The 57,671-nt window shown below is 41.5% G+C and carries 57 protein-coding genes and 1 tRNA gene (2 of these 58 cut by a window edge); 13 read left to right on the plus strand and 45 right to left on the minus strand.

The window, feature by feature from the left end; all coding sequences use genetic code 11:
* From rlmH to PV403_RS10785, 3 genes are all read right to left on the minus strand, one after another.
* Window positions 1-164 carry the beginning of a 23S rRNA (pseudouridine(1915)-N(3))-methyltransferase RlmH gene (rlmH, locus tag PV403_RS10775; protein ID WP_332084576.1) on the minus strand. The gene continues 316 nt to the left of window position 1, outside the view, so 164 of the gene's 480 nt are visible here — the first part of the coding sequence; the start codon lies at window positions 162-164; its stop codon lies beyond the left edge, outside the window.
* 187 nt (window positions 165-351) lie between these two features.
* Entirely contained in the window at window positions 352-519 is a 168-nt protein-coding gene (locus tag PV403_RS10780) for a CxxH/CxxC protein (RefSeq protein WP_160035581.1), read from the minus strand.
* Between the two features lie 290 nt (window positions 520-809).
* Window positions 810-2,057: a S1C family serine protease gene (locus PV403_RS10785; protein WP_332084577.1), complete on the minus strand. Its 1,248-nt coding sequence runs from the start codon at window positions 2,055-2,057 to the stop codon at window positions 810-812.
* 469 nt (window positions 2,058-2,526) lie between these two features.
* On the opposite strand from PV403_RS10785, the gene PV403_RS10790 reads away from it, so the two are divergent.
* Window positions 2,527-2,733 carry a hypothetical protein gene (locus PV403_RS10790; protein ID WP_332084578.1) on the plus strand — a complete coding sequence of 69 codons (207 nt, stop codon included), beginning with the start codon at window positions 2,527-2,529 and terminating at the stop codon, window positions 2,731-2,733.
* Here PV403_RS10790 and PV403_RS10795 read toward each other — a convergent pair.
* The 25 genes from PV403_RS10795 to rpsF all read right to left on the minus strand — a co-directional run bounded on the left by PV403_RS10795 (window position 2,702) and on the right by rpsF (window position 29,448).
* Window positions 2,702-3,508, minus strand: a complete 807-nt coding sequence (locus PV403_RS10795) for an MBL fold metallo-hydrolase (protein WP_213530932.1) — start codon at window positions 3,506-3,508, stop codon at window positions 2,702-2,704. The two genes, PV403_RS10790 and PV403_RS10795, sit on opposite strands and share 32 nt — an antisense overlap.
* 6 nt (window positions 3,509-3,514) lie before the next feature.
* Window positions 3,515-4,261, minus strand: coding sequence for a two-component system regulatory protein YycI (yycI, locus tag PV403_RS10800; RefSeq protein ID WP_213530934.1), 747 nt, complete (start codon window positions 4,259-4,261; stop codon window positions 3,515-3,517).
* Between the two features lie 60 nt (window positions 4,262-4,321).
* A complete protein-coding gene (locus PV403_RS10805; RefSeq protein WP_332084579.1) occupies window positions 4,322-5,605 on the minus strand; it encodes a YycH family regulatory protein in 1,284 nt (427 codons plus the stop codon).
* Window positions 5,602-7,428, minus strand: a complete 1,827-nt coding sequence (gene walK, locus PV403_RS10810; RefSeq protein ID WP_332084580.1) for a cell wall metabolism sensor histidine kinase WalK — start codon at window positions 7,426-7,428, stop codon at window positions 5,602-5,604. Before walK ends, PV403_RS10805 begins: the two co-directional genes overlap by 4 nt.
* Window positions 7,429-8,154, minus strand: a complete 726-nt coding sequence (gene yycF / locus PV403_RS10815; RefSeq protein WP_213530939.1) for a response regulator YycF — start codon at window positions 8,152-8,154, stop codon at window positions 7,429-7,431.
* Between the two features lie 170 nt (window positions 8,155-8,324).
* Complete coding sequence (locus PV403_RS10820) at window positions 8,325-9,806, minus strand: peptidoglycan DD-metalloendopeptidase family protein (RefSeq protein ID WP_332084581.1); 1,482 nt, start codon at window positions 9,804-9,806, stop codon at window positions 8,325-8,327.
* Window positions 9,807-10,052: 246 nt separating this feature from the next.
* A complete protein-coding gene (locus PV403_RS10825; RefSeq protein ID WP_213530941.1) occupies window positions 10,053-10,649 on the minus strand; it encodes a hypothetical protein in 597 nt (198 codons plus the stop codon).
* A 274-nt stretch (window positions 10,650-10,923) separates the two neighbouring features.
* A complete protein-coding gene (locus PV403_RS10830; protein WP_213530942.1) occupies window positions 10,924-12,210 on the minus strand; it encodes an adenylosuccinate synthase in 1,287 nt (428 codons plus the stop codon).
* A gap of 363 nt (window positions 12,211-12,573) precedes the next feature.
* Window positions 12,574-13,935, minus strand: a complete 1,362-nt coding sequence (gene dnaB / locus PV403_RS10835) for a replicative DNA helicase (RefSeq protein WP_160035559.1) — start codon at window positions 13,933-13,935, stop codon at window positions 12,574-12,576.
* A 1-nt stretch (window position 13,936) separates the two neighbouring features.
* Window positions 13,937-14,380 (minus strand): 50S ribosomal protein L9, encoded by a 444-nt coding sequence (rplI, locus tag PV403_RS10840; protein WP_213530943.1) that lies wholly within the window; start codon window positions 14,378-14,380, stop codon window positions 13,937-13,939.
* Window positions 14,377-16,368 carry a DHH family phosphoesterase gene (locus PV403_RS10845; RefSeq protein WP_213530944.1) on the minus strand — a complete coding sequence of 664 codons (1,992 nt, stop codon included), beginning with the start codon at window positions 16,366-16,368 and terminating at the stop codon, window positions 14,377-14,379. The genes rplI and PV403_RS10845 overlap by 4 nt, the downstream gene beginning before the upstream one ends.
* Window positions 16,369-16,379: 11 nt before the next feature.
* On the minus strand, window positions 16,380-17,300 hold the full coding sequence (locus PV403_RS10850) for a DUF2232 domain-containing protein (RefSeq protein WP_213530945.1): 921 nt from the start codon (window positions 17,298-17,300) through the stop codon (window positions 16,380-16,382).
* A gap of 6 nt (window positions 17,301-17,306) precedes the next feature.
* Window positions 17,307-17,609 carry a MazG-like family protein gene (locus tag PV403_RS10855; protein WP_213531077.1) on the minus strand — a complete coding sequence of 101 codons (303 nt, stop codon included), beginning with the start codon at window positions 17,607-17,609 and terminating at the stop codon, window positions 17,307-17,309.
* Between the two features lie 119 nt (window positions 17,610-17,728).
* Window positions 17,729-18,160: a CBS domain-containing protein gene (locus tag PV403_RS10860; protein ID WP_160035551.1), complete on the minus strand. Its 432-nt coding sequence runs from the start codon at window positions 18,158-18,160 to the stop codon at window positions 17,729-17,731.
* A 160-nt stretch (window positions 18,161-18,320) separates the two neighbouring features.
* Window positions 18,321-19,361: an LCP family protein gene (locus PV403_RS10865; protein WP_213530947.1), complete on the minus strand. Its 1,041-nt coding sequence runs from the start codon at window positions 19,359-19,361 to the stop codon at window positions 18,321-18,323.
* A 281-nt stretch (window positions 19,362-19,642) separates the two neighbouring features.
* Window positions 19,643-20,578: a D-alanyl-D-alanine carboxypeptidase family protein gene (locus PV403_RS10870; RefSeq protein ID WP_213530949.1), complete on the minus strand. Its 936-nt coding sequence runs from the start codon at window positions 20,576-20,578 to the stop codon at window positions 19,643-19,645.
* 350 nt (window positions 20,579-20,928) lie between these two features.
* Window positions 20,929-21,894 (minus strand): ABC transporter ATP-binding protein, encoded by a 966-nt coding sequence (locus tag PV403_RS10875; RefSeq protein ID WP_213530951.1) that lies wholly within the window; start codon window positions 21,892-21,894, stop codon window positions 20,929-20,931.
* Complete coding sequence (locus PV403_RS10880; RefSeq protein ID WP_191802398.1) at window positions 21,891-22,868, minus strand: ABC transporter ATP-binding protein; 978 nt, start codon at window positions 22,866-22,868, stop codon at window positions 21,891-21,893. Before PV403_RS10880 ends, PV403_RS10875 begins: the two co-directional genes overlap by 4 nt.
* Before the next feature lie 11 nt (window positions 22,869-22,879).
* Window positions 22,880-23,803, minus strand: a complete 924-nt coding sequence (opp4C, locus tag PV403_RS10885; protein WP_332084582.1) for an oligopeptide ABC transporter permease — start codon at window positions 23,801-23,803, stop codon at window positions 22,880-22,882.
* 11 nt (window positions 23,804-23,814) lie between these two features.
* A complete protein-coding gene (locus PV403_RS10890; RefSeq protein WP_332084583.1) occupies window positions 23,815-24,777 on the minus strand; it encodes an ABC transporter permease in 963 nt (320 codons plus the stop codon).
* An 81-nt stretch (window positions 24,778-24,858) separates the two neighbouring features.
* On the minus strand, window positions 24,859-26,607 hold the full coding sequence (locus PV403_RS10895; RefSeq protein ID WP_332084584.1) for an ABC transporter substrate-binding protein: 1,749 nt from the start codon (window positions 26,605-26,607) through the stop codon (window positions 24,859-24,861).
* Window positions 26,608-27,527: 920 nt separating this feature from the next.
* Window positions 27,528-28,151: a M15 family metallopeptidase gene (locus PV403_RS10900; RefSeq protein WP_332084585.1), complete on the minus strand. Its 624-nt coding sequence runs from the start codon at window positions 28,149-28,151 to the stop codon at window positions 27,528-27,530.
* A gap of 186 nt (window positions 28,152-28,337) precedes the next feature.
* The gene (gene rpsR / locus PV403_RS10905) at window positions 28,338-28,607 is read right to left on the minus strand and encodes a 30S ribosomal protein S18 (RefSeq protein WP_160035535.1); all 270 of its coding nucleotides are present in this window, start codon (window positions 28,605-28,607) and stop codon (window positions 28,338-28,340) included.
* 19 nt (window positions 28,608-28,626) lie between these two features.
* Window positions 28,627-29,112: a single-stranded DNA-binding protein gene (gene ssb / locus PV403_RS10910; RefSeq protein WP_213530957.1), complete on the minus strand. Its 486-nt coding sequence runs from the start codon at window positions 29,110-29,112 to the stop codon at window positions 28,627-28,629.
* A gap of 51 nt (window positions 29,113-29,163) precedes the next feature.
* Window positions 29,164-29,448: a 30S ribosomal protein S6 gene (gene rpsF, locus PV403_RS10915; protein WP_160035531.1), complete on the minus strand. Its 285-nt coding sequence runs from the start codon at window positions 29,446-29,448 to the stop codon at window positions 29,164-29,166.
* A gap of 200 nt (window positions 29,449-29,648) precedes the next feature.
* On the opposite strand from rpsF, the gene PV403_RS10920 reads away from it, so the two are divergent.
* Window positions 29,649-29,843 carry a YjzC family protein gene (locus PV403_RS10920; protein WP_213530959.1) on the plus strand — a complete coding sequence of 65 codons (195 nt, stop codon included), beginning with the start codon at window positions 29,649-29,651 and terminating at the stop codon, window positions 29,841-29,843.
* Window positions 29,844-30,306: 463 nt separating this feature from the next.
* On the opposite strand, the gene PV403_RS10925 is transcribed toward PV403_RS10920, so the two are convergent.
* The 4 genes from PV403_RS10925 to PV403_RS10940 all read right to left on the minus strand — a co-directional run bounded on the left by PV403_RS10925 (window position 30,307) and on the right by PV403_RS10940 (window position 31,924).
* A tRNA-Ser gene (locus PV403_RS10925) sits at window positions 30,307-30,398 on the minus strand.
* A gap of 65 nt (window positions 30,399-30,463) precedes the next feature.
* Window positions 30,464-30,673, minus strand: coding sequence for a DUF951 domain-containing protein (locus tag PV403_RS10930; protein WP_191802385.1), 210 nt, complete (start codon window positions 30,671-30,673; stop codon window positions 30,464-30,466).
* Window positions 30,663-31,631, minus strand: coding sequence for a mechanosensitive ion channel family protein (locus PV403_RS10935; RefSeq protein ID WP_213531081.1), 969 nt, complete (start codon window positions 31,629-31,631; stop codon window positions 30,663-30,665). The genes PV403_RS10930 and PV403_RS10935 overlap by 11 nt, the downstream gene beginning before the upstream one ends.
* A gap of 44 nt (window positions 31,632-31,675) precedes the next feature.
* Window positions 31,676-31,924, minus strand: coding sequence for a DUF3343 domain-containing protein (locus PV403_RS10940; protein ID WP_213530961.1), 249 nt, complete (start codon window positions 31,922-31,924; stop codon window positions 31,676-31,678).
* Between the two features lie 107 nt (window positions 31,925-32,031).
* Here PV403_RS10940 and yyaC point away from each other — a divergent pair, with 107 nt between their 5' ends.
* Window positions 32,032-32,640 (plus strand): spore protease YyaC, encoded by a 609-nt coding sequence (yyaC, locus tag PV403_RS10945; protein WP_213530963.1) that lies wholly within the window; start codon window positions 32,032-32,034, stop codon window positions 32,638-32,640.
* Here the strand turns inward: yyaC and PV403_RS10950 are convergent.
* The 12 genes from PV403_RS10950 to rpmH form a co-directional block, all read right to left on the minus strand.
* Window positions 32,612-33,112 (minus strand): DUF4446 family protein, encoded by a 501-nt coding sequence (locus PV403_RS10950; protein ID WP_213530965.1) that lies wholly within the window; start codon window positions 33,110-33,112, stop codon window positions 32,612-32,614. The two genes, yyaC and PV403_RS10950, sit on opposite strands and share 29 nt — an antisense overlap.
* A 24-nt stretch (window positions 33,113-33,136) precedes the next feature.
* The gene (locus PV403_RS10955) at window positions 33,137-34,291 is read right to left on the minus strand and encodes an aminotransferase class V-fold PLP-dependent enzyme (RefSeq protein ID WP_213530967.1); all 1,155 of its coding nucleotides are present in this window, start codon (window positions 34,289-34,291) and stop codon (window positions 33,137-33,139) included.
* A gap of 156 nt (window positions 34,292-34,447) precedes the next feature.
* On the minus strand, window positions 34,448-35,290 hold the full coding sequence (locus PV403_RS10960) for a ParB/RepB/Spo0J family partition protein (RefSeq protein WP_213530969.1): 843 nt from the start codon (window positions 35,288-35,290) through the stop codon (window positions 34,448-34,450).
* Window positions 35,283-36,044, minus strand: a complete 762-nt coding sequence (locus PV403_RS10965; RefSeq protein WP_213530971.1) for a ParA family protein — start codon at window positions 36,042-36,044, stop codon at window positions 35,283-35,285. The genes PV403_RS10960 and PV403_RS10965 overlap by 8 nt, the downstream gene beginning before the upstream one ends.
* A 113-nt stretch (window positions 36,045-36,157) precedes the next feature.
* Window positions 36,158-36,976: a nucleoid occlusion protein gene (gene noc, locus PV403_RS10970; RefSeq protein WP_213530973.1), complete on the minus strand. Its 819-nt coding sequence runs from the start codon at window positions 36,974-36,976 to the stop codon at window positions 36,158-36,160.
* Window positions 36,977-37,352: 376 nt separating this feature from the next.
* Window positions 37,353-38,078 carry a 16S rRNA (guanine(527)-N(7))-methyltransferase RsmG gene (gene rsmG / locus PV403_RS10975; protein ID WP_332084586.1) on the minus strand — a complete coding sequence of 242 codons (726 nt, stop codon included), beginning with the start codon at window positions 38,076-38,078 and terminating at the stop codon, window positions 37,353-37,355.
* A gap of 2 nt (window positions 38,079-38,080) precedes the next feature.
* Window positions 38,081-39,967, minus strand: a complete 1,887-nt coding sequence (mnmG, locus tag PV403_RS10980; protein ID WP_213530977.1) for a tRNA uridine-5-carboxymethylaminomethyl(34) synthesis enzyme MnmG — start codon at window positions 39,965-39,967, stop codon at window positions 38,081-38,083.
* 229 nt (window positions 39,968-40,196) lie between these two features.
* On the minus strand, window positions 40,197-41,573 hold the full coding sequence (gene mnmE / locus PV403_RS10985; protein ID WP_213530979.1) for a tRNA uridine-5-carboxymethylaminomethyl(34) synthesis GTPase MnmE: 1,377 nt from the start codon (window positions 41,571-41,573) through the stop codon (window positions 40,197-40,199).
* 150 nt (window positions 41,574-41,723) lie between these two features.
* Window positions 41,724-42,452 (minus strand): RNA-binding cell elongation regulator Jag/EloR, encoded by a 729-nt coding sequence (gene jag, locus PV403_RS10990; protein WP_332084587.1) that lies wholly within the window; start codon window positions 42,450-42,452, stop codon window positions 41,724-41,726.
* Between the two features lie 63 nt (window positions 42,453-42,515).
* Entirely contained in the window at window positions 42,516-43,403 is an 888-nt protein-coding gene (locus PV403_RS10995; RefSeq protein WP_213530983.1) for a YidC/Oxa1 family membrane protein insertase, read from the minus strand.
* 69 nt (window positions 43,404-43,472) lie between these two features.
* On the minus strand, window positions 43,473-43,829 hold the full coding sequence (gene rnpA, locus PV403_RS11000) for a ribonuclease P protein component (protein WP_213530985.1): 357 nt from the start codon (window positions 43,827-43,829) through the stop codon (window positions 43,473-43,475).
* A gap of 163 nt (window positions 43,830-43,992) precedes the next feature.
* The gene (gene rpmH, locus PV403_RS11005; protein WP_091159838.1) at window positions 43,993-44,127 is read right to left on the minus strand and encodes a 50S ribosomal protein L34; all 135 of its coding nucleotides are present in this window, start codon (window positions 44,125-44,127) and stop codon (window positions 43,993-43,995) included.
* Between the two features lie 595 nt (window positions 44,128-44,722).
* Between rpmH and PV403_RS11010 the strand changes: the two genes are divergently transcribed.
* The 9 genes from PV403_RS11010 to gyrB all read left to right on the plus strand — a co-directional run bounded on the left by PV403_RS11010 (window position 44,723) and on the right by gyrB (window position 55,836).
* Window positions 44,723-45,391, plus strand: coding sequence for a GntR family transcriptional regulator (locus PV403_RS11010; RefSeq protein WP_332084615.1), 669 nt, complete (start codon window positions 44,723-44,725; stop codon window positions 45,389-45,391).
* A gap of 312 nt (window positions 45,392-45,703) precedes the next feature.
* A complete protein-coding gene (locus tag PV403_RS11015) occupies window positions 45,704-47,065 on the plus strand; it encodes a GntP family permease (RefSeq protein WP_332084589.1) in 1,362 nt (453 codons plus the stop codon).
* Window positions 47,066-47,120: 55 nt separating this feature from the next.
* Entirely contained in the window at window positions 47,121-48,668 is a 1,548-nt protein-coding gene (gene gntK / locus PV403_RS11020; RefSeq protein WP_332084590.1) for a gluconokinase, read from the plus strand.
* Window positions 48,669-49,263: 595 nt separating this feature from the next.
* Window positions 49,264-50,610: a chromosomal replication initiator protein DnaA gene (dnaA, locus tag PV403_RS11025; protein ID WP_160035495.1), complete on the plus strand. Its 1,347-nt coding sequence runs from the start codon at window positions 49,264-49,266 to the stop codon at window positions 50,608-50,610.
* Window positions 50,611-50,944: 334 nt separating this feature from the next.
* Window positions 50,945-52,087, plus strand: a complete 1,143-nt coding sequence (dnaN, locus tag PV403_RS11030; RefSeq protein ID WP_213530993.1) for a DNA polymerase III subunit beta — start codon at window positions 50,945-50,947, stop codon at window positions 52,085-52,087.
* A 33-nt stretch (window positions 52,088-52,120) separates the two neighbouring features.
* Entirely contained in the window at window positions 52,121-52,339 is a 219-nt protein-coding gene (yaaA, locus tag PV403_RS11035; protein ID WP_283771240.1) for a S4 domain-containing protein YaaA, read from the plus strand.
* 66 nt (window positions 52,340-52,405) lie between these two features.
* Window positions 52,406-53,518, plus strand: coding sequence for a DNA replication/repair protein RecF (gene recF, locus PV403_RS11040; protein WP_332084591.1), 1,113 nt, complete (start codon window positions 52,406-52,408; stop codon window positions 53,516-53,518).
* A 15-nt stretch (window positions 53,519-53,533) separates the two neighbouring features.
* On the plus strand, window positions 53,534-53,782 hold the full coding sequence (gene remB / locus PV403_RS11045) for an extracellular matrix regulator RemB (protein ID WP_191802346.1): 249 nt from the start codon (window positions 53,534-53,536) through the stop codon (window positions 53,780-53,782).
* A gap of 143 nt (window positions 53,783-53,925) precedes the next feature.
* Window positions 53,926-55,836, plus strand: coding sequence for a DNA topoisomerase (ATP-hydrolyzing) subunit B (gyrB, locus tag PV403_RS11050; RefSeq protein ID WP_213530997.1), 1,911 nt, complete (start codon window positions 53,926-53,928; stop codon window positions 55,834-55,836).
* A 45-nt stretch (window positions 55,837-55,881) separates the two neighbouring features.
* Here gyrB and PV403_RS11055 read toward each other — a convergent pair whose 3' ends face one another.
* The gene (locus PV403_RS11055) at window positions 55,882-56,703 is read right to left on the minus strand and encodes a YheC/YheD family protein (protein WP_332084592.1); all 822 of its coding nucleotides are present in this window, start codon (window positions 56,701-56,703) and stop codon (window positions 55,882-55,884) included.
* Between the two features lie 405 nt (window positions 56,704-57,108).
* Between PV403_RS11055 and gyrA the strand changes: the two genes are divergently transcribed.
* Window positions 57,109-57,671: the 5' end (the start) of a DNA gyrase subunit A gene (gene gyrA / locus PV403_RS11060; protein WP_332084593.1), read on the plus strand. It continues 2,020 nt past the right edge of the window; 563 of the gene's 2,583 nt are visible here — the first part of the coding sequence; its start codon is at window positions 57,109-57,111; its stop codon lies off the right edge, out of view.

Below are 57,671 nucleotides of genomic sequence, written 5' to 3' on the forward strand. Positions count from 1 at the left end.
ACATTCTGAATTTCAGCATCACTCATGTTTTCGGGTGCTTTTTCATCCGGAACTTCAATCACCTGGAACTTGATATAAGGAGCAAGACGTTTTGCATACTCCTGGATGCCCTGCACTAGATACTTTTCTTTTAATTTCCCTACACTAATAATTTGAATAAACATATTCTACATACCTCCTATATAACACGGCTATTCACCGTTATGTACTAACATCCACGCTTAATTTATACCTTTGCACATCTTCTTAATCCACTTACCATCTACGTTATATATACAAGCAAAAAGAGCGCAAACTTCACGCTCTCCCCATGTTTACTATTCGACTATATCCGTGCGAAGCATGAACCTCTTAGACCACTAGGAACTCCGCGTTGTTATCACATTCTGAGCACTTAACCGGCGGGTCCCAGTCGGAGAATTCGGTTTCTTTCAAATCTACAATATCGGGTGCATCCTCGAATTCATCAACAAACTGGTCAATGGCATGCTCCACATGATCTTTACATACGGTGTACATTCACTCAAGCATCCTTTCTGTCTTTACCCTTCTTACGGCTGTGTCCTTATGCTTCGAGGCAAACGCCCTCACATATGGACATGCTCCTTCTCTTGTTCTACCATACCTGCGCGTGAAAAGAAACCCTTTATCCTTTTTCTCCCCTAACAATTGGGTAGAATAGGACTTTTCATCGTGACCTTTGCTGCTGCCTGTGTTTAGGCTTCCCAGATCGAGTAACCCGCCATGCATGATGAGCAAATAAAAAACGGCTTCCACCTGCCTGGGGAAAACCGTTTTTCGCTTTGGTGCTATTCATTAGGTTTATCTGTAAGCTTAGTGGAAACTTCCGTCAGCTTCCCATCACGATAAAACTTTATTTTGAGTTCCTCGCCAATTTTCTTCTTCTCATACAGGTGTTTACGCAGATCGAGTGTTGATTTAATTTTCTTTCCATCGAACTCCACAATGACGTCATTCATCTTAAGTCCCGCTTCGTCCGCTGGACCGGATGATTCGAGCACGATCACGCCTTCCTCAACGGAATCAGGCAGCTTCATCTCTTCCCGCTGTTCTTTATCGAGCGGAGCGTAGGGGCTGGTTAAATCTACGGTGTAGACACCGAGATAAGGACGAGATACTTTTCCATCCACCATCAGATCATCGACAATCGTCATCACATCATGCGTTGGAATTGCAAATCCAAGCCCTTCTACACCAGTATCCGCAATCTTCATCGTATTAATACCAACCAAATTCCCCTCTAAATCAACCAGAGCACCACCGCTGTTCCCTTCATTAATGGCAGCATCCGTCTGAATGACCGACTGTTCCCAGTCATATACTCCATCCTGGTTAATAGAGACCGGAATCTGACGATCAATATAGCTTACAATCCCTCTTGTCATCGTGCCGCCAAGTCCTAATGGGTTTCCGATGGCAAGTACAGTCTGACCTCGGCGCAGTTTGGTAGAATCTCCGAGCTCCACTGCTGTATTAATTCCGCTGCTATCAATGGATAGCACAGCAATATCACTGATTCGGTCCTTACCGATCAGTTCTGCCTCTTTGGATACACCATCTACGGTTACAGCTTCTAGGTTCTCACCACGATCGACAACATGATGATTGGTCATGATAAATGCTTTTTTACCTTCAATTTTAAAAATAACGCCCGACCCTAAAGCCGAATCCGAAATTTTAGAACCTTCAACCTCTTTATGACTCACAATACTTACTACAGCTGGACGAACCTTATCTCCCGCTTGCATGATTTGTGTCTCGTAAGAGTCAGTCCCTCCGCTTGCATAAGAACTTTGTCCGGCAAAAGCCATTTGTGTATCTCCTGGATATACAATCCACGCAAATAAAGTCACAGATACAATGGCGCTAATCACCGAGCTGATTACAGCAACCTGAATCGTTGAAAAAGTGGAAGATTCCGTATTCTTTACTGTTTTCGGCCACCATCTTTTGCGGCTGACTCTAATTCGGTTTGGAAGATTTCCGGTCCGTTTTGATACTTTGGTGGAATAAAACTCATCGTCAAACAATCCCATTGGATTCTCTCCCCTCGTATCACTTGCATCAAGACCGTTTACTGCCTTAATACGTGCTTATTTCTCTGTTCACATGAATTATTATCTATAAAAATTGCTACAGGTCTCATATCTTCTCTACTATAGTTAACACATATGAAACGAAAAAGTTTCGAAAAAAGGGTAAGAAATCAGTCTCTATTACATATATCACCATCATTTTACCGCTTTAAGCGCGGCAACGTAAATGGATTATAAACCTCATTTTTTGTCCACACAAAGCGAAAAAACAAGGTCTTTATTCCCATTTTTATACCAAAATGAAACTCCATAAAAAAGCTTTTCTAGCATAGCATGACCCTTACTTCTCAAGAAACAGGAAAAAACAGGAATGTTTTTGCCCCTGTCTGACTACAATACAATTAAGAGCTTACTAGACTCGCTGAAAGTTTGATATAATTCGCTGCCCAAATCAGAAGGAGGTTTCATGATGAATCGTATATACACAGCTATGGAAGAGGTCGGTCTTGCCGCCAAATTAGCGGATCTCAAAGAAGAGCATTACCGCAACACGCTTGCGTTAAGTACCATCATTGAGCTGCTTATCGAAAAAAACATCCTTACCCGGGAAGAGGTAGAAAAAAAAGCTGCCGATCTCGACAGCTTTATGGAGAACTCACCTTATCCCACGGTGTAGGCCGGTCATAATACGTCTCACAAAGTTGGAATTCGCTATCCTTATAGAAACATCCTCGTTCTTCCATTGCATTTCGTACCGTAAGTTTGGCGAGTTCCATCATATTATGATCACGGCTCAAATGAGCCAAATATACACGTTTCGTAATTCCATTCATCAGTTCGCTAAGGGCAGCACCTGCTGCTTCATTAGACAGATGACCAAGGTCGCCCATAATTCGTCTTTTGGTGTTCCATGGGTATCGTCCCATTCGCAGCATATCAATATCATGATTGGCTTCTAGTACCATGACATCTGCATCTGAGATCGCATCGCGGACTTTATCACTCATATAGCCAAGATCCGTTGCCACACTAAGTTTCTCTTTACCATCATAGAAAGAATAGCCTACAGGCTCTGCTGCATCATGAGAAATCCCAAACGACTCCACGCGAAGTGATTTAAACTCTGTTACCTCTCCGCTCTCCAAAATTCGAATGTTCTCCTCAGCGATTTTACCAATCGATTTGTGCATTGCTTTCCATGTGTTCGTGTTCGCATAGATCGGTAAATTATATTTCCGTGCCACCGCACCAAGACCCCGAATATGGTCTGAATGTTCATGTGTAACTAAAATCCCGTCCAGTTGTGAACCCAGCATGTCCCGCTCTAGCATGAGTTCATCGATTCGCTTCGCACTGAGTCCTGCATCTATTAATAAAGCCGTATCATCATTACGAACGACTGTCGCATTCCCTGTCGAACCACTCGACAACACGGTAAAACGTATCCCCATAACTCATTACTCCTCCGGTTTTTCTGTCTTCGGACTAATCACCTCTCCGCTGATGCCCTGAACATAATAGGTCTGCCCGCCTTCGAGCACAAATCTCCACGCAGGGGCTGCCACTTGGCTGTCCGAGTTAAACTCCTCACCATAATATCCAAGCGTGATATCCTGTACGACCGCTTCATTCGGTAAAAAGAGCTCGACCAGCGTGCCAAGCGCCTTGGAAGCCGGAAGCACTTGTTGTTCCTCTTCGAATGTTGACATCTCAATCGGTGATTGCCGGTACGCTGTTATTTTCTGATTTGAATAATATAACTCTAAATTCACGTGAAAAAGAGGCCATTTTTGCTCCGCAAGCGGATGTAAAATAAATCGGTCTGAAGCATCCAGATTTGCAAGCGGGTCCAGTTTATACTGGTCAATATCTGGAATTGTCTTTTTCAGCGCAGCCGCCATCTCTTTTTCAGAAAACACTAGTTTACTATCAATAGGCTGATCAAGCTGCACGATTCCCGCTGCCTTGTCCCCATTTAGATATCGATAGGTCAGCTTTGGCATAACAGGTGTGTCGCTTGGAATGGGCGCAAGAATCTGAATTCCCTTCTCTTCCATCAGTCGCTGTGTACTGTCACCAAGAGAAGTATAGTCAAGACTTGAGCCGGCCGATTCCCGTGCATCCACCCACAACTGATAACCTAGAACCAGGTTCAGCAGCAGAAAAGCATATATTAATACATTCTTGGCACGGCCAAAGTCCATCTTTTCACCTCATTTCATTATAGACCACCTGTGCAGGCCAGTCCAAGGGTTAACCACTTTTTACTTTGTCTCCAGCATCCTTACTTCCCCTGTACTCAGTTTAACAGTCCACACAGGGACAAGTTTCATTCCTGCCTCCGTTGGCAGTGGATGATAAGCTGGGTATACACTGACCACATCCGTATCTCTAGCGGCTTCTTTAATCTGCTGTTCCAGTTCTTCCCCATAAGAAAGCTCTACCATCTGCTTATCGATCTCTTCTCCCTCTCTTAAATAGAGCAGGGAACGTTCGTAAGTAGCGACAGACTCTTTCTGCACATCAAGATATATATGCTCAAATCCATACTGCGGCAGATCCAGGATCTGGTAGCTGTCATAATAGGGAAGCAAATTGATCTCCGTACTTTGATTCTCCGTATCCATTGTAAGCCGGTAAGTCCCGTTAAAACCGCCATACTGATTCACAAAATCAACCGCTGCAAGCACGTCCTTCGTCCGGTCTACTTCACTCGTCAGCACAGCCGCAGGGTCATTATAACTGATCCAGCGCTGGTTATATTTCACCTGCAAACTTCGCTTGCTGTCTGTATAAATTTCCGATCCATCTTTCTCCTGAATATTTCGCGTCATACTTGGGTCAAAGAATAGACTGCGCTGCATTTGTTCTACCGTATACTGACCTGTTGGAATCTCTACTTGGAGTACTTCGAGCGGTTCTTCTGGAATATAGTATCCGGCCTCAGTTAGCTGATAAGGAGTCCAGCCCGTCCCAAAATCAACATGCTGCAATACATCCTGTACCGTTAAATCCACATCCGACGCCTCATAAACGACATCCCCCCGCGCGCTGAAGAACAGAGCGTGTACCTTCGGGTCCTTATCGGTAGTATAGATCCAAATCTTATGAATCGTTTCCGCCTGAAAAAGAGAATCCGGATCAAGCTGCATAACTCGCTGCAATAGGGATACAGGTATACCGCCATCAAATGACAGCTCAATGCCCGGATGCTTCTTCTTCAGTTCCTCCCAATCCGCAGAATCTACGCTCTGCCTTTCAAAATTTCCAAAATTACGGCCTTGGAGCCGTGAATAGATGAGCTGATAAAATGTGGATTCCGGATAAAAAATCGTATGCTTATCCTTTCCCATATGAATAATCATCTGATCAGGAAATAATAAATTCTCCACTCGCTTTTCCTGACCCATATTCTCGGTCTTGATGTAGTTAGATTCACTATTCACGATGGAGTAACTTCCGGGCAGACGGTAAATAAGAAAATAACTCTGAACAAGACTGGCTGTGATCAGCAGTACTAATACCGTGTTTTTCAGACCTTCCTTCATGAATAGCCCCTCTCTTCCTGTACAAGAGGCAGAATGAACGTAACTCTTGTTCCTTTTCCAAACTCAGACTCAAGTTCAATGTCGCCGCCATGTGCTTTGACGATTTCCCGGGCAATCGATAAACCGAGCCCCGTACCGCCCATACTGCGGGCTCTTCCTTTTTCCACACGATAGAATCTTTCGAAGATCCGTTCAATATCTTTTTTAGGAATGCCGATCCCGGTATCTTCAACCGATATGGCCACCCCTTTTTCGACAAGGGAAGCAGCCAAGGTGACACTTCCTCCCTCATTTGAGTATTTGAGAGCATTGGATACCAAATTATCAAGAAGCTGATCGATCTGATCCCGATCCATGGGTACTTCCGGAACTCCCCGCTCTACAATGACCGCAATACTCATCTGTTTCTGCTGCATCTGGAATGAGAAGCGATCCGCCACCTCTTCCAGTACATCAATGATTGGAGTTAACTGCTTACGCAGCGGCGCTTCATTAGAATCAAGTCGTGATAGATGAAGGAGATCGGTAACCAGTCTGATCATCCGCTCCGTTTCATTTTGGATTACCCCAACAAAACGTCCTCCTAGTTCAGGATCTTCAATCGCTCCATTATCGAGTGCTTCTGCATAGCTTTTAATCGTTGTCAGCGGAGTTCTCAGCTCATGGGACACATTGGCCACGAACTCACGCCGTGATGCTTCCAGCTCTTCCTGTTCCGTCACATCCTGAAGCACAATAATGGTGCCTGTTCCGCCATGCCCTCGCCGATGGACGGGAGTGAAAGTAACTCGAATCACGAGTGATCCATCCTGACCATGGGGGTGAATTTGCAAAAGTGTAGAAGCTGTAATACCGCTCAGCATCGTCTCCGCTTCCTCCACATCAAGTCCGAGCAGGACAGCAAAATGTCTTCCGGTCATTGCAGATTCTTCAACGCCCAGCATGAGACTGGCACGTTTATTCACGAGAATAATACGTCCAAGTTCGTCCGTAGCGACAACGCCATCACTCATATTAGCAAGGATCGAGGACAGCTTTTCTTTTTCCTCTTCGTTCTCAGATAGTGCTGTTCGTAAACGGCTTGTCATATAATTAAAAGCTTTACTGAGCTGCCCGATCTCATCGGTTCCATGCACCGGCATTTTAGTGCGAAAATCTCCTTCCGCCACAGCATTTGCCTTTCGTGTTAGTTCCTTGATCGGGGCCGTAATGGTATGTGATAGAATGACACCGAGCACAGCGGTCAGACCAAGCGCGATCATGACTCCGGATATAAAAATATTATTGATCCGCTCCATTGTTGTGTATAATTCGTTCATCGAAGCCGCAATATAGACAGCACCGACGATTTTCCCTCCGGAGGAGACAGGCTTGGCTACTACTTTTTTACGTACATTATCTTCATCAATCACATTTTCTTCATTATCCCGAATCCCTTGCAATGCACGGCTGACCACGGTTTGTGTATTTTTACGGCCTATGTAATTGTTGTGCGAGCTAAGGGTTGTCGTCAGTACACGACCACTTGCATCAAGTACTTGAATCTCTGCACCGCTAATATTAAAAAGATTATTAACCAGTGTCCCTAGACTTTCGGTTCGTTCTTCACCGGCATCACCGTCTCCGGTAACGAGTGTCTCCGCTACAAGTACAGACAGCATTTCTGCACGTGCGTGCAAATCTTCTGTAAAGTTGCTGGTCAGCGACGTTTTCATCGCACTAACAAAGTAGACACCAATCAGCTGCATTGCTACCAGAATGAGAAGTACATAAACAATAATCAGTTTGGCTTGAACAGTACGAAAAAAAGAAGTCCACTTCATCTACAAAACTCCGCTCTTTGAACCTCGAATCAAATAACCAAGTCCCCTGCGTGTCACAATCGTTTCCGGTTTGCTTGGATTTTCTTCAATCTTCTCTCTCAGACGCCGAATCGTCACATCCACCGTCCGCACATCACCAAAATATTCAAACCCCCATACCGCCTGCAGCAAATGTTCCCTCGTCATCACTTTGCCTGCATTTTTGGCCATATAATAGAGCAGTTCATATTCGCGGTGGGTCAGATCAAGCGCTGCTCCGCCTTTGTAAGCCGTATACATATCTGTATCAAAATAAAGGTCATGTAACTTCAGCCCCTGCGGTTCTTCTGCTGAAGATGAGGAATCCACTTGAATTTGTGGTTTTTGTTGTCTGCGCATCTGCGCTTTTACCCGGGCCAGCAGCTCTCTTGTGCTAAATGGTTTCGTGACATAATCGTCCGCTCCCAGTTCAAGTCCTAACACTTTATCAATCTCCGAATCTTTAGCCGTCAGCATAATAATGCGGGTTTCAAGCTGTGCTCTTACCTCCCGGCAGACATCCATTCCGTCCTTACCTGGGAGCATTAAATCCAGCAAAATTAAATCCGGTTGTTCAGACAATGCAAGTTCTACAGCCTGTATGCCGTCAAAGGCACATGTAACCTGATATCCCTCTTTCTCCAGGTTAAATTTAAGGATATCTGCGATTGGTTGTTCATCATCCACTACGAGAATCTTCCCTTGCATACAATCGCTCCGCTCCAACGTTTATTTTGTGAAAAAGACCTCGGTCTCGTTTATCTGCTTAATACGATCTATTTTAACACACCTAAACCGGCAGATTCACTAGGTGAAAAGGTCTCCTTTCTCACATAAAAAAGCATGATCTGTCTCTATACAGACCATGCTTTCCTATTTTACGGCAGATATTTCATTGGATTCTGTGCAACACTGTCTTTTTTAATCTCAAAATGAAGGTGTGTACCTGTCGAGCGACCGGTATTTCCCATCACACCGATGGCTTCACCTTTCTCAACAATCTGGCCTACCTTCACATCGATGCTGTTTAAGTGTCCATACACCGTTTCGTAGCCATTACGGTGATTAATAATAATGACGTTTCCATACCCGCTTTGCTGTCCGGCAAAAGTAACGACTCCCTCGTCTGATGCTTTAATCGAACGATCTCCGACAAGGTCAATTCCTTTATGCTGTCTTCCCCATCGTTGTCCAAAACTGCTGCTGATGACCGCATTCGATACGGGCCAGGTAAACACACCACTGCCTTCCCCGGTAACTTTCGTTCCCTGTATTACAATCTCAGTTACCGAAGCTTCCAATACTTCTTGTCCAAGCCATTCTTCTTTAACGACTTCGCCATTCTCTTTGGTAATCCGGTAGCTCATTTGTTTTCGTCCTGTTTTCCCTTCACGGACTACTTTGGTTACTCCTGATTTAAGCTCGTCGCTTTTGCGAACCTCTACCTGTGGTTCGGTAATCACTTCTTCAACCACATGTTCTACCGTTGTTACCGTAAGTGCTGGTCTCAGTGCAAGTAGATTGATCTGTTGTCCGACCTTAATGAAGTCATTTTTAATGTCTGGGTTAAGGGAACGAATCTCAGCTAGTGTCATTTGGTGAGTCTTAGCTATGGAGGATAAGGTGTCGCCTTCCTTAACCTGATAAGGAAACTCTTCTTCCACTCCTTCGGTAAGAAGCTTTATTGCTTCCTCTTCTGTTAACACTTTATTTGGGTCAGCTGTCACTTCTTCAACTGCTACTTCTTCCTTAAGCTGTATAGAAGCGAGTGTAACCTGCTCTTCTTTGGCCTTCGATGTCTCTTCTTCTGACGAAGTAAAAGCAGCGACCGATTTCACTTTTAACCCCGTATCTAAAGACTCAGCCTTTGCCTCGGCCGGAATATACATATCTTTTACGCGCTCCAGAATCTGATCTGCTGTTTCTTGATCTTTTACAATCGCGATCACTTTGTCTCCTATTTTAAGTTCAGCGCCTTCTGCATAAGCCGTAATCATTCCATCTAGCCTAGCTAGCGTTTCTTCTGTGGTGATGCTTGCCGGCTTACTCGTACGGATCTTCTCAAGCGAGATCGCCTCTGTATTCAGCTTCATAGTAACATCGGGATATTTCTTCTCATATTCCTGTTTCTTCTGATCGTATAGCGAGAGCAGCTCTTCTTCACTGGATAAGGTACCAATCAGCTCATCCTTCACATATACGTTGTAATACGGAGTCGTGAGTAACTGATGACCTGCAAATCCTACAGATATCAACATAAAAAAACCTGCTGCAGTAAGCAAAAACCATTTGCGCGGTTTCATAAAAATCTTTTTAGTTATGGAAACCGATGTATTCGTGTTGTCTTTCGAACTGCTCATGATTCTCTCCTTTATTCTTACACGCCTTAGGTATGATGGTTATTGTCACCGGTGTATTATTTGTTATTTATGACATACTTATGAGTCATTTCATTCAATTTCATAGCTGAACTTCATATTTGTGTAAAAGTGTCAAAATTTTAACCTTTTATACACTTGTATACTCTACCACAGGTTTTCCTCCTCTAGCAACACGGGAAAACATGCCAAAAACCCGCGACAATCGCGGGTTTCCTGAACTTTCCTCTATTGTTCTGGCGTCAATATGGCCATAAGCTGCTTATACTCATCTTCCGTAAGGTACTTCGCTATCACCTGTTCCATATCTTGCAGTTCTTGTTCTGTAATGCCGTTTTCCATATTACTCGCTATCAATTGCATCTCATCGGTTGGTATTTTGTTCATCAACAAATCAAAAACCTCTGTCTTTTCTTCATTCGGAATGGTGTCCTTATATTCAGCCATAGCATCTTGTGACATAACCACAGGGTCCTTTGTTTCTTCTGGATTTTCCGTACCTTCATCAGGACTTTCCGCTAAATCAGGGGCTGAATCCTTCCCACCACTCAAACTTTCAGGTGAGTTACTGCTCTGTTTTTTCGCTGTGTCATCAAGTGTTTTTTTCTGCTCCTCTGTACTTTCACTCGTATTGCTAGAGTTCATTCCTAAAGCACCTTGAAAAATAGAAGTTAGGCCTGTCGGTTGTCCCTCCCATGCGATATTAAAACTAGATAGCAGAGATTCTACATAAGATTGCACAATAAGTCCTGTTGTCAGCAATGTAAGTGTGCTTACCAGCATGACCGTTATTACTATTTTTCCGCACCATTTCAGCCATCTCATGATTAAAGGCCTCCTACTGATCAATTCACTTTCCTCCCTGCCCCTCTTTAGAGAAGTAGGAATCATAGAAGTGTATAAAATCAGTATTGACGCATGTGGCTCTATTCTATCCTTATTTTTTTATATTTTACTAGGGATAAGAATAAGTTTTACTTCGAGCACAAAAAAGCCCTCGACTTCACACCTACCTAATTAAAGGTAGATGGAAGACAAGGGCATCTATTTAGATTATCGACTCTCCCCAATTAGAGGCAAGTCCATGTTCTATTTTATATTATTCGTAAATTGGCAGAATCTGATTGGTTTGCTCACGGTTACGACCTACGGAAAAAATAGCAATTGGAATTCCTGTCAGTTCAGACACACGGGTTACATAATTGCGTGTATTTTCGGGAAGGTCTTCTAATTTCTTAGCTGATGTAATATCTTCGCTCCAGCCTGGCATCTCTTCATATACGGCTTCACATTCAGCCAACATTTTCAGGCTAGCCGGATAATGAGTAATGAATTCACCGCGATATTTGTATCCTACGCAGATTTTTACAGTATCAAGACCTGTAAGCACATCTAAAGAGTTCAAGGATAAGCCAGTGATTCCGCTGACACGGCGCGCATGACGTACAACAACACTATCGAACCAGCCCACACGGCGTGCACGACCTGTTACCGTACCATACTCATGACCTTTTTCACGAATATAGTCGCCGACTTCGTTATTAAGTTCGGTTGGGAAAGGTCCATCGCCAACACGAGTTGTATACGATTTAGCAACACCAATAACCTCTTTAATCTTAGATGGTCCAACGCCTGAACCAATACATACACCGCCTGCAGACGGGTTAGAAGAGGTTACGTATGGATAGGTACCTTGGTCGATATCGAGCATTACCCCTTGTGCACCTTCAAACAATACCCGTTTATTCTCATCAATAGCATTGTTAAGAACAACGGATGTATCGGTCACATAAGGACGAATAAATTCAGCATACTCGAGGTATTGCTTCAGAATTTCTTCTACATCAAGCGGCTCTGCACCGTACACTTGCTGAATTACTTGGTTTTTCTCTTTGACCATATGACGCAGTTTCAGTTCAAATTCCTCTGCATCCATGAGGTCCGCAATTCGGATCCCGTTACGAGCTGCTTTGTCCATGTAAGCCGGACCGATCCCTTTACGCGTCGTACCAATTTTATTTGGACCTTTACGCTCTTCCTCAAGTTCATCGAGAACCATATGATATGGCAAGATGACATGAGCACGATCACTAATAACTAAGTTCTTCGTAGAGAATCCATTATCATGTATATACGTAATTTCTTTAATTAGCGCCTCCGGGTTTACAACCATACCGTTCCCAATGACACATGTTTTATCTTCATAGAAAACACCGGATGGAATTAAGCTGAGCTTATATTTCTTATCGTCAATCAGGATTGTATGACCTGCATTATTACCTCCTTGGTAGCGAGCTACAACTTCCGCACTTTCCGCCAAATAATCGGTAATTTTGCCTTTGCCTTCGTCTCCCCATTGTGTCCCCACAACGACTACTGTTGACATATTCATTCCCCCGTAAATGTAAATTACAAACTTTGTTTATTATATTCACTTGGCATTGGTGTCTTCATTCATAGTATTCGTAGCTGTCCATGAACAATTCATAAAACGTCAGAGTAGTAAAAAACCTGCGTTACTTCATTCTTCACGTTACAGATCATTAAATCTGTACGCTTGCTGCTAAAAGCAGCAATTCAAGTTTACCAGTCGCCCAAAGCAAAGTCAAACATAAAAACGAACAATTATACATAACTTAAATATATTGTTCGGGAATAGGAGTGGTTGTCCAAAAAAAATCCACTGTCCAGTGCAAAATAACACTAGTCAGTGGATCTCTTATCCATCTATCTTACAAATCCAAATGGATTACCCAGCAAAGGCATCCGCATGAACTCGCTCATAGTTTACGAACTTATTAAAGTTTTTCAAGAATACGAGTTCAACGGTTCCCACCGGACCATTACGCTGTTTAGCAATAATGATCTCGATAATATTTTTCTTCTCAGTATCCTGATTATAGTAATCATCACGATACAAAAAGGCAACAATATCAGCATCTTGCTCGATGGAACCTGATTCACGAAGGTCACTCATCATCGGACGTTTATCCTGCCGCTGCTCTACACCACGGCTAAGCTGCGAGAGCGCAATAACAGGAACGTCTAGTTCACGAGCAATTTGCTTTAGTGTACGAGAGATTTCGGATACTTCCTGCTGACGGTTCTCGCCGCTCTTGCCGCGCCCCTGAATCAGCTGGAGGTAATCGATCACAATCATACCGAGGCCCTTTTCCTTTTTAAGACGGCGACATTTAGCCCGAATATCCGCAACGGTGATTCCTGGTGTATCATCAATGTAAATCTCTGCTTCTGATAAAGCAGCAATCCCCATTGTCAGCTTGGACCAATCGTCGTCACCTTTAAACTCCCCGTTACGCATGACATTCGCATCGAGGTTAGCTTCTGCACAGATCATCCGCTGTACCAGCTGAGCGGCTGACATCTCGAGACTAAAGATAGCTACCGTCTCATTTGCTCTTACCGCTACGTTCTGTGCGATGTTGAGGGCAAATGCCGTCTTCCCTACAGAAGGACGTGCCGCAACGATGATGAGGTCATTTCGCTGAAAACCACTCGTCATTTTGTCCAAATCCACAAAGCCGGAAGGAATCCCTGTTGTATTCCCCTTGTTCTGATAAAGGGTCTCTACTTTATCAAACACTTCCATGAGCACATCTCTAATGGCGATAAAGCCGCTGCTAGAACGGCGATTGGAAATCTCAAGGATTTTCCGTTCGGCATCACTAAGCATTCCTGACACATCTTCTCCGCCAGCATACCCTTCACTTACAATGGTAGTCGCTGTTCGAATCAGTCTGCGGAGCATCGATTTTTCTTCAATAATCTGCGCATAATAATCCACGTTAGCCGCTGTTGGAACAGCTTGAGCCAATTTTGCAAGGTAACTTACCCCGCCGATATCCTCAAGCTGCCCTTTATCCTGCATAAGCGAGGTGAGCGTAATAAGGTCAATTGGCTGGTTATCTTCACTAAGCTGAATCATGGATTCATAGATTAACTGATGAGACTTGTCGTAGAAATCTTCAGTCGATACCCGCTCCATAGCGGTAATCAAAGCCTCTGCTTGTAAAAGAATAGCACCTAGAACGGCCTGCTCTGCTTCAAGGTTTTGCGGTGGAACCCGGTCGAAATAAATCTCGCCGCCCATCTTATTCCTCCGTCACTTGGACCTTGAGCGTGGCTTTGACATCCGGATGGAGTTTGACACTCATCTTTGTAACCCCAAGGGTACGAATCGGTTCATCCAGCTCGATTTTCCGTTTATCAATCTTATAACCTTGCTTGCCCAGTGCTTCCGCGATCTGTTTGCTTGTAATGGCACCAAACAATTTACCGCCTTCACCCGCTTTTGCTTTCAGTTCCACCGTTAAAGTCTCCAGCTTTTTACCGAGTGCTACAGCTTCTTCTTTTTCTTGCTGTTTACGTTTCTCTTCCGCAGCATTTTGGTTTTCCAAAACTTTTACATTACCTTCTGTTGCCGGACGTGCAAGTCCTCTTGGCAGCAAGAAGTTTGATGCGTAACCTTCAGACACCTCTTTAACTTGACCTTTTTTCCCTTGACCTTTTACATCTTTTATAAAAATGACTTTCATTCGAACAACCCCTCTTCCTTCTCGATTTCAGAAAGTACATCTAACAAACGTGATTCTGCCTCTTTAATCGGCATGTCTAGCTGAACAGCTGCATTCGTTAAATGACCGCCGCCTCCAAGTCGTTCCATAACAACTTGAACATTCATTTTACCAAGAGAACGGGCACTGATGCCAATTAATCCATCCGGACGTTCACTAACAACGAAAGAAGCAACGACATCGGTCATATTAAGTAATGAGTCTGCCACCTGTGCAATGAGCAGCTGTGAAATAATCTGTCCTTCTTCCGTAACAGCTACTGCAATATGCCCATGAATCATTTTAGCATGTTTTATGATTTCTGCTTTCGCAATATATTCCTGGAGATCCTCTTTGAGCAAACGTTGCACTAGAATGGAATCCGCACCAGATCGTCTTAAGTAACCTGCGGCCTCAAACGTTCTTGAACCTGTATGCATTGCAAAATGTTTCGTATCCACCGTGATACCTGCCAGCAGTGCCGTGGCTTCAAGTGGTCTGAGCTGTAATTTATCATGAATATACTGTAATAGTTCTGTGACGAGTTCAGCGGCTGAGGAGGCATACGGCTCCAAATAGATCAACACTGCGTCATTAATAAATTCTTCTCCTCTGCGGTGATGGTCGACCACCACTACACGAGAAGCCTCTTGTACAAGTCTAGGTTCGATCGTCATGGATGCTTTGTGTGTATCGACGACGACAAGCAAACTGTGCTCTGTGATCATCTGCTGCGCTTCTTCCGATGTAATAAACGAAGCACCGATCTCCTCGTCCTTATACACCTGATCCATTAAGCGTTCAATCGAAGGATTGGATTCATCGAGCACAATGTATGCATCCACATGATATAGATTAGCAGCTTTCCATATCCCAATGGAAGCGCCGATCGCATCCATATCTGGGATTTTGTGCCCCATAATGAAGACCTGGTCACTTTCTTGCATGAGATCACGCAGCGCATGAGCAATAACCCTTGCTCTCACACGGGTTCTTTTTTCTACGGCATTCGTTTTTCCGCCATAAAAAGAAAGTCGCTGACCCGCTTTAACTGCTGCCTGATCCCCGCCCCGCCCAAGCGCCATATCCAGACTCGATTGAGCGAGTTCCCCAAGTTCACGTATACTGTCCGAACCGTAGGCAAGGCCAATACTGAGCGTCATCGGAACTTTTAAATCTGCTGTCATCTCCCGAATATCATCGAGAATAATAAAACGGCTCATCTCAAGATCCTGCAAGGAGTTATGGTTCAGGATCATTAAATAACGTTCTGATGATAACCGTCTCAGATAGATATTGAAGTCCTTTGCCCAGGAAGTAATCTCACTTGCTGCACGAGCGATTAAAGCAGTGCGCTGCTGGTCATCCATTCCTTGAGACGCTTCATCCAGATTATCCAACATGATAATACCAAGCGCTATTTTTTCTTTCTCATATTTATCCCGAAGTGTTGCAAGTTCAGTTGTCTCATAAATGTAGATCAGTCGCTCTTCTGGATAATGTCTTAGATCATATACTTGTTCATTCATCCGATATTCAAATTGAATATCATGAGGATGATCCTTATGATGATCTTTCTTTTCTTTCACCTTAAAGGGAAGCTGTGGAAAAAGGGTCATCAGATCATTGCCGATCAGCGTTTTTTCGCCAAACATACGGGAGACAAAGCGATTATTCCACTCTATAGAGCGGTCCTCGCTGTATAGTACAATCCCAAGCGGCAAGTTACTGACAACTTCTCCTTCTACCCTTTTAATGCGTAAGTTCAATCCGCCAATATATTGATTCAGTTCTCTCCTGAAATCAAGTTCAGCTTTGACCATTACGAAACCAAGAATCGCCACAAGGACAAGACAAACAAGACCAAGCGGCCAATTATAGGCAACGAGAAATGCATCCAGAATGAGTAATAGAGCAAACGCCCAGACGGTCTGGTATCCGTGCCAGCGTTTTAAAAGAAATTTAGGCATTAAAATTCATCCTATCGTTTTGGTCTGGAAATGGCTTCACGGAGTGGAAAAGCAAGGTCAATAATCCCGATAATCCGCATGGGTCCAATCAGAACCGTCGCTACTGCAAGCAAGAAGGGCAGTATAGGATGCCATTTTTTTGTATGAGCAACATAGAAGAAGAAGCCGACGGCTTGAATCATAAAACAGAAATTAATCAGCGGAACGAAATTAAGAGCAATCATCGTCATAAAGCTAGATCCCGAGCCATCTGCAACAAGTTGTAGAATAATACCTATAAAATAATACCAAATTAAAGCTTTTGGTAATCTCCACTCTCGTGCGGGCTTTAGTCTTGGTACATGAACGCCAAGTCGACTAAGCACCGGACGAGCAATAGCATGTGTTATGGATGCCATAATAAAGGAAGTGACAATCAGAGCAAACGGAATCATCTGTACCGTTGTCGTTTTAATACGCTCTGCCATTTCTTCATCTATCACGAGTCCATTGGTGAGTGCATTGTTACCACCGGCTTCGGTCACCGGAGTGAGTGTGAGTGTAACTACATCCTTCATATATCCTTGAAAATCAAACTGAAAAATGGTGGTGCTAATCAGCAGCAACAACAAAAATTCAGCAAGGATCGTACCCGTACCCGCCATAAGTGTATTCAGTGCCGGCTTTTTATTTTTGTAGAAATGTCCCATTACAATCGCTGGTATCAAAAAGAAGATTGATAACAGCAAATAAAAAGGCTCTACAATGAAAGCAATCAGAGCCACGGGGATAATGTGCCAGCAGAAAGCTTTTAAGCTCAGTGAGCTATACAGAATCACCCCAGGCAAAATAATTAAAAATACACTAATAGCTGTCAGCGGCGGAGTCAGTAATGATAACAAAAGCACAAGATATACTAAACTCCATATAGCTGTTGACCAGCGAAATTTCAAATGTTTTCACCTCTTACGCATATGATCTTCGAGAGCAGAAATATCTTTATACCAGTCTTCAAGCTGGTGACCTTCCTGTTTGTGTTTTTTCAGCTTCTCGATGAGCAGATCATCCATATCTTTAAAAGAAATCCCAAGCCTTCTCCCCAGGATGTAACTGCTCATGATGAGACTTGCAAGACTATCGCTGATTCGCGCTGTGCTTCCTTCCCAAAGCGCTTTAAACAAACGTGACACTTGATCCAGCATTTCAGTTTTAAGCCATTCAATCACTTTCGCGCGTTTCGCTACATCCAGTTCTTTTGGCATGCTCATGATCGTCACACTCCCGTGAAAAGCTTTATTCTCCATTATAGCATAAAAGGGAATATCCATAAAAAGGACTGCTCGGAATCTCCTGTATCAATAATGAGACCTTTTCCTCTATTTTAACCTGAATTCGTATTAAGCGATTCTTTCTCCACCATATTTTCACAATATTCAATAATTTGACTGCGACGTACAATCCCGATAAACCGATCCATATCATCGACGACCGGTACGAAGTTTTGCGCTTTTGCGAGATTAATTAAGTCACCCATGTTCGCATTAATGGAAACCGGTTTTATATTTACTCGGAGGGGCACATCCTTAAGGTAAAATTTTGAAGCGTTTTCAAATGTAATCTCTCCCTTGGAATTCTTCATATGCCATAGAAGATCTCCCTCTGTTACCGTACCTTTATACTTTCCGTCTTTGGTCAAAATAGGGACTGCAGTAAAGCGGTGATATTCCATCCGTTCAAGGGTCTGTCTCAGCGTTGCATCCGAGGTAACTGTTGCTACCTCCTGTTTGGGCAGCAAGAAAAAAGCAATATTCATAACTAAACACTTCCTCCTTATGTTAAGGCAATAGTTAAGTATTTGTATCTCTTACATATTGCGGGTTTACTTCTTACTTACTACCATTATATTCTCATAACACAACAAAATCAGCACCAGACTTAAAGAAATAATCGTCCAGTGCTGATCTTCTGTCCACCTATTCTGTATCTTCACTCTTTATATCGTCCGTGTTCGGTTTCATTAACGTCTCTGCAGTCGTATTTGGATCGAGCCAGTTATTAATCAGCTCTTTAGCATACGCCAGATAATCTTCATCTACGTCATCATAGAAGATTCCATTCTTTCTTACCCCTTCACCCATAATAGTGAAACTAGAAATTTCAGGGTTGCTCTGCGTAAGAACTTGTTTAGCTAGGTCGATAATAAAAGAAGGCTGCATATTGGTTTGGAAGTTATCTCCCATAATATCAAACAGTTTAGGTATATTCGAAATTTGGCTAAGACTCAGCATTTTGTTGGCAACTGCATTTAAAAAGATCTGCTGACGCTTTGTCCGGTTGAAGTCACTGTCTTCGCGATAACGAATGTAATAAAGTGCTTCCTCTCCACTATACAGCGGCTTACCGCCTTCAATCGTAAACTGTACGTGATTTGGATTTTTGTTGACGATATCTTCTTCAATCGGAAGTTCAATACCGCCAATTGCGTCGACAACTTCCTGAATGGCTGTAAAGTTAACCGTTGCATAGTAATCAATTTCCTTCTCTAGGAAATTTTCTACGGTGTTAATTGACATTTCCTCTTCCCCAAAGGCAAAAGCATGAGTGAGTTTATCATAATCATCTTCACCGTCATTGTTTGAATCATGCCCTATAATTTGTACATACGTATCCCGGGGAATCGAGACAAGCAGGACTTTTGATTCTTTAGGACGAACCACCGAATAAATAACGGTATCCGAACGACCTCGCGTTTTCTCATAGGGCCTTGCATCCGTTCCTAGTAATAGAACAGAGAATGGTTTCTCTTGATATACTATAGGCTCGGCATTAGCTTCCCCTCTATATGATCTTTCAAGCTGATTTTTAATTGTATCTGATAAGAACAAATCAAATGCTGCAAGAGCTATTTTTTGTCTAAAAGGATAGGCTACCGCGACTAATACAACAAGGGTTACAAGCGTGATCAGTAAACCCTTTTTTTTATTGCGTTGCTTTCTTCTTGATCTAGATCTCATTGGTTCATTCCTTCTCTTAGTATGGGGACAACAAATCCTATTTTCTATTTTAGTAGGCATTGGAGGTCACAGGAGACAAATAATTCGTAATGATTCTTTCTAAATAAAAATGCCTCACTTTATAATGTCCTATTATTTTTTATCGTGCAACTTGTACATTTTGCTATATTACCATATTAATCTGTATGACGGCACCATGCAAATTGTCATATTTCTCCGTTTTTTGTAACCTTTTTGGTTTATTTCTAGGAAATAGAGAAGAGGTTTCAAAACAATTTGAATTAAATAGAGGGTCTTTGAATAACTTGAAGCCATGTTGAAGCCCAGTTTTGTGTCCACTCTTTTGCACTATAGGAGTGAGCAAATCCATAGTCAAACAATTGTTTAGCTTCTTCAAAACGCTGTTCTTTAGTTTCTGCTCCCATTACAATAGCAATCAATCGTTGGCCGTTCTTTTTCACCGTACTTGATAAGCAATATCCTGCATCTTTTGTATATCCTGTTTTAAGACCGTCTGCACCGCTGTATGCATATGGACCCTTTACATTGTCCAGCATCCAGTTTGTATTGCTCATATATAACCCTTTGTTTCTTAATTCAACTTGAGTCTGGCTTGAAAGTTTTAAAATTTCAGGATGTTGTTTAATGAGGTGAGCGGACAATTTTGCGACATCTTTTGCCGTCATATAATTTTCAGAGGGGCCGCCAGATAAAGATGAAGAACCCGTCGCATTATTATATTTTGTATGTACGGACAGTCCAATGGACTTCGCTCTTATATTCATTTCTTCTACAAAACGTTCCTCAGAGCCAAACGCATGCTCTGCAAGGGCAATCGTTGCATCATTCGCCGAATAAACGGAGATTACCTTGAATAGTTCGTTGACTGTAAATTGATCATTTTCATTTAGGGATACATTAATACCAGCTGCTTTAGCAGCATGTTTGCTGATCTTTACGGTGTCATTCCCAGAAATATGTCCTGCATCCATTTCGTCCAGGATGATAAGCTGAGTCATTAATTTTGATAAGCTTGCTGCAGGTAAGGGATGATCTCCATTAGAACTAACAATGACTTCACCTGAAGAAGCGTCCATGAGCAGGGCGGCACTAGATTGAATAGATGGTTTTCCTACTAAGCTTTCTGGCCTTACACCTATAAATATGACAGCGATGAGAACAACCAGTGTACTGCTTCGTAGGATCCATTTCTTCATCTCTATTCCCCCGTTCTTCAAATTTGATTCAAAATTCGTATCTACTATATGTAATTAAAATTTATTTACCGACTAAAATAACTGTCTCTATTACTCTATTAAACCAATCTATATATATAGACGTAAGAAATGTGGATTTTGTCTGCATTTCTTTATATTTTTTTCAAAAAAATATTTTTTCGTTCACTAAATAAATCTTTAGCCGGCATTCATAACAAAAAAGCACAGCTTTTCACACGGCATTAGTGTAAAAAAACTGCGCTCAACATTCAATTAGAAACAATCATTGCAAAACACCGTTCATGAGTGTAGGACCCCAATCCATAACTCCACTCGTATTTTAAAGTCACTTATGCATAGTGACATGCAACGTAGTGATCTGAACCTACATTACGGTACTCCGGAATCTCTTGCTTACAACGATCCGAAGCAATAGGACAGCGAGTATGAAATTTACAACCTGAAGGTGGATTTGCTGGACTCGGGATATCACCCTTAAGGACAATGCGTTCTCTTTTCAGCGTTGGATCTGGAATAGGTACTGCTGATAGCAGAGCCTTTGTATAGGGATGAAGCGGATTGCGGAACAATTCATCCTTACTAGCCATTTCTACCATGGAACCAAGGTACATAACACCAATTCTTGTACAGAGATGCTCTACTACACTGAGATCATGAGAGATAAACAAATACGTCAGCTGTTTTTCAGCTTGCAAATCACTAAGCAAGTTGATGATCTGAGCCTGAATGGATACATCAAGTGCAGAAACCGGCTCATCTGCCACAATAAAGTCTGGGTTCAGAATCAGTGCACGTGCGATTCCAATCCGCTGACGCTGCCCGCCTGAGAATTCATGCGGATACCGATCATAATGATACGCAGAAAGACCGCATATACGCAAAGTTTCTTCTACGGTAGCTCGTACCATCTTTTTAGGAATCAGCTTATGATCCAGCAGTGCTTCACCAATCGCATCGCCTACTTTGATCCGAGGATTCAGTGAACTGAAAGGATCTTGAAATACAATCTGCATTTCCGGCCGAATCGAGCGAAGCTTCTCTTTAGATAACTTGTGAAGATCCTGTCCTTTAAAAATAACCTTACCCGACGTTTTATCATTCAGTCTAAGAATGGTTCGGCCAATGGTACTCTTACCACAGCCAGACTCTCCTACAAGTCCGAATGACTCTCCTTTATAGATGGTAAACGATACATCATCTACTGCTTTTACATCACCAACACGGCGCTGGAACACACCGCCCGTAATCGGAAAGTATTTCTTTAGATTCTGTACTTCAATCAGCGCTTCTGTCATCGTACCATTGCCTCCTCCTCATAGAGCCAACATGCGACTTTATGTCCTTGTTCATCTTTACGCAGTGGAGGCTCTTTCTCGCGGCATATGCTCATGCAAGACTCACAGCGATCGTGGAAATGACAATTCTGCCCGAGTTCAACTGGGTTTGGCACTTGGCCTGGAATCGAATATAGACGTTCCTGTCTTTGATTGATAATGGGCTTGGCCTTAAGGAGACCCTTTGTATATGGATGCTTCGGTGCTTTGAACAATTCGAATACCGAGGCTTCCTCAATCACTTTGCCTGCATACATAACCACCACGTAATCAGCCATTTCCGCAACGACACCCAGATCATGGGTAATGAGCATGATGGAGGTATTAAATTTTTCTTTAATATCACGCATCAGATCAAGGATCTGTGCTTGAATGGTTACATCAAGTGCAGTCGTAGGCTCATCAGCAATGAGCAGCTTTGGATTACAGCTTAACGCAATGGCGATCATAATCCGCTGACGCATACCACCGCTGAGTTCATGTGGAAATGAGTCTACAATTTTCTCTGGACGAGAAATTCCAACCAGGCTAATCAGTTCAATCGCTCTCTTACGAGCTTTCTTCCTATCGAGCAGCAGGTGAATCATTAGTGGTTCACTGATCTGCTCTCCAATGGTAAGTACAGGGTTTAAGGAAGACATCGGTTCTTGAAAAATAATGGAGATGTCATTACCCCGAATTCGGCCCATATCTCTTTTATTCAGCTTAAGAAGATCTTTACCTTCAAATAAAATCTGTCCCCCGGCCGGATCTACCTCTAATAAACGCATCAGTGACATTGCCGTTACGCTTTTTCCGCATCCAGATTCACCAACGACGCATACGGTTTCGCCTTCGCGAATCGTAAAACTCACGTCATCAACCGCCTTCACGACCCCTGCGGATGTATGAAAATGCGTTTTTAAGTTACGGAATTCTACTAAGTCTTTTGCCATCTTCGCATCTCCTACTTTTTCATTTTAGGATCGAGCGCATCGCGTAGCCCGTCACCAATCAAGTTAATCGATACTACGGTAATCAGAATACACATACCTGGCGGAATCCAAAGCCAAGGTCTCTTACGAAATTCAATGAGTCCATTTGCCTCAGAGATCAGATTTCCCCATGACGGAGTAGGCGGAACAACCCCAAGACCTAACCAACTGAGTGCGGATTCTGACAAAATGGCTCCTGCAACACCAAGTGTTGCTGATACGATAATAATAGGAATGGTATTCGGAAGCAGATGTTTGAAAATTTTACGATGGTCACGAAGACCTAAAGCTTCTGTTGCCTGCATAAATTCTTGTTCTCTCAGCGTTAAAATCTGTCCGCGAACAAGCCTTGCTAAGCTTGGCCAAGATAAGACACCCAGAATAAGCATCAGAAAATAGATTCGATTTTCCGGAGGAATCTTTAAATCTGACATAATCGCGCCCAAAATGATGAGCAAAGGCAACGAAGGCAGTGACATAAATATTTCAGCAATACGCATAATAAATGAATCCAGGAACTTCTTATAAAAGCCAGCAAGTGCTCCAAGTACCGAACCAATCAAGACCGTGATTGCCGTTGCAATCACCCCGACCAGTATAGATACACGCCCTGCCAGCATGACACGAAGCAGGACATCCCTGCCAAGTTTATCGGTGCCAAGCCAATGCACACTGCTAGGCGGATTATTTTTATCAGCCACTTTATAATCATAAAGATTATAAGGTGATATTATAGGGCCTAAAAAACAAATTAGAACCATCAACACTAAAATGAAAAGTCCAGCTATAGCAAGACGGTTTTGGGAGAACCTGCGCAGAACAACTCTCCAAGGTGAATCCGGCTGCTTCGCTGGGACTTGAGCTTTCGATTTTAAAGGTGCAGCCTCAATTGACATGAAATCTCCTCCTACTTCAACCTTATTCTAGGGTCTGCAACACCGTAGAGCACATCAGATATTAACGTTCCAATCAACGTCAGTGCAGCCAAGAAAATCGTAAATCCAAGCATAAACGGATAGTCTCGCATCGTGATGGATTCTAGATAAACTTGCCCTACGCCTGGCCATACAAAGATTTTCTCCAGGATGATTGCCCCCGAGAACAATGCAGGAAGTTCAAATCCCATGAGTGTGATTGCAGGAAGCATTGCATTTCGAAGTGCGTGCTTAAAAATTACCGTTCTTTCTTTAAGTCCTTTTGCCCTGGCCGTCCGGATATAATCCTGCCGAATGACCTCAAGCATGCTTGTTCTGAAATAACGAGTGAGACTTCCTGTGCTTAACATGGTTAGTACAAGAACCGGTAAGAACATGTGATCAGCTACATCAACGATATAGTTCCAAGTAGATCCTGCTTGTCCTGCTGTAGTCATTCCACCTACAGGGAAGAGCCCCCAGTCTACTGCCATAAATTTAATGAGTACTAAACCTATAAAAAATGATGGCAAAGACATGCATAAAAATACGAATAAAGTCATTAACTTATCAAAAAGGGAGTACTGAAATTTAGCAGAGAATACACCCGCAACTATGGCGATAATCCAACTGAACATCATACTGAAAAAAGCAATAAGAAAAGAGTTCCATACATAATCTCCAATAACATCGGTGACAGGACGCTTATGCTGCAAGGAATCACCCATGTTACCGGTGAGCATGTTTCCGACCCATATGAAATATCGCTGCACAGGGTCTTTATCAAGTCCATATATTTCCTTCAATTGCTGAGCTTTTTCTGCTGTCATATTCGGATTTTGCTGAGAAGTAATGTAGTCCCCTGGAACAAGAGCTGTAATTGCAAATACAAGAATAGTAATTCCGATCATTGTCGGAATCATTTGCAGCAGCCTCCGGATAATATACTGCTTCATAATATTCCTCCCGGGATATAAGTGGATAAGCTCAGCTCTTGCGAGAGCTGAGCTTATCATTTTCATGCTGGGCTATATGTTTTATTCTCCGATTTCTGCTTTGTAAAGACTAAAAGTAAATCTTTTATAAGGGGTAATTTCCAGACCATTAATTCGTCCGTTAATTGCCCATCCATCTCTTCTTTGGTACATCAAGATATCTGCAATATCTTTATTGAGCACTTGATAAGCTTGAGCGTAAATCTCTTTACGTTTCTCTACATCAAGTGTTTTTTTACCTTGCTTCATCAAATCGTCATACTCTTTATTAGAGTAATGCACACGATTTTGTGCTCCATCTGTGGTGTATACTGTTCCGTCAGGGTCTGGAGTAAGTCCCCAAGCCATGAAGTACATGTCGTACTCACTCTTATCCAATTTATCAAGAATAGCGTTAAAATCGAGCGTTTCCGCATTCACTTTAATTCCAAGTTCTTGATAGTTAGCAATCATAATGGGAAGAAGTGCATCTACCACTGGATTTTCAGCAGTACCAGAGAAATCAATTGTGAATTTTTCACCATCTTTTTCACGAATACCGTCCTTGCCAACAGTCCAGCCAGCTTCATCTAACAATGATTTTGCTTTTTCGATATCAAAGTCATAAGCTTCAATGCCTTCACTTGTGTAAGCCCATGATTCTTTGGACTGAGGAATATTGATAACATCAGCAAACTTACCGTATACTGCTTCTACAATTTCTGCACGATTCAGACCATATACAAGTGCTTGACGCACTTTAGGATCTTGGAATTTCGCTCTTTCATGGTTCATACCAACATAACCGTAACCGTTCGTAGGGAAGATATTTAAATCAAGGAATCCAAGAGTTTGAACTTCCTCTACATTATCTTCATCTACAGTTACCATATCCATATCAATCTCGCCGGATGTAAGCATTGCGAGTTTCGTCTCGTCAGTAGTAGATTTGTAAATTACGTTTTTAATTTTCGGTGCACCTAGGAAGTAATTCTCATTTGCTTCAAAAATAACTTGTTGTCCTGGCTGGAAGGATTTCATAACATACTGTCCAGAACCGATTGGCTTGTCATTTAACGCTTTAACAGAATCAAGGTTACCCTGTTTGTAATCTTTACCGTAATAAGCCTCAGGCAAGAAAGGAATATCGCCTAGGAAGTCTTTCGTAAGAGCTGTAACTTCAGTAACTTCTACTTCTACTGTGTTTTCATCAACAATAGTTACGCCGGAAATTTCATTAGCTTTACCATCATAATATTCTTGACCGCCTTTAATGTAGTAAGACAATGCATCAGAAGGGCCGTCATAGCTCTTATCATGAAGAACTTTCAAAGAAAAGTAGAAATCTTTAACAGTTGCTGGCGTGCCGTCAGTGTACGTTACACCTGGTTTCAGTTTGAATGTATACTTCAAACCGTCTTCACTTACATCAATGCTCTCTGCAAGATGATTAGAATATGTGCCATCGCCATTGATCGTTTGGAAACCATCAAAAAGAATGTCATTAACCATATAATCGTAAGCAGAATCTTGGAAAAGCGGGTTAAATACGCCTTTAGGAGAAGTAACCCCTACAACTAAAGTATCAGTACGACTAGTTGCCGGACCTGGGTTAGCAGACATGTCCGCTGCTTCAAACAACCCATCGTTCTTTGTAGCATCTTCAGCAGGTGTTTCTGGTGTCTCTGCTGGTGTTTCTGTGTTTGGTGTTTCCCCCGGAGTTTGTTCTGCCGTTTGTCCGCCAGTGCATGCTGCAAGTACGGTTACCAGCATAAGCATGATCACTAGCATTAGCGAAAATCTCTTTCTCATGAAAATCCTCCTCGTAAATTTCTATAAATGCTTATAAATTATCAGGATAAAATATATGAAAATTATCCATGAATAATTACAGAGTTACTAAAATTGTGAAGTCTAATCATGATGCTAGGGAAACGAAGTAAGGCAGAGATGAATGAATGAGTGGTGAATACGGACTAATAAATGGATTGCATTTATATGAATCTATATATGTAGAGTATTCTTGGTGTGAGGTTAGAATGTAAATAATATAAATAAGTGGAAATATAGTACTAGAGATGCATACTTTTAGACCAACGGTCAATAAATGTAATATCATCCTATTAAATGGTACTAAATAATTTATTTAATGATACGTGTAAATTTTACTAACGTCAATGTTTTTTTACATTTAATTGATATTTAATGTTTATTTCTGTTTATAAGGGGTAGAGGTTTATTTATTTCAATCACGTACTGATTATTAGATGACAGTATATTGTTATGTTTAATAAAACAATTATCTATATATAACATATACATTACACAGGAAATGAGAAAAAAATATTAGTGTGAGTAAACATAACGCCTGTAAAATCGATATGAGATTGTTTTTAGCGTTGTCGTTCTGTAGAGGAAAAATTATAGATATTTTAACGAAGCGTGGTTAAGGAATTGCTCTTATTAGAACTTTTTTCCTATTATACAATTCTACTTATTTATTTCAAGTACAATCTACGCTGAATTGTAAACATCTTGTGAAAAGTTTCATGAAAATAAAAAAGGTCCTACATCGGCAGGACCAATTTCATAACTCATTAAAACAAAAATCCGTAACTATATATAGAGGAATAGAACCATTTTGATCTATATATAGTCTTGATTAAAGCAACTAAAGGTATTATAAATTGGTTGGTTTAGCAATCTTTTTTACTTCTACTACTTCTTTTCATTCATTCTTCGCTTGCTTCTAGATCTTCAGAGTCTAGTTCATAACCTGGTGGTCTTTTACCGCGCTGCAGCTCAGCTATACTGTAACCAAAATCATACTGAAGATGAGGATAGTCCGGAAAACTGGCCCAATCGCCTCCCCATTCAAACCCGAGTTCTTTAGCGATCTCTACAATCTCCATCCAATCTGATTTCCCATTTCCATTTCCATCATAGTCCATATCCCATATCACCTTGTCTGCCGAGACCCTTATCGCAAAATCAATGGCTAGTCCATAATTATGATAAGATTCCCCACCTCTAGCTGAAGTTACAATTTGCCCTGCTGTGGATCGTCCTTGTTCAAAGAGTTCATCTTGCCTCTCTTCACTCCGGTATCCTTCTGTAATAATGATCTTTATTCCGCTCTTTCTTGCTCGTTCTACTAACTGGTTTTGCTTTTCAGCAACAACTGGGTGTAATCCAGTTACTTCAAACTGCTCTTCTTCAACCTCTCTAAAAAAAGGAAGGCTCCAATGAATACGGAAAGTGTCCGACTGCGAAATATAATATACAAGTCCCAAGAGCAACAGCATTAACAATAAACGTCCTGAAGTCCCGCGTCTTTGATGTGTTTGCCTTCTCATAACCACTCCTATATTCTATCTATCCTATCATTATATTTCGTGTAATAGGAAGATCACAACGTTGTTCCAACATTTCCATAGTTAATAGTCACTTTATATCAATAGAACAGAGAATTGTATGTAATTATTAAACAAAAAAAACAACCTGCTGTAAACAGCAGGTTGTTTCGATCACTGAACCTGAAACTATTCAGTTGTGTACGGAAGCAATGCGATTTGACGGGAGCGTTTGATTGCAATCGTCAGCATGCGTTGGTATTTTGCACTCGTGCCAGTAACACGACGTGGCAAAATTTTTCCGCGTTCACTGATAAATTTACGAAGCAGGTCCGTATCTTTATAGTCAATGTGAGTAATTTTGTTAACAGTGAAGAAACAAACTTTACGACGTTTATTACGGCCACCACGGCGTGCTGGTCTTTTATCGTCTCCGCCTTCTCTTTGTTTGAAGCCCATGCTATTCAGTCCTTCCTAATTAAAATGGCAAATCATCATCCGAAATATCAATCGGTTTACCGTCATCCGAAAAAGGATCCTGATTGTTCCGTGAGAAATTGTTGTTCCCTCGGTTACCGTTGCCGCTGCCTCCGAATGAAGGCTCTTCACGCACAGTTCCACCGCTATTTGTGTTGCCACCATCACGGCTAGATTCCAAGAAACGAACGTTATCAGCGATAACTTCAGTAACGTAAACACGTTTACCTTCGTTATTCTCATAATTACGTACTTGAATGCGTCCCTCGACGGCTGTTAGACGGCCTTTACGCAAATAATTTGCACAAGTTTCCGCTAGCTGTCTCCAGGTAACGACCGGTATAAAATCAGCTTCCCGTTCTCCACCTTGACTTGTAAACGGACGGTCTACAGCAAGTGTGAATTGAGTTACGGCTACTCCAGCAGGAGTATAACGTAATTCAGGGTCACGGGTTAACCGGCCAATCAGAATGACTCGGTTCAACAATCTAATCCCCTCCTTCTGAGCGTAATTATTACAAAAATCATGTTTTACGGATTAAGCAACATCGTTCGTGATGAGATAACGAATTACTTCGTCAGAAATTTTCATGAGACGTTCCAACTCGGAAACGACAGCTGGTTCAGCGTTGAAGTTAACCAACACATAGTGACCATCACGGAATTTCTTAATCTCATACGCAAGACGGCGTTTACCCAAAACATCATGTTTTGTAATTTCCCCGCCATTGGAGATGATGCCTTGGAATTTTTCGACTGCAGCTTGAACAGCTTCTTGTTCAATATCAGGACGAATAATGTACATCACTTCGTATTTGCGCATAACTATACACCTCCTTATGGACATAAGGCCCTCTAGCTTAGCTGAGAGCAAGGAACGAGAATAAACTCGCACCACTCCAATATAACATTTTCATGATATGAGTGCAAGCACATGTTCTCTTTTACCATCAGATTCTCCAACATGATTGTAATGGAATCTGCACACAATAATTAAGCACTACAATATAAGGAGGGATACGAATGGGTGAAAGAACTGAATTCGAACCAGGAGATAAAGCACCAAATGACGGCGAATATACTGAGGTTGGGGAGGCCAGTTTCCACACAGAGATCAACAACCCCAAACGAGTTAAGCTGAAAAAAGGCGAGGCATTCCCGGAAACAACGAATAAAGATCGTAAATGGAAGAAGCTTACCAAAGCCCGGGTTCATTAATCATTAATAACTAAAACAAAATCATTTGCATCTCACGTTTATTTTTCTCATTACCGGACATAATACAGTTAAGGCAGTGCTCAAGGAGAGGTGTGGTTCCGTTGGATGATTTGAAAACCGAGCCGGACATTCGCTTAGAGGAGGGTCTTGATCGTGGCAAATAGAAGCGGAAGGTAATGTGCGGAAGATGAAATAAATGGATTCAGATGCACTGGTATTGCTTGGCAGTACACCGAGTTTCTTACGAATTGTTACGTGAAGATGTTTTCTTTACCATAACGCACTGCCTTCCGAGAAGGACCCTTTTAGGGTCCTTTTTTGGTTTCTCTAAATTAAGCATCTTCTAAACTAAGTAATCTGTAATGAACAGTAGCAAAAATCCACATACACGAAAAAACCTCTTACGTTGTAAACGTAAGAGGTGCGTCCGTATTTTTAGGTTAGGTTCAATCATTTAGTTAAATGGCGGAAAGAGAGGGATTCGAACCCTCGCACGCCGCAAGGCGCCTAACTGATTTCGAGTCAGTCCCCTTATAACCTCTTGGGTACCTTTCCGCAGCAAAATTCATTATATCAAAAAAGTCTTCTAATAGCAAGAAGAGATTGCCCCAGTCTGCTTCTTATTCTGACTGAGGCTCTTCAGATGAGCGAAGTACTTTTTTGAAGTTTTTTTCGAACTTTGCTCTAGGGACAAGTACACTATGCTTACATCCAACACACTTAATACGGATATCCATTCCCATACGTATGATCTCCATCTCATTGCTTCCGCAAGGGTGTGGCTTCTTCATCTGCACGATGTCTCCAAGACCATAAATTTTACGCTCCACCTGATCCATCTCCTGTCTCATCATCTTCCCTTGATGCGGCACTCTCTAACTCAGCCATACGAACTGTTTCTTGATATTCGAGAGCTTCCTTCACATCCATCTGGATGTCACGCTGCACAGCATTGTTCATATTCGGCAGACACTCAGCTACAACACGGATCACATACTCAGATGTTGTCATAGACTGAATCCCAACAACCTCAGGAACAGTCAGTACATTTGTATTACGTTCTGGCAGATCGCGTACAGCCTCTTTTACAAGCCGCATTGCTTCCCCGAGTCGTTCTTCCCCTTTCATCGGAATATCTACAACCGCTCTTGAGTTAGCCATGGAGAAGTTAGTAACTGTGGTAATTCCTCCGTTAGGAATGATATGAACCTCGCCAGTAAAACTAACAATCTTGGTTGTTCTTAGTCCAATCATCTCCACCGTACCTTTTAAGGTCCCTGTTTGAATGACATCACCAACCGCAAATTGATCTTCAAATATAATGAAGAATCCAGTGATCACGTCTTTGACTAAACTTTGTGCACCAAAACCAATGGCGAGTCCAAGTACCCCAGCACTAGCTAACACAGGTCCAAGATTGACACCCATCTGACTAAGAATAAGCAGTACCAGTATAAAGTTACATACCATGGAGACTACATTTTTCAAAAGTTCTCCAACCGTATTTACTCTTCGCGTATTCAGTCTTATTCTTCTATCAGCGTCATTATTCAGTAAAGATCTATCAATAATTCCATGCAGTAATTTAATAGCAATCCGTGTTAAAACAAATACAATAATAATCTGTAACAGTACACCCGCGTAGCCAATCCACATATCTGCGTCGGTGAACCAATTCCATATACCATCTGTAATTTTCTGAACCCAGCTCACGGCTTCCTCAACCGTTTCTTCAACTTTTCCAGTATCTGGTTCTTTCGGTGCATTTGTTGCACCAGTCAATAACATTAACGGCCAATCCACTCTTTATTCACCTCTTTAGTAAACGATCTCTATATAATTTCTATATACCCGGTGCCTTCTTTTCGAAAAATACCGCGTATTTCAACTTTCTCTGTCATGATAACATACTTTACTTTGTCCAGAAATTGCTCAGGGAACTGAATTGATAAAGCACAGCCTGCAGTTATCTCTTTCGGGGTAGGATAGGTATCGATCTCAACTTCCGCATACTCTAGCAGCATTTCTGCATAGATCGCTTGCTGTGTTGAGTCAAAAGCAATCGTAAGCCACGTATCCATTCGAATACTCCTTATCTATGATGGTCTAGTGAATTGAAGTATAAAAACCAGCATTCTTCCATATACTAGTACTACTATTCCAAGCACGAAAGGAAGATAGTGCGACTATGAATCGTAATCCAAAAGCTTTATCTTCACAGGACATGCCTGGCCTGAAAATACCCCATACGGATCCAGGTATTGCATCAGCCATTGTCCACCGCTTACTATTCCATCTATTTCAGGCACCTGCCCATAAAGAAATTGTCATCGTTTGTATTGGAACGGATCGCTCAACAGGGGATTGTCTTGGTCCTCTCGTGGGTACTTCTCTATCCAAGCTAAAGAGTTCCATTTACCACCTATACGGTACACTAGAGGAACCCGTTCATGCAATGAATCTGCAAGATACGCTTGATGTAATTTATTCCACACACGCTGACCCCTATGTCATTGGTATCGATGCCTGTCTTGGACAATCTTCTAGTGTAGGCTGCATCCAAGTATCCGCAGGACCGCTTCGCCCAGGAGCAGGTGTAAATAAAGAATTACCGCCGGTTGGCGATATCCATTTGACGGGTATCGTTAACGTCGGCGGCTTTATGGAGTATTTCGTACTTCAGAATACTCGGCTTAGTCTTGTCGTTCGCATGGCAGAGGTGATCTCCCACAGTTTATATGATGCACTTACAGAATGGCATAAACGTGTTACGCTTCTTGCTGTGCAAGAACAATAGCTTCTTTTTCCTCGTTTGATAAGGAATACGTTGATTCTCCCCCTTTTAGGGGCTTTGCATATACATAAGAACCATCCCGATTATATAACCCTGTTAACACAAGTCCATCGCTCTGTTCATTCAGCATGGCGACAGAGAAACTCAAATCCGTCCCCCGCTCTCCATAAGCATTATAACGTTTTACCCCTATTTTCCCTTGAACTTGATTCAATTTCGTTAGTGCCTTTGTAATTTCATCTTTGTTCTCAGCCTGCATATCCTCAATGGAATCCATCTGAACTTTAAGCTGAAAAAGTAAGGACTCTAAATCTTCCACTCCTGTACTAGACATTAAGTTATCGTAATTTTTACGAAGTCTACGCATTTTTACAGTTTGGACAATCATCATGATTAAAAGAACAAGAACAATTAACAAAATACCAAAAATAATAATAGGCAATTGTTCCAGGATCAGTTCATTCATATCTGTCATTTATTGTTCCTACTCCTCTATTAATTAAGATCTACTGGCAAGATGGTGGACAGCTGCGAGCAGCGCCGACACTTCTGCCTCGGTTGAGTTTACACCAAAACTAGCTCTTACTGCTCCTCGATCTAAAGTTCCTGCACTTTCATGTGCTAGCGGGGTACAGTGATATCCCGAGCGTACTGCGATACTGTATTCCCGGTCAAGCCGGAAAGCTAATTCGGCAGAATCCACGTTTTCTATATTAAAAGATACAAGTCCGCTTCTTGGGCACCCTTTTCTTGGACCAAGAATATGTGCTCCCGGTACCTTTTCTAATCCCTCTATTAGATATTGAGATAATGACCACTCATGTTCATAGATATAATCTATCGTCAAGGATAATACTTGCTCTATTCCTGCCATTAAACCAGCATAACCCACCACATTTGGTGTACCTGATTCATAACGGTCAGGTCTAACCGTCGGTTGGCCTATTACTTCCGATTGGCTGCCTGTCCCTCCGTAAAGCAGTGGCTTCACGTCGAGATCAGGATGAATGTAAAGACCACCTGTTCCTTGCGGCCCAAGCAAACCTTTATGTCCTGGAAAAGCCAACATATCAATACCCATCTTCTCTACATCAATATGCAGCACTCCCGCACTCTGAGCGGCATCGACGAGCAAAGGGATCCCGTATTTCCGAGTAACAGCACTGATTTCTTGCAATGGAAGAATACTTCCTAGCAGATTAGAACTATGAGTTACTGCTACTAATTTGGTATGAGGACGAATTCGGCTCTCGAGCATATCGATAGATATTTGACCTTCATCCGTAAGCGGAAGATAATCCACTTCAATCTGCCCGAGAGATTTTAAGTATTCTAAAGGTCTTCTTACAGAATTATGTTCCATCATTGTTGTAATTACATGATCGCCTGGTTCCAAAATTCCTCTTATAGCTAAATTTAAACTCATTGTAGTATTAGAAGTAAGTACGATATCATTTGGATTATGAATCCTAAACAGCTTTGCAATAGCACGGCGAGTATTAAATAATACCCGACTTGCGTTAACAGACATTTGATGACTTCCCCTGCCTGGGTTTGCGCCTGCTGTTTCCATTGCCTGAATCATCGCTTCTTTTACTGTTTCTGGCTTCGGCCATGAGGTAGCAGCGTGATCCAAATATATGATTTTTTTCATTCCCCTACTCCTCTACAAAAGAAAATGACATATCTTTTCTTCCTACCTGAGGTAAGAGGACGATATGTCATTACACTAAAGACTTACTTACCCATTACCCTCATATTCATGTGTATTGATGATAGGTTAGACATGTAGATCATTCGAGAAGTCCATTTATTGAAGTAATTCTAAAAGTCTCTCTAAATCTTGTTTGCTGTAATAATTTAGTTCGATCTTTCCTTTTTCCTTATGATCCTTAATCTTTACCGTTGTCTTGAAACGATCACGCAGACTTTCCTCAACTGTTTCAATATAAGGGTCTCTTCTCTTCTGCTTAGGCTTAGATTTACTTTCGTTTCCCTTACGATCCAATTGTTGAACAGCTTCTTCAAGTTCTCTAACGCTCCATTGCTTCTGGATACATTCCTCTGCTAGTTCCTTTATTACCTTTTGATCCTTCAGACCAACAATAGCCCTTGCATGGCCCATGGATAATGTTCCACGTGAAACATAATCTTTTACTTCCTCCGGTAAAGTTAACAACCGCAGAAAGTTAGCAATATGAGATCTTGATTTACCAACTTTCATAGACAGTTCTTCTTGAGTTAGAGAAAACTGATCCATAAGACCTTGATAAGCTACAGCCACTTCCATTGCATTTAGGTTTTCACGTTGCAGGTTTTCAATAAGTGCAATTTCCATGACTTGCTGTTCTGAAAAGTTGCGAACTACCGCTGGAACTGTTGATTTACCGCAATATTGAGATGCACGAAAACGCCTCTCACCAGCTATAATTTCATACCCTTTAAGCACACTGCGAACAATAATCGGTTGAATAACTCCGTGCTGGCGAATAGATTCAGCCAGTTCTTTTATGGACTCTTCATCAAATGTTTTTCTAGGCTGATAAGGATTTGCGCGAAGCTGGCTGAGTGGTATCTCCACAACTTTGTCATCATCGTTGATCGAAAGCGAAGGTAGAAGTGCATCCAAGCCTTTACCTAAACGCTTACTCATATGAAATCACTTCCTTTGCCAACTCTAGATAAACTTCAGCTCCTCTTGAGCGAGGATCATACGTAATAATAGACTGTCCATGTGATGGTGCTTCACTAAGTCTAATATTGCGCGGAATAATCGTTCTATAAACTTTTTGTTGAAAATACTTTTTGACTTCTTCTATAACTTGAATCCCTAAGTTAGTGCGAGCATCAAACATTGTAAGCAGCACACCTTCAATTTGGAGAGAAGTATTCAGATGCTTTTGTACAAGCCTAACCGTATTTAGGAGCTGACTTAAACCTTCGAGGGCGTAATATTCACACTGAATTGGAATAATAACAGAATCGGATGCAGTCAGTGAGTTAATTGTAAGCATCCCAAGTGAAGGAGGACAATCAATCAAGATATAGTCATACTCATGTTTAATCATCTGCAGAGATTTCTTCAGACGAACTTCACGAGAAATGGTAGATACAAGTTCAATTTCAGCTCCAGCGAGCTGAATTGTTGCGGGAATCAGATGAAGTCCCGGGATATTCGTTTCGACAATTGCTTCTCTAGGATGTATCTCTTCAATGAGCACATCGTAGATACAATAAGCAACATCTGCTTTATTAACACCCACACCGCTAGTTGTGTTGCCTTGGGGATCTATATCTACAAGAAGTACACGCTTGCCAAGTGAAGCCAATCCTGCACCCAGATTAACAGAAGACGTTGTTTTACCTACTCCGCCCTTCTGGTTTGCTACGGCAATAATCTTTGACACTTTGTTCACCTCAGTATAGGAGTCATTCCTTAGGGGTACGAGATAATAGATATCGGCGCAAAAGCTAGAATGAACTAGATAGAAAAAGCGGCACTTGAGCCGCTGTATGTTCATTATTTACGTTTCGGAATTTGAATTACTATTTCATAATGATCTTCATGATCAGATTCTTTTGTTTTGATGTCGAGGCCCGAGTCTGACACCATATCAATGGATTGTCTAATTGTGTTCAAAGCGAGTCTAACGTCTTTTGTAAAAGAAATCCGTTTTGACTTCTTAATCTTAGAAGATTCTTTGTAGAAAGCAACCCTTGCTTCCGTTTGTTTTACATTCAATTCTTTAGTGATGATTTCTTCGAGAATTTTTAATTGGATCTCCAAACGATCTAGGGAAAGTAGTGCTCTCGCATGTCGCTCTGATATTTTCCGTTCCATAAGAGCCAACTTCACTTCTTCAGGTAAATGCAGCAAGCGAATTTTGTTTGCTATTGTGGATTGGCTTTTTCCAAGGCGCTGCGCCAGACTTTCTTGTGTTAACTGGTGCAAGTCAATCAGCTTTTGATATGCCACTGCTTCTTCAATCGCTGTCAGCCCTTCACGCTGTAGATTTTCAATAAGTGCTATTGAAGCTGCTTGGGAATCATTAAATTCACGTACAATAGCAGGGATATGTTCCATGCCCAGTTTCCTAACGGCACGCCAGCGTCTCTCCCCAGCAATGATTTCATATTGGCCGTTCCGAACGCGAACCACAATCGGCTGAATAACGCCATGGGTTTTAATCGTTTGGCATAATTCTTCAATCTTCTCGTCATCAAAAATCGTACGGGGCTGATACGGGCTGCTCACAATTTCGTCGATTGGAATTTGTTTTACTTCTTCCCCGTTACTGCGTTCCGTCAAACCAAACAACTTCGAAAATTGTTCTTTCATTCCGTAGATTACCACCTAAATTCAAAATAGTGCCGCTTTAGGCACTTCATTGACTGTTCTCTCTTCGATTCCGTGTTGCAACTAGGCTAAGCCGTCTTCTTTATGTATAGGATTATGTTCTATGACGTTTAGACTCTATCTGTACGAAGAAACTACTCCCTCTATTCTATCACTTTTTCTTCCATAATCCTATTGTTTGGCAGTGAATTTTATCTCATTTTAAGGAAAATTGACTTCTATCATTTTCATAGTGTTTGTTGATTTTGAGCCATGTTTTTATACAGTTAAAATATGGTATTATTTCTTCTTCTGGGAAGGTAGATTGCTTGAAAAAAACAAAAAAAGGGAATGTTTCACGTGAAACATTCCCTTTCTATTATTTAACAAGTGGTGTCTTAAGTGGTGTTCCTGGTTTTCTAGGATACATCTTCGGCGTGTTTGCTATCTTACGGATTAAAATCATATGCCTTGCTGACTCTTCCACGGGTAATTGGAAAGCATGAGTCTCTATGAGTTTACCTTTTAACTCCTTTAAACTGTATGCCGCTTCTGTCAATTCTGCAGTAGGATCGCTACCCTTCATTGCTGCGAACATTCCGTCTTTACGGACAAAAGGTAAACAAAATTCATTAAGTACCGCAAGCCTGGCAACAGCACGTGCAGTAACTAGATCATAATGATCCCGGTAACCCGCACGTCTTCCGATTTCCTCGGCTCGCCCATGAATAAGCTCCACATTTTCAAGTCCAAGAGCGTCAACAAGATGCTGTAAAAAATTAATCCGTTTATTCAAAGAATCAATAATCGTCAGCTTCAAATGAGGAAAACAAATCTTCAGCGGAATACCAGGGAAACCAGCTCCAGACCCAATATCCGCAATGGTATTCACTTCGTCCATCCCTACATAGAAAGCAAGTGACACAGAATCATAAAAGTGTTTTGTATATACTTGCTCTCTTTCTGTAATACCGGTTAGATTCATTTTCTCATTCCAAGATACGAGCTCTTTGTAATAAATCTCAAATTGTTCTAACTGCTTCTCGCTAAGCTCAATTTGATGTTTTGCTAAGCGTTCTTGCAATTCCTTCTGTATATGATCCATTGTTACCCCCTAGATGCAGTAACCCGATTATAATGTTCCAAATAAACGAGCAATATCGAAATATCTGCCGGTGTTACACCCGAGATCCGGGAAGCTTGACCGATAGAAATTGGACGAATTTTTTCTAGCTTTTGTTTCGCTTCCATTGCCAGACCATGAATCTCATTGTAATTGATGGTATCTGGAATTTTCTTTTTCTCCATTTTCAGCAGACGTTCTACATGAGTGAGTTGCTTCTCAATATAACCCGCATACTTAATTTGGATTTCCACTTGTTCCTTCATTTCTTCATTTAAATCATAAGGAGAAGGTGAGATTCTCTCGATAAATGAATAATTCACTTCAGGACGTCTCATTAAAGTAAGAAGGGAAATTCCATCTTGCAAAGGTGTTGACTCTATACTTGCTAGAAGTTCATTTACTTCTGATGGGCGAGTACGAGTAGTGCGCAAACGTTCAATCTCCTGTTCTACTTTTTCCTTTTTATTAAGGAATTTAGCATAACGTTCATCCGTCACAAGTCCAATCTCGTGTCCAAGTGGAGTAAGTCTCATGTCTGCATTGTCATGACGCAAAAGCAGTCGATACTCAGCCCGCGAAGTAAGAAGACGGTAAGGCTCATTCGTACCTTTCGTCACCAGATCATCAATAAGAACACCAATGTACCCTTGCGAACGATCTAGAACAACCGCTTCTTTCCCTTGTGCTTTACGAGCTGCATTGATTCCGGCCATAATTCCTTGGCCAGCTGCTTCTTCATAACCAGAAGTTCCGTTAATTTGTCCTGCAGTAAACAAACCTGGAAGACGCTTGGTCTCAAGCGAAGGAAGAAGCTGCGTCGGTACCATAGCATCATATTCGATTGCATAGCCGTTACGCATCATCTGTACATTCTCAAGTCCCGGAACGGAGCGCAATACTTCTAATTGTACATCTTCAGGTAAGCTGGTAGACAAACCTTGAACATAATATTCTTTGGTGTTTTTTCCTTCGGGTTCTAGGAAAATTTGATGTTTTGGTTTATCACTAAAACGAACAATCTTGTCTTCAATGGAAGGACAATAACGTGGTCCCGTACCTTCAATCACACCCGAGAACATCGGAGCACGATGCAGGTTATCAGTAATAATCTGATGTGTTTCAGCTGAAGTATACGTTAACCAGCATGGCAATTGTTCATTGTCTGAGCTTTCCGTCTCATAGGAGAAAAACTTAGGAATATCGTCTCCTGGTTGAATTTCTGTTTTACTAAAATCGATGGTATCCTTATGCACCCGAGGTGGAGTCCCTGTCTTAAAACGTACAAGTTCAAAACCAAGCTCTTTAAGATGATCAGATAACTTAATCGAAGGCTGCTGATTGTTTGGCCCGCTCTCATACATCAGTTCCCCCATAATTACTTTACCGCGTAAGTAGGTTCCTGTTGTAAGTACAACTGATTTAGCACGGTATTCTGATCCTGTCTGTGTAACGACACCGACACACTCTCCATTTTCCACAATTAAACGCTCTACCATGCCTTGGCGCATCGTAAGATTCGGTTCCATTTCTAACGTTTCTTTCATGGTGTGCTGGTAAGAAAATTTATCTGCCTGCGCTCGAAGCGCATGTACTGCGGGACCTTTACCTGTATTGAGCATTCTCATTTGAATAAATGTTCGGTCTGTATTGCGGCCCATTTCTCCACCTAGGGCGTCAATTTCACGGACTACATGGCCTTTTGCTGGTCCCCCGATCGATGGATTACATGGCATAAATGCGACCATATCCAGATTAATAGTGACCATCAGCGTTTTGCAGCCCATACGAGCGGCGGCAAGAGCTGATTCGACACCAGCATGACCTGCACCAACGACAATAACATCGAATGTACCGCCATCAAATCCCATCGTGCCTTCCTCCTTGTTTCAGGGATAATTCCCTGTAATTTATACTGCTGTATTGAAACGAAATCAGAACCTCACTGTTCTAGATTTCTTATCAAGTTCATTTCCGTGTGCTTATACAAAGCACTAAACTTCATTATATCAAAAAACACGGGGATTCCATAAGAGTTGATTCAAATCATTTGGAATGATAAGGATTATATTGAATCCCGTGAGTCTATAAATAACTTCCTTATTTTCCTAAACAGAACTGGGAGAATATCTGATCAATTAGAGCATCATGCGCAGTATCGCCGACGATCTCACCGAGCTGCTCCCAAGCTAATCTCACATCAATTTGGATCATATCAATCGGAATGAACTGCTCCGCAGCTTCATAAGCATCCTGTAAAGATTGCTTCGCTTTTTTCAGAAGAGAGATATGTCGTACATTACTTACATAAGTTAGATCTGCTGATTCTAATTGCCCGCTAAAGAATAATTTCGATATTGCTTCTTCAAGCAGGTCAATACCTTCTTCCGCTTTTACAGACATCGGTACGATTAATTCTGGATCAATATATCGTTCTAATATGTCCCGGTCAATCTTCGTTGGTAAATCCATTTTATTTAAAATAACAATGGCCTGTCTGCCTTTAATTTGCTCCAAAAGTTCGAGCTCATCCTCATGCAGCGGTTCTCCCGCATTTACTACCATTAGAATCAGATCTGCTTCTGTAAAAGCAGTCCGAGATCGTTCCACACCAATCTTCTCAACAACATCCATTGTTTCCCGAATACCCGCAGTATCCAGCAGTTTTAAAGGAATATTATTGATGGTTACAAACTCTTCAATGACATCGCGAGTTGTCCCTGGAATATCTGTGACAATCGCACGGTTATCTTGAGCCAGTGTATTAAGGAGCGAAGATTTACCTACATTAGGTCTTCCAACGATGGCTGTTGTAATTCCTTCTCTTAATATTTTCCCTTGTTCTGCTGTTTTTAACAGCTTATCGATTTCGTTCATAACATGAGACGATTTTTCTTTGATGAATTCAGAAGTGAGTGATTCTACGTCATGCTCTGGATAATCAATATTCACTTCAATATGTGCCATTGTTTCCACAAGTGTATAACGAAGATCACGTATTTTTGCAGAGAGAGCTCCCCCCACTTGTTTTAAAGCAACAGAAAAAGCACGGTCTGACTTAGAACGAATGAGATCCATAACACCTTCGGCTTGAGATAAGTCAATTCTTCCGTTCAAAAAGGCTCTTTTGGTAAACTCGCCTGGTTCTGCCACTCGGATATCCAGCATAAGCAGTAAATCCATAATTCGTTTAACGGAAATAACACCACCGTGCGAGCTAATCTCTACAACATCTTCTGTTGTGAAGGAACGTGGGGCTCTCATCACTGTGACAAGTACCTCTTCCACTTTTTCTTCTGTCTGTGGGTTGATAATATGTCCATAATGAACCGTATGAGATTCTGCTTGTTCAAGTGGTGTTTTGCTTTTTACAATCTTACCTACTTCTTTGATTGCGTCTGGACCACTGACCCTAATGACAGCAATCCCCGCTTCGCCTACAGCTGTAGAAATAGCTGCTATTGTATCACTAATCATCTATATTCACCTTCCCGTATCAATGCTTACGATCTATATTCAAGTTATCAAGACTGTTATATTCATTATACGTACCCTGATTACGAAAAAAGCAATGGCTTCTGCACGGGGCAGGAAGCCATTGCGTAATCGCATGAAATCACATTAAGCTTATTTAAGTGTAATTACCACTCTACGGTTAGGCTCTTCGCCCTTGCTAATTGTATTCACCTGACGATGATTCTGAAGTTTAGCATGAATCACTTTGCGCTCCTGGGAAGGCATGGGTTCAAGGACCACTTCTTTTCCCGTGCGAATCACCTGTGAAGCCAATCGGTCTGCAAGTTCTTCGAGTGTCTTGCGGCGTCTTAATCTAAAATTCTCCGCATCGAGAATAATCCGTACGAAACTGCTTGAGTGTTTGTTTGCCACAATATTCGTTAAATATTGCAAAGCATCTAAAGTCTGGCCTCTACGTCCAATAATAAGACCAAGGTCTTCCCCGGTAATATTGAATATCTTACCATCCCTGCTTTTTTTGATCTCAATCTCAACATCAAGACCCATACCCGCAGCTGCTTCTTTCACGAAATTGCGCGCTTCAACATATGGATCTACATCATTAGATATATTGGTATCTAACTCAGTTGATCTTGAAGATGTAAGCTCAGAAGTACGGATCAGAGCAGAATCGGGCTCGTTATGAAATGATTCTTCTGCCTGTTTTGGCTTAAGTGTCAATTCTACTTTGGCTGGCTTAACACCAATGAGACCTAAAAAACCTCTGGATGGCTGTTCTAAGACGTTTAACGTAACTAAATCTCGACTGACACCAAGTTGTGTCAGACCTTGATCTACAGCATCTTCTATCGTTTTACCTGTCACAATGACGGTGGTCATATGGAACGCCGTGCCTCCTTTGCCACTTACTGATCTGATAAACCGGACAATGAATTATTTATATTATTTTTTCTTCTTTTTCTTTTTCTTCTTCGCTTGAGAACCTACGCCATTAGTAGTTGCCATTCCAGCTTGTCTCTTTTTAGAGGAGCTCTTTGTTCCTTCAACATTCGTAGCAGCTACCAGCTTGTCGTTGTTGCGATAGAGGAAGAAGTTTTGAATGATGGTATAGATGTTCGAGTAGAACCAGTAGAGCGGCAATGCCGAAGCAAACTGGTAGGACATGATAAACATCAGGATCGGATATACCCAAAGCATAAACTGCATAGGTCCTTGCTGCTGTGATGGATTTTGTTTCATCATGTACCATGTTTGGAAGAACATAGATACAGCAACAAGCACAGGAAGTATAAACAATTTATCTGGGGAACCAAGTTCCATCCATAAGAAAGTGTGCTGATTAATATTTGAGTTATAGAGAATCGAGTTATAAAGAGCGATATAAATAGGCATCTGGATAATCAGAGGCAAACAACCCGCCATCGGATTGACTTTATGCTCTTGGAATAGCTTCATCGTTTCCGCTTGAATTTTTTCAGGGGTATCCTTATATTTCGTTTGGATTTCCTTAATAAGCGGTTGAATCTTTTGCATGTTTCTTGAACTTTTAACTTGTTTAATAGTAAGTGGAAGGATTAACGTACGAACGATAATTACCAGTACGAGAATTGCCAATCCATATTCTCCACCAAACAGCTTAGCTAATGAATCTAAAGATAATGAGAACCAATAAACAACGTTACTTTTCCAAAAAGATCCACTGTTTTTGAGGTCTTCTGTGGTAACATGAGTTGTATTAGCAGATGTACAACCCGATAGTACAGCAACTAAAGCAATAACAGCGATCAGGAGAATCCACTTTTTCCCCTTCATTGACTTGAGTCGAGACACTTGATAACCCCTCTCTTAACCTATCCATTCCACCGTAAATAATACCATAAGTAGAAGAACAAAGAAACGCTAATTCGAGCGTCTTTCTGCCTTGAGCAGCGAAGCTTTACGCAAGACATGAAGTATGCTTTTCTCCATCTCTTTGTAGCTCATCGAAACTGCTCCCTTTCTTACGATAAATATGAGATCCATATTTTCAACAATTTCGGCTTCATGATGTCGAATAATTTCTTTAATCATTCTTCGCATGCGATTGCGAACAACCGCATTTCCTATTTTTTTGCTGCAAGATACGCCGACACGAAACTGCTCGACATCCTTGCGACGCAATCCATATACCACAAACTGATAGTTTGCTTGAGACTTACCATAACGGTATACGCGACTAAAGTCGGCACGGTTTCGTAAACGTAATCTTTTATGCAATGATCTCTTCTCCTTGCTAAAACGCGTCTCTATATAATAAACGCATTGTTACATCCTAAATTTAAGTATGGACGATCGTAGGAAGCTATAAACGCTCCCCTATTTAAAATAAAACTTTCTTGTTTAAGAAAAAAAGACCACCGTAGTGGTCTTCATGCACGCATTACGCACTGAGTACTTTTCTGCCTTTAAGACGGCGGGCTGCCAGAACTTTACGGCCGTTTTTCGTGCTCATTCTTTTCCGGAAACCATGGTTCTTCTTACGTTTGCTAACATTCGGTCTAAATGTTGGTCTCATGTATTGCACCCCCTTAAAAGGAATCCTGTACAGATTGAACTACCTAGTAGTACATATAAACTGTTTATTTGCATAGCGCAATCTATAACGATATCTTAATTTAATCATTTTCATCAACACAGAAAATGCCTTTATATATTTAACCACGTACAAGTCAAAAAGTCAACTGAACTACATTATATCCCAAATCCATATCTTTTGATTCATTTGTCCACATTTTTAATAAATGGTTGTATCTTCTCGCAAGTTATACACATGTGGATAGACGGATTTAGTTCATTTCATCTTTTTTCTTCTACTATATGACTGATATATACTTAATTTGAACACCAATTGATAACTGGTGCTTCTATATTAACAGTGATTCAATTTGTTCCTTATGTTTATATGTATAAAATACATGCCCTCTGTTAAAGCAGATCCTTCAACTAATCGTTTACAAAATGTTCACAGTTGAGGTAGGATAGTGGTATCAATCAATAACTTGTATACAAGTATACATGGATGAAGTTTTCCTCATTTATTGCCGACTAACACTATTGTTCGTTATCATGAAGATAAAAGAAGTTTAGTGTATGAATAGGAGAGTTATATGATGCGTTATCCTTCTGCTTGGCTTGAAGGCAATTCTTTAGGAGAGTTAATTGTAAGCGATTTACGTTTGCAAATTATTGATGGTACGATCGCAAGGGGAGAAATCTTATCCGAGAATAAAATTGCTGCTCAGTTTAAAAGTAGTCGTTCCCCTGTGAGAGAAGCGTTTAAAACGCTTTCAAACGAGGGCTTAATTAGCTTAGAGCGGATGGGTGCCGTAGTTCTTGGACTAAGCTCAAAAGATAAGGACGAGCTTTATGATGTAAGGTACCTGATTGAAAGTTTCGTTCAAGAGAATTTAGCGAAGCAACTGCCTTATGATCTGTTGACAAAACTGCAGCAAATCATCGATAAAATGGAACTTGCAATGAGACATTCCGATTTTATTGAATTTGCTTATCTTGATTTCCAGTTTCATGAGACGCTTATTATCGAAGCAAATCATACTCGAATTCTACATCTTTGGAAAAGTATTCGGCAGATTATTATGACGTTGCTTTTACTTACAACCGAAGAGATTTTCTCCCATGGCGAAGAACGTATTAAAGCTGTCATTCAAAAACACCATAAGTTAATGAAAGGTCTTGCTTCCAAAGACCCCGAGATTGTAGCAAATGAAGTCAGGATCTACTTTACAGATTCACGACAAACACTGCATAAAACTTTTTAGGAATGTTTTTTAATGCAAATCAATTTCATAATACCTTTAGTTGCTTTCATCAAGGTGATATATAGATCAAAATGGTTCTATTTGTCTATATAGTTCCAAATTTATCGTTTTTATGAGTTATGAAATTGATTATTCATGCAGCTTATATTCAAGAGACTGGTGCAGAATATGTGCTTTTTCTCTCCTAAAAGTTGTCGACAAGTATACAAATTGGCGATATGTCGAATGACAGAGATTTTTGTAAGCGCACTTATTTCTAAATAGAGGATTCCTCCTCTACTATAAATCCCATCAAAAAGGAGAACATTCATCATGGAAAGCATCTTTGGCCTTAGTCATACAGCAACAATGCTGGTATGGACTCTTCTCACTATCGTATTTTTAGTTATACTTATTTCCAAATACCGATGGAATCCGTTTGTATCACTTTTGATTGCCGCATTAATTTTGGGCCTTCTCACAGGCATGAATACACAAGATGTTGTAACATCTATTACAAGCGGAGTTGGCGGAACGCTCGGCACGATTGCAATTGTGATCGGGCTGGGTACAATGCTAGGCAAAATGATGGCAGAGTCCGGCGGGGCAGAACGAATCGCTACTACTCTCGTTGATCGTTTTGGATTAAAACGGGTCCACTGGGCCATGATGATTGTTGGTTTTATTGTTGGTATTCCTGTATTTTTTGAAGTTGGTCTGATTCTTCTTATCCCGATTGTATTCACGGTAGCAAGAAAAACAGGTTTATCTATTCTGAAGATCGGGATCCCAATTTTGGCGGGTCTTTCTACTGTACATGGACTTGTTCCTCCTCACCCTGCGCCTATGATTGCTATTGAAGCATTCGGTGCTAACTTAGGACAAACCATTATGTATTCTCTCTTAGTGGGACTGCCGACTGCAGCTATTGCAGGTCCTGTATTTGCTAATTTTATTAGCAAGAGAGTCGATGTAGCTCCGCCAACCGAACTTGCAGAACAATTTTCATTAAAAAGTGAACGTGAACTTCCTGGTTTCGGTATTACATTGCTTACGATTTTACTGCCTGTTATCCTGATGCTAGCTGGATCCATCGCACTGATTGTAGATCCGGAAGGTGTTCATGGTTTCTCTCATTTTCTAGAGTTTATTGGTAATGAGGTTATCGCCCTTCTTATTTCTGTCGTATTCGCTCTCTTTTCTCTTGGGTTTGCTCGGGGATTCAACAAAAATGAAATTTCCAAGTTTACAAGTGAATGTCTTGCGCCGACTGCAAGCATTATTCTGATCATCGGTGCCGGCGGTGCTTTTAAACAAGTACTTATTAATAGTGGTGTCGGTGCAGCTATTGCAGAACTCGCTACAAGTATGAATATCAATATTATATTATTTGCTTGGCTTGTTGCCGCTCTAATTCGTGTAGCAACAGGATCAGCTACTGTCGCGATGACCACTGCTGCTGGTATTGTTGCTCCTGTCCTCGCACTTTCACCAGGTGCTAGTGTAGAACTTGTGGTTCTCGCTACTGGAGCAGGATCCGTTTTCCTTTCCCATGTGAATGATGCGGGATTCTGGATGATTAAAGAATTTTTCAATATGACGGTACCTCAAACCCTTAAGACATGGTCTGTCATGGAAAGTTTACTTTCTGTCGTCGCACTTGTCCTGATTTTATTGTTAAGTATCGTTATTTAACTGCTACTCTTACCTCTATTATTGGTAATAGCTTATAGAAAGAAGGCCTCCAAATATGAACTCATATATGATCGGCATTGATATTGGAACGACAAGTACAAAAGCAGTGCTTTTCGAGAAAAATGGAATGGTTATAGCAAAGGCGAGTGAGGAGTATCCTCTTCTCACGCCTGTTCCTGACTCGGCTGTTCAGAATCCAGATGAAATCTTGTCTGCTGTAATCCATACGGTCAAAGCGGTGATGTCAGAAAGCGGGATCTTACCAGAGCAGGTTTTGTTCGCCTCTTTTAGCTCTGCTATGCACAGCCTAATTGCTATGGATGCAAGCGGACTTCCTCTGACACCATGTATTACATGGGCGGATAATCGAAGTAATGTATGGGCGCGAAAATTAAAAGAAGAACTGAATGGACATGAAATATATCGTAGAACAGGAACACCCATTCATCCCATGTCTCCTTTATCTAAGCTCATCTGGCTAAAAAATGACCAAAAAAGTATTTTTGATCAAGCAGCCAAATTCATATCTATTCGGGAATACGTCACTTTAAGACTGTTCAATCAATATGTTGTAGACCATTCTATTGCTTCCGCTACCGGACTGTTTAATTTGCAGCGACTGGATTGGGACCAAGAAGCACTGGAAATAGCCGGCATCACTCCCGAACAATTATCTCAGCTTGTTCCTACTACACATGTGCTGACAGGCCTTGATCCTTATTATGCAAAAGAAATGGGACTAAGCCCTTCTACTCCTTTTGTTGTAGGAGCAAGTGATGGTGTACTCTCCAATCTTGGTGTAGGGGCAATCCACCCGGGAGAGGTAGCAGCTACGATCGGTACAAGCGGTGCAATCCGTACCGTTGTAGATAAGCCGGTCACGGATGTAAAGGGCCGTACCTTCTGCTATGCCTTGACTGAGAATCACTGGGTTGTCGGAGGACCTGTGAATAACGGGGGCATGATCTTCCGTTGGGTACGTGATGAAATGGCCGCGTCAGAAGTAGAAACGGCAAAAAGACTTGGAATCAGCTCCTATGATGTACTCACCCGTATTGCTGAGCGAGTAGCCCCAGGAGCAGACGGACTCCTTTTCCACCCCTATTTATCAGGTGAAAGAGCTCCTCTGTGGAATCCAGATGCAAAAGGATCCTTCTTCGGTCTTACGCTGCAACATAAGAAAGAACACATGATCCGCGCTGTATTAGAAGGTGTTATTTTTAATCTCTATACCGTTCTGCTTGCCATGAAAGAACAAATGGGACAACCAAGCCGAATTTTAGCCACTGGTGGATTTGCTCGTTCCCCGCTATGGCGGCAAATGATGGCCGATATTTTTGACCAGGAAGTTGTTGTGCCAGAGAGCTTCGAAAGCTCTTGTCTGGGAGCGGTAGTCCTTGGACTATACGCAACAGGCCATGCAGATTCCCTAGAAGTCGTTACAAACATGGTTGGAACAACACATGCACACTCTCCTAATCAAGATCAGGTCGATATCTATCAAGAGCTGCTTCCGATTTTTATCCGTATCTCTCGTAAGCTTACAGAAGAGTATGAGGACCTGGCCAAGTTTCAGCGCAAATATATCTCTACTACCAGCTAAGTTCTCCTTTATTTATATAAAAATCAAGGAGCCGGTCATTTTGACCGGCTCCTTTTTGTCTGTTCATAAATAAAATGTCGTCACATTTAGTATTGCTGGTTAGGGTCAACTTTCCCCCCATTTACAATTACATTTATTACGTTTTTCAGTTATCCACAGAGAAAAGAAGCCTCAAGTGACTCTTAATCTTCCCTCTTATCCAACATCAACTGATCATTTATAAGCACAACCTGTGAATAAATGATTTCAGATTTTTAATGATCTTGTCGAAAACTAAACAATTTATAAACAATATGTAGTGTTGTGATTAAAAATTATACACAAGTTATTGAATTTGTGGATAAAATCCTGAGATACGTTGAAATATAAGACTTCTTTTGCTATGATTATATTGCTTTTGGATGTGAATAGATGTTTCAATCCATAATATTATCAACAGCCTGTGGATAAAGTTGTGAACAATTTTCCGTTGTTCCTTCTTTTTTTGTTTAGCGTCCTATGGACATTGGGGATAAATTCTACAATATAAATTTTTTTTCGACATTCCACTCATGGCACTGGGCCACATTTGGAAGATTAAAAGGAGTGACAGTCTGTGGACAGCCATACTTCCGAATTATGGCAGCAAATACTATCGATCATACAAACGAAGCTAAGCAAGCCTAGTTACGACACTTGGTTTAAAGCAACGAAGGCGACGAAACTGACTGACCAAACTATTGTGATTTCAGCGCCAACCACCTTTGCTGTAGAATGGCTGGAAAGCCGCTATACGAAACTTGTCGGTTCGACTGTATACGAACTGCTCGGAAAGCAAGTGGACGTAAAATTTGTTATAGAAGAAGACAAGACGGCTGAGCCGGATCCGCAGCAAGTATTCACTCCTCCTCCAGTAACTCAAGAGGAAGCTGTGTCTCACATGCTTAATCCGAAGTACACTTTTGACACGTTTGTCATTGGCCCTGGCAATAGGTTTGCACATGCAGCCTCACTTGCCGTAGCAGAAGCACCGGCCAAAGCATACAATCCTCTCTTCCTGTACGGTGGAGTTGGACTCGGCAAGACACACCTCATGCATGCCATTGGGCACTACATTTTGGAGCACAACCCCAGTAGTAAGGTTGTTTACCTCTCCTCGGAGAAATTCACGAATGAATTCATTAATTCCATCCGGGACAACCGTGGTGAGAATTTTCGGAATAAATACCGTAACGTAGACATATTGCTGATCGATGATATTCAGTTTTTAGCTGGGAAAGAATCAACACAAGAAGAGTTTTTCCATACGTTCAATGCACTGCATGAAGAACGTAAGCAAATCATTATTTCAAGTGACCGGCCTCCAAAAGAGATCCCAACACTAGAAGAACGATTGCGTTCAAGATTTGAATGGGGACTTATTACGGATATACAGCCTCCGGATTTGGAGACAAGAATAGCCATTTTACGCAAAAAGGCGAGAGCAGAGAATTTGGATATTCCAAACGAAGCCATGATGTATATTGCGAATCAAATCGATACAAACATCAGAGAACTTGAAGGAGCACTAATACGTGTGGTAGCCTACTCTTCTCTAACGAACCAAGATGTCACAACTCATTTAGCTGCAGAAGCTCTAAAGGACATCATTCCGTCAAGTCGGCCTAAAATTATTACGATTCAAGATATTCAGCAGAAAGTTGGAGAATACTACAACTTGAAGATGGAGGATTTTAAGGCGAGAAAACGGACAAAGGCCGTTGCTTTTCCAAGGCAGATTGCCATGTACCTTTCAAGAGAACTGACAGATTATTCTTTACCGAAGATCGGAGAGGCATTTGGGGGAAGAGACCATACAACGGTCATCCATGCTCACGAGAAGATATCACAGCTCATTAAAACCGATCAGGAGCTCTTTAAAGTTATCAACAGTATTATCGAAAAAGTTAAAAACCCAACTTGAACAAGTACAAAGCCTATGCACAATCTGTACACATGTGGATAGGCTTAATTTTATGTCATTTAAGGCACTTATCCACATATTCAGTGCCCCTATTACTATTACTACTCTTTTTAAAAGATTACTACACCAAATAAACTAAGCTTTCAGCTCAACAAATTGAACTGCAAAAAAGCTTAGTTTTAAAGTCTCTATTTTTAAAAAACCGATGAATTAATTTATGCCGGTATAGCTTTTTTTATAACCAACTTTTTAAGTTTGAATCATTTAATCGCAAGTTCCAGAGCTTCAAACCTCTCTTCAAAAAAAAGAATTCATTTTTCCAAGGAGTGTAACTATGAAAATCAGCATAATGAAAAGTTATCTGAATGATGCCATTCAGCAAGTATCTAAAGCCATTTCTAGCAGAACAACAATTCCGATCCTGAGCGGTATTAAGTTTGACGTTAACTATCAAGGCGTTACACTTACGGCAAGTGATACTGATATTTCAATTCAGTCTTTTATCCCTCTTGAAGAGGATGGAAAAAGTGTAGTTACTGTCGAACAAGCAGGAAGTGTTGTTTTACCTGCTAAGTTTTTTGTCGAAATTATTAAGAAGCTGCCTTCTCAAGAAGTCAAAATGGAAGTGAAAGAGAACTTCAACACCTACATCTCTGCTGGAGCAACAGAAATTCAGCTGGTCGGCCTTGATCCAGAGGAATTCCCTGTACTGCCAAGCATTGAAGAGAACCAAACCGTCTCTATTCCTGGAGATTTGCTTAAAAATATGATTAAACAAACGGTGTTCTCTATTTCCACGCACGAAACAACGCCTATTTTGACAGGGGTTCTTTGGAGTCTTGCTGATAATGAGTTCAAATTCGTGGCAACAGACCGTCACCGTCTTGCTACACGCTCCGCTCACATCGAAGGAGCAGATGAGATTAAATTCCACAACGTGGTTATCTCCGGCAAAACACTGAATGAACTCAGTAAAATCGTACCTGATCAAAATACACTCGTTGATATTGTCGTTGCTGATAATCAAGTGTTATTCAAAATTGACCGTGTATTGTTCTACACTCGTATTCTGGATGGAACTTATCCTGATACTTCTAGAATTATTCCAACGACGTTTAAAACAGAACTGGTTTTGAATACAAAAAAACTAAGCGAGTCGATTGACCGGGCTTATTTGCTGTCTCGTGAGGAAAAAACGAATATTGTCCGCATGCAAACACTTGAAAGCGGCGATATTGAAATTTCGTCCAGTTCATCTGAACTCGGTAAGGTACGTGAGGAACTCGAGCTCAAAGAATTTAAAGGGGAACCTCTGAAAATTTCTTTCAACTCCAAATATATGCTGGATGTTCTTAAAGTCGTTGAAAGTGAAGAACTGATGATTTCCTTTACAGGAGTCATGAGTCCGATTATTCTGAAACCTATAGACAACAGCAATAGTCTTTATGTTATTTTGCCTTACCGTACAACCAATTAAGGCAAAAGTTATGCACATGAGAGGAAGTTTATCGTGAAAAAAATAGTTATCCACAGTGAATATATTAAGCTCGACCAGTTTCTTAAGCTGTCTGAATGTGTATCCACAGGAGGTATGGCTAAAGCACTTCTTCAAGATCAAGCGATCAAAGTGAATGGTGAAATTGAAGAACGTCGCGGTCGCAAGCTTTACCCTGGAGATCAGATTGAAGTTGAAGGGTCTGGCTCATTTGAGGTAGAAGCAAAGGCATAGGCAGCAGTAGGATGTGAACACCCGCTGCTTCCTCAAAGGGGCGAGGGGCAAGGGAGGATATAGAGCGTGTTTGTGACTGATATCGAACTAAAACATTTCCGCAACTATGAGTATTTGAAACTAGACTCTTTTGGTCCAGTCAATCTCATCATAGGACAAAACGCGCAAGGGAAGACAAATCTTGTTGAAGCCATTTATGCACTGGCTCTTACGAAAAGTCACCGTACATCAAAAGATAAGGAATTAATTCGCTTTGAGTCTGGCAGTGCAAACATCCGTGCACATGTGGATAAAAAATATGGCAAGATTCAGCTTGAACTTGCTCTTTCCCAACAAGGAAAGAAAGCAAAGATTAACGGACTAGAACAGCGAAAGTTAAGTGATTTTGTTGGAAGTTTGAATGTAGTTATGTTTGCACCAGAAGATCTCGAGATTGTAAAAGGGACACCGGGGGTTCGCCGCCGGTTCCTTGACATGGAGATCGGTCAGGTTGCTCCAGGATACATTTATCATCTTCAGCAGTATCAGAAAATTCTTGTTCAGCGTAATAATTTGCTCAAACAATTATACGGTGCTGGCGAGTCACAGCAAGTGATGCTGACCGTATGGAATGATCAGCTTGCAGAACATGGTGTTAAAATCGTAAAAAAAAGGAAACAATTCATAAAGAAGCTGCAAAAGTGGGCGGAAACGATTCACGAGGGGATCACAGGGGGGAAGGAAAAGCTTGAACTTGCCTATGTGCCTTCCTTTGCAGACCCTATGGAAGAAGATGAAGCTGTCTTATTGGATCGGTTTATGATAAAATTATCACAAACGAAGGATCAGGAGATTCGGCGGGGGATGTCCCTTACCGGACCACACCGGGATGATTTATCCTTCTTCATCAACGGACGTGAAGTGCAAACCTATGGCTCACAGGGGCAGCAGCGTACAACTGCATTATCCCTGAAGCTTGCAGAGATTGAACTGATCCGGGAAGAAATAGGGGAATATCCTGTTTTGCTTCTGGATGATGTACTTTCTGAACTGGATCCGTATCGTCAGACCCAGCTCATCGAAACATTTCAGAGCAAGGTGCAGACCTTTATTACCGCAACAGGCATAGAGACACTCAATACCAGCAAACTGAAGGATGCATACATCTATCAAGTTGACGCTGGTCATGTGGAACGTTAAGGAGAGGATCGGACAATGTATATTCACCTGGGCGGTGACAAGATTATCCGCTCTTCTGAACTCGTAGCCATTTTTGATATCTCTATTGAGAAATCTTCGAAGATTTCCAAACAGTATGTTACGTACGCGAAACAGGAGAAGAATATCGAACAGATTGGTGAAGAGGAAGCCAAGTCGATTGTTGTAACGAAAAGCACAGTTTACTATTCTCCAATATCCTCTGCTACACTCAAAAAAAGAGCGAACGTATTATCTGAAATATAAAAGCAATTATCCCACGAGTATCGTCACCTTGCTAACCGTTAGTAAGGAGGCGGTACTTTTATATCGCAGTCAGTTTTTTTATTTTATACACTCATATCAGCATCACTTGGATACACTCTAATCTTGAGAAGTAGGTGAAAGGCATGTCTATGAATCAACCGGCATATGATGCAGATGAGATTCAGGTCCTTGAGGGACTTGAAGCTGTCAGAAAACGTCCAGGGATGTATATCGGCTCTACCAGCGCAAAAGGCTTGCATCACCTCGTGTGGGAAGTCGTGGACAATAGTATCGATGAAGCACTAGCGGGTTTTTGCGATCAGATTGATGTTACCATTCATGAAGATAACAGCATTACCGTTGTTGATAACGGACGGGGAATTCCCGTAAGTGAACAGGCCAAAATGAAAAAGTCAGCCCTTGAGGTCGTAATGACTGTACTTCATGCTGGCGGTAAGTTTGGCGGCGGAGGATACAAAGTCTCGGGCGGTCTTCACGGGGTAGGTATTTCTGTCGTGAATGCATTGTCGAGTAAAGTCGTGGTTACCGTAAAAAGAGACGGGCACGTCTACAGACAAGAATATCAACGCGGTGTTCCTCAGTATGATGTGAAAGTAATCGGAGATACAGAAGAAACAGGAACAACGACTACCTTCTATCCCGATCATGAAATTTTTACAGAAACCACTGAATATGATTACAATACGTTGCTCACTCGGATTCGTGAACTTGCATTTCTTAACAAAGGAATTGGGCTTCGAATTACCGATGAACGTACAGGAGTTTCTAACTCTTTTCATTACGAAGGCGGAATTAAGGAGTACGTTCAATATCTGAATAATAAAAGAGAAGTACTCCATGAACAGCCGATCTATGTAGAAGGACAGAGAGAGAGTATTCAGGTGGAAGTAGCATTGCAGTACAACGACAGCTACGCCGAGAATATCTACTCTTTTGCTAATAACATTAATACACATGAAGGCGGTACTCATGAGTCTGGATTTAAGAGTGCCTTGACACGCGTAATCAATGATTATGCACGGAAGACCGGTATTATTAAGGACAATAACAGCAATCTTACTGGTGATGATGTACGTGAGGGACTCACAGCGATTATCTCGGTTAAGATTCCTGAGCCTCAGTTTGAAGGACAGACCAAAACGAAACTTGGTAATAGTGAAGTTCGGGGCGTCGTGGAATCCTTATTCGCAGAAAAACTGCAGGAGTTCCTGATTGAGAATCCTTCTACTGCCCGCCGTATTCTAGATAAAGCGCTCCAAGCATCCCGAGCACGTGAAGCGGCTCGGAAAGCAAGAGAGATGACTCGCCGTAAAAGCGTACTAGAAGTAAGCTCTCTGCCAGGTAAACTGGCCGACTGCTCTTCCAAAGATGCTTCCATCAGCGAACTGTATATTGTAGAGGGTGACTCTGCGGGGGGATCTGCAAAGCAAGGACGGGATCGTCACTTCCAGGCGATTTTGCCGCTGCGTGGTAAGATTCTAAACGTAGAGAAAGCAAGACTTGATCGTATCTTGTCTAATGCGGAGATTCGCGCTATTATCACTGCTCTTGGAACAGGGATTGGCGACGATTTCGATATTGAAAAAGCACGTTACCACAAAGTCATTATTATGACAGATGCTGATGTCGATGGTGCTCATATTCGTACACTCCTGCTAACTTTCTTTTACCGCTATATGCGTAAAATTATCGAAGCAGGATACGTATATATTGCTCAGCCGCCGCTTTTCAAAGTAGAGCGTAATAAAACGATCCGTTATGCAGGTTCAGAAGCAGAACGTGATGCCATTATTCGTGAGTTCGGCGAAAATGCAAAAGTTAACGTGCAGCGCTATAAAGGTCTTGGAGAGATGAATGCAACACAGCTTTGGGAAACGACAATGGATCCAGAAAGCCGTACAATGCTGCAGGTTTCCATAGGCGATGCAATGTTAGCTGATACAATGTTTGATACCCTTATGGGTGATAACGTTGAACCACGTCGTGACTTTATCCAAGAAAATGCTAGATACGTTAAGAACCTTGACGTATAGTATCTAATAAAAAGAGAAGAGGCCAGTTTGGCCTCTTTTTTATATCTATTTTGATGATTTCGATTTGGGTGCTGGCTTAAGTCTGCCATAGGCAGTGGCGTACTTTTTGATTTTACGATAGATGCTTTTATCGGGCAGGTAACCAAACACATAGAGACCTGGAGAAGTATTCACTTCAAGAATCCATGGTTTAACTTGGCCATCAAGAGCAATATCTAGTCCAATTTCTTTAATGCGAGGGTAGGTCTTTTCCATACATTTTGCTGTTCGTACCCCTAACAAAAAAAGTTCTTTTTTTAAATTTGTCGTCTGATCTTTGGTGAGATAGGGCATCATTAGCTGCTCAAAAGATACGATGCGTCCCCCGCCATTGATATTGGTTATAATTTTTCCTTTTGCTGCTACTTTACCTATTATTCCTGTAGCTTCCCAATTTCCGCTCAAATTACGCTGGACCATCACTCGTAAGTCAAAAGGGCGTTGCTGATATTTCAGGAGGGGGATTCCTCTTTGGACAAGATAAGATTTTCCCAAGGTTCGTTTAAGAATTGCTTTATGCAGGTCAGCGATAGAGCAATACAGCTCTTTCTTTTTTACATAATGAAGTTTATATGGCGCCTTAGTTACATCTTCACTGCTTGGCTCATCCGTGTTGTCCGTAGCTTCAGAAGTACGTTCAATCCTCATAATTCCTTTTCCATGGGTACCCTGTTCTGGCTTAATATAAACTGTTCGGTAGATTTGGCACATTTGTTCTAATGCAGTAAGACTATATTTTCTCGTTTCAGGATGGAAGGGGGCAATATATTTATCTTTCAAAAGGACCATCATCTTTTTCCACTTACTTGAAACTTTCTGGATACTCACAAAAAACCTCCTCTACTGTGAACACTTCATTCATTTCCACTTCCACATAAAATTGATTTGCGCGTTAGAGTACTGAGGGAAATCCATAGGACAAGGACTAAAAACAGTGGTATAATAGAGGAATATGGCGATTCCTGTGGACTCAGGTGAAATCCTGTAGGAAATGGTGGCATCTGCATTAATACAATGTATTCCTTAGCTGTGAAATAGGAAGGGCACTTCCCTAGGAGCGGCATGGATATGTAGAAATAGAGCAGGTTTAATAATGCTCTTTTTGTAAAGGCTTATGTAATAGGATAGATGTCAATTTAGGAGTACTACAGTCGTGTTAGGCTATAGTTATATAAAGATTAAACGTAAGGCAGCTTAACAATGTGGTTTTGATAGACTAGAAGGAGGTCCAGCATGGCGGATCAAAATAACTCGCAAATTAAAGACCGTGATATAGGCGTGGAGATGCGTGAGTCCTTTATGGACTATGCGATGAGTATCATCGTCAGCCGTGCTTTGCCTGACGTTAGGGACGGGCTTAAGCCGGTTCACAGACGTATTTTGTATGCAATGTCAGAGCTCGGCATGGCACCGGATAAACCTTATAAGAAATCTGCAAGGATCGTCGGTGAGGTTATCGGTAAGTACCATCCTCATGGTGACTCTGCTGTATATGAAACAATGGTGCGGATGGCTCAAGATTTCTCGCTACGTTATATGCTCGTTGATGGACACGGTAACTTCGGTTCCATTGATGGAGATATGGCGGCAGCTATGCGTTACACGGAAGCACGTCTTTCCAAGATCGCAATGGAGATGCTTCGTGATATCAATAAAGATACCATTGATTTTCAGCCAAACTATGACGGTGAGGAACATGAACCTATCGTACTTCCGGCCAGATATCCGAACCTTCTGGTAAATGGGGTAGGTGGTATAGCCGTAGGTATGGCTACCAATATTCCTCCGCATAATTT

The organism is Paenibacillus sp. GYB006 (genome assembly GCF_036577645.1).
In the GTDB taxonomy this organism is placed as follows: domain Bacteria; phylum Bacillota; class Bacilli; order Paenibacillales; family Paenibacillaceae; genus Paenibacillus.

Coding starts and splice junctions, on each gene's coding strand:
- PV403_RS10780 (WP_160035581.1), bottom strand. CDS start 519: ATGTACACCGTATGTAAAGATCATGTGGAGCATGCCATTGACCAGTTT.
- PV403_RS10785 (WP_332084577.1), bottom strand. CDS start 2,057: ATGGGATTGTTTGACGATGAGTTTTATTCCACCAAAGTATCAAAACGG.
- PV403_RS10790 (WP_332084578.1), top strand. CDS start 2,527: ATGAATCGTATATACACAGCTATGGAAGAGGTCGGTCTTGCCGCCAAA.
- PV403_RS10795 (WP_213530932.1), bottom strand. CDS start 3,508: ATGGGGATACGTTTTACCGTGTTGTCGAGTGGTTCGACAGGGAATGCG.
- yycI (WP_213530934.1), bottom strand. CDS start 4,261: ATGGACTTTGGCCGTGCCAAGAATGTATTAATATATGCTTTTCTGCTG.
- PV403_RS10805 (WP_332084579.1), bottom strand. CDS start 5,605: ATGAAGGAAGGTCTGAAAAACACGGTATTAGTACTGCTGATCACAGCC.
- walK (WP_332084580.1), bottom strand. CDS start 7,428: ATGAAGTGGACTTCTTTTTTTCGTACTGTTCAAGCCAAACTGATTATT.
- yycF (WP_213530939.1), bottom strand. CDS start 8,154: ATGCAAGGGAAGATTCTCGTAGTGGATGATGAACAACCAATCGCAGAT.
- PV403_RS10820 (WP_332084581.1), bottom strand. CDS start 9,806: ATGAGCAGTTCGAAAGACAACACGAATACATCGGTTTCCATAACTAAA.
- PV403_RS10825 (WP_213530941.1), bottom strand. CDS start 10,649: ATGAGATGGCTGAAATGGTGCGGAAAAATAGTAATAACGGTCATGCTG.
- PV403_RS10830 (WP_213530942.1), bottom strand. CDS start 12,210: ATGTCAACAGTAGTCGTTGTGGGGACACAATGGGGAGACGAAGGCAAA.
- dnaB (WP_160035559.1), bottom strand. CDS start 13,935: ATGGGCGGCGAGATTTATTTCGACCGGGTTCCACCGCAAAACCTTGAA.
- rplI (WP_213530943.1), bottom strand. CDS start 14,380: ATGAAAGTCATTTTTATAAAAGATGTAAAAGGTCAAGGGAAAAAAGGT.
- PV403_RS10845 (WP_213530944.1), bottom strand. CDS start 16,368: ATGCCTAAATTTCTTTTAAAACGCTGGCACGGATACCAGACCGTCTGG.
- PV403_RS10855 (WP_213531077.1), bottom strand. CDS start 17,609: ATGCCAAAAGAACTGGATGTAGCGAAACGCGCGAAAGTGATTGAATGG.
- PV403_RS10860 (WP_160035551.1), bottom strand. CDS start 18,160: ATGAATATTGCTTTTTTCTTGCTGCCCAAACAGGAGGTAGCAACAGTT.
- PV403_RS10865 (WP_213530947.1), bottom strand. CDS start 19,361: ATGAGATCTAGATCAAGAAGAAAGCAACGCAATAAAAAAAAGGGTTTA.
- PV403_RS10870 (WP_213530949.1), bottom strand. CDS start 20,578: ATGAAGAAATGGATCCTACGAAGCAGTACACTGGTTGTTCTCATCGCT.
- PV403_RS10875 (WP_213530951.1), bottom strand. CDS start 21,894: ATGACAGAAGCGCTGATTGAAGTACAGAATCTAAAGAAATACTTTCCG.
- PV403_RS10880 (WP_191802398.1), bottom strand. CDS start 22,868: ATGGCAAAAGACTTAGTAGAATTCCGTAACTTAAAAACGCATTTTCAT.
- opp4C (WP_332084582.1), bottom strand. CDS start 23,803: ATGTCAATTGAGGCTGCACCTTTAAAATCGAAAGCTCAAGTCCCAGCG.
- PV403_RS10890 (WP_332084583.1), bottom strand. CDS start 24,777: ATGAAGCAGTATATTATCCGGAGGCTGCTGCAAATGATTCCGACAATG.
- PV403_RS10895 (WP_332084584.1), bottom strand. CDS start 26,607: ATGAGAAAGAGATTTTCGCTAATGCTAGTGATCATGCTTATGCTGGTA.
- PV403_RS10900 (WP_332084585.1), bottom strand. CDS start 28,151: ATGAGAAGGCAAACACATCAAAGACGCGGGACTTCAGGACGTTTATTG.
- rpsR (WP_160035535.1), bottom strand. CDS start 28,607: ATGGGCTTCAAACAAAGAGAAGGCGGAGACGATAAAAGACCAGCACGC.
- rpsF (WP_160035531.1), bottom strand. CDS start 29,448: ATGCGCAAATACGAAGTGATGTACATTATTCGTCCTGATATTGAACAA.
- PV403_RS10920 (WP_213530959.1), top strand. CDS start 29,649: ATGGGTGAAAGAACTGAATTCGAACCAGGAGATAAAGCACCAAATGAC.
- PV403_RS10935 (WP_213531081.1), bottom strand. CDS start 31,631: ATGTTATTGACTGGTGCAACAAATGCACCGAAAGAACCAGATACTGGA.
- PV403_RS10940 (WP_213530961.1), bottom strand. CDS start 31,924: ATGGATACGTGGCTTACGATTGCTTTTGACTCAACACAGCAAGCGATC.
- yyaC (WP_213530963.1), top strand. CDS start 32,032: ATGAATCGTAATCCAAAAGCTTTATCTTCACAGGACATGCCTGGCCTG.
- PV403_RS10950 (WP_213530965.1), bottom strand. CDS start 33,112: ATGACAGATATGAATGAACTGATCCTGGAACAATTGCCTATTATTATT.
- PV403_RS10955 (WP_213530967.1), bottom strand. CDS start 34,291: ATGAAAAAAATCATATATTTGGATCACGCTGCTACCTCATGGCCGAAG.
- PV403_RS10960 (WP_213530969.1), bottom strand. CDS start 35,290: ATGAGTAAGCGTTTAGGTAAAGGCTTGGATGCACTTCTACCTTCGCTT.
- noc (WP_213530973.1), bottom strand. CDS start 36,976: ATGAAAGAACAATTTTCGAAGTTGTTTGGTTTGACGGAACGCAGTAAC.
- rsmG (WP_332084586.1), bottom strand. CDS start 38,078: ATGGATCATATACAGAAGGAATTGCAAGAACGCTTAGCAAAACATCAA.
- mnmG (WP_213530977.1), bottom strand. CDS start 39,967: ATGGGATTTGATGGCGGTACATTCGATGTTATTGTCGTTGGTGCAGGT.
- mnmE (WP_213530979.1), bottom strand. CDS start 41,573: ATGATTAGTGATACAATAGCAGCTATTTCTACAGCTGTAGGCGAAGCG.
- jag (WP_332084587.1), bottom strand. CDS start 42,452: ATGACCACCGTCATTGTGACAGGTAAAACGATAGAAGATGCTGTAGAT.
- rpmH (WP_091159838.1), bottom strand. CDS start 44,127: ATGAGACCAACATTTAGACCGAATGTTAGCAAACGTAAGAAGAACCAT.
- PV403_RS11010 (WP_332084615.1), top strand. CDS start 44,723: ATGCGTTATCCTTCTGCTTGGCTTGAAGGCAATTCTTTAGGAGAGTTA.
- PV403_RS11015 (WP_332084589.1), top strand. CDS start 45,704: ATGGAAAGCATCTTTGGCCTTAGTCATACAGCAACAATGCTGGTATGG.
- gntK (WP_332084590.1), top strand. CDS start 47,121: ATGAACTCATATATGATCGGCATTGATATTGGAACGACAAGTACAAAA.
- dnaN (WP_213530993.1), top strand. CDS start 50,945: ATGAAAATCAGCATAATGAAAAGTTATCTGAATGATGCCATTCAGCAA.
- remB (WP_191802346.1), top strand. CDS start 53,534: ATGTATATTCACCTGGGCGGTGACAAGATTATCCGCTCTTCTGAACTC.
- gyrB (WP_213530997.1), top strand. CDS start 53,926: ATGTCTATGAATCAACCGGCATATGATGCAGATGAGATTCAGGTCCTT.